This is a genomic window from Paenibacillus sp. FSL M8-0228, from assembly GCF_038007385.1.
GTDB lineage: Bacteria > Bacillota > Bacilli > Paenibacillales > Paenibacillaceae > Paenibacillus > Paenibacillus polymyxa_D.
Map to the genome: position 1 here is coordinate 415,687 of NZ_JBBOXA010000001.1, position 57,671 is coordinate 473,357.

51 protein-coding genes and 2 riboswitches (1 of these 53 running past the window's edge) are annotated in these 57,671 nt (G+C 46.1%); of the genes, 33 read left to right on the forward strand and 18 right to left on the reverse strand.

The window, feature by feature from the left end; translation table 11 throughout:
• Positions 1 to 82 precede the first annotated feature (82 nt).
• A complete protein-coding gene (locus tag MKY98_RS01865; RefSeq protein ID WP_165147892.1) occupies positions 83 to 241 on the reverse strand; it encodes a hypothetical protein in 159 nt (52 codons plus the stop codon).
• Between the two features lie 294 nt (positions 242 to 535).
• Here MKY98_RS01865 and MKY98_RS01870 point away from each other — a divergent pair, with 294 nt between their 5' ends.
• The 5 genes from MKY98_RS01870 (at position 536) to MKY98_RS01890 (ending at position 6,817) form a co-directional block, all read left to right on the forward strand.
• Complete coding sequence (locus MKY98_RS01870) at positions 536 to 1,867, forward strand: extracellular solute-binding protein (RefSeq protein ID WP_029514650.1); 1,332 nt, start codon at positions 536 to 538, stop codon at positions 1,865 to 1,867.
• Between the two features lie 228 nt (positions 1,868 to 2,095).
• Positions 2,096 to 2,986 (forward strand): carbohydrate ABC transporter permease, encoded by an 891-nt coding sequence (locus MKY98_RS01875; protein WP_069010721.1) that lies wholly within the window; start codon positions 2,096 to 2,098, stop codon positions 2,984 to 2,986.
• Between the two features lie 5 nt (positions 2,987 to 2,991).
• Positions 2,992 to 3,825 (forward strand): carbohydrate ABC transporter permease, encoded by an 834-nt coding sequence (locus MKY98_RS01880; protein WP_069010722.1) that lies wholly within the window; start codon positions 2,992 to 2,994, stop codon positions 3,823 to 3,825.
• Positions 3,826 to 3,855: 30 nt separating this feature from the next.
• On the forward strand, positions 3,856 to 5,652 hold the full coding sequence (locus MKY98_RS01885; protein ID WP_069010723.1) for a cache domain-containing sensor histidine kinase: 1,797 nt from the start codon (positions 3,856 to 3,858) through the stop codon (positions 5,650 to 5,652).
• A complete protein-coding gene (locus MKY98_RS01890) occupies positions 5,633 to 6,817 on the forward strand; it encodes a response regulator (protein ID WP_029514654.1) in 1,185 nt (394 codons plus the stop codon). The genes MKY98_RS01885 and MKY98_RS01890 overlap by 20 nt, the downstream gene beginning before the upstream one ends.
• 72 nt (positions 6,818 to 6,889) lie before the next feature.
• Here the strand turns inward: MKY98_RS01890 and MKY98_RS01895 are convergent, their stop codons facing one another.
• Positions 6,890 to 7,795 (reverse strand): LysR family transcriptional regulator, encoded by a 906-nt coding sequence (locus tag MKY98_RS01895; RefSeq protein WP_069010724.1) that lies wholly within the window; start codon positions 7,793 to 7,795, stop codon positions 6,890 to 6,892.
• Positions 7,796 to 7,955: 160 nt separating this feature from the next.
• On the opposite strand from MKY98_RS01895, the gene MKY98_RS01900 reads away from it, so the two are divergent.
• The 6 genes from MKY98_RS01900 to MKY98_RS01925 all read left to right on the forward strand — a co-directional run bounded on the left by MKY98_RS01900 (position 7,956) and on the right by MKY98_RS01925 (position 14,671).
• Positions 7,956 to 8,546 (forward strand): flavin prenyltransferase UbiX, encoded by a 591-nt coding sequence (locus MKY98_RS01900; RefSeq protein ID WP_069010725.1) that lies wholly within the window; start codon positions 7,956 to 7,958, stop codon positions 8,544 to 8,546.
• A 28-nt stretch (positions 8,547 to 8,574) separates the two neighbouring features.
• Positions 8,575 to 9,993, forward strand: a complete 1,419-nt coding sequence (locus MKY98_RS01905; RefSeq protein WP_029514657.1) for a non-oxidative hydroxyarylic acid decarboxylases subunit C — start codon at positions 8,575 to 8,577, stop codon at positions 9,991 to 9,993.
• A gap of 42 nt (positions 9,994 to 10,035) precedes the next feature.
• On the forward strand, positions 10,036 to 10,260 hold the full coding sequence (locus tag MKY98_RS01910) for a non-oxidative hydroxyarylic acid decarboxylases subunit D (protein WP_029514658.1): 225 nt from the start codon (positions 10,036 to 10,038) through the stop codon (positions 10,258 to 10,260).
• A gap of 71 nt (positions 10,261 to 10,331) precedes the next feature.
• Positions 10,332 to 10,793: a hypothetical protein gene (locus MKY98_RS01915; protein WP_029514659.1), complete on the forward strand. Its 462-nt coding sequence runs from the start codon at positions 10,332 to 10,334 to the stop codon at positions 10,791 to 10,793.
• Between the two features lie 164 nt (positions 10,794 to 10,957).
• Positions 10,958 to 12,118, forward strand: coding sequence for a serine hydrolase domain-containing protein (locus tag MKY98_RS01920; protein ID WP_069010726.1), 1,161 nt, complete (start codon positions 10,958 to 10,960; stop codon positions 12,116 to 12,118).
• Positions 12,119 to 12,334: 216 nt separating this feature from the next.
• Positions 12,335 to 14,671 (forward strand): Ig-like domain-containing protein, encoded by a 2,337-nt coding sequence (locus tag MKY98_RS01925; protein ID WP_069010727.1) that lies wholly within the window; start codon positions 12,335 to 12,337, stop codon positions 14,669 to 14,671.
• A 160-nt stretch (positions 14,672 to 14,831) separates the two neighbouring features.
• Here the strand turns inward: MKY98_RS01925 and sdaAA are convergent, their stop codons facing one another.
• Together sdaAA and sdaAB are read right to left on the reverse strand one after the other, a co-directional pair.
• Positions 14,832 to 15,731, reverse strand: coding sequence for an L-serine ammonia-lyase, iron-sulfur-dependent, subunit alpha (gene sdaAA / locus MKY98_RS01930; RefSeq protein WP_069010728.1), 900 nt, complete (start codon positions 15,729 to 15,731; stop codon positions 14,832 to 14,834).
• Complete coding sequence (sdaAB, locus tag MKY98_RS01935; protein ID WP_069010729.1) at positions 15,721 to 16,410, reverse strand: L-serine ammonia-lyase, iron-sulfur-dependent subunit beta; 690 nt, start codon at positions 16,408 to 16,410, stop codon at positions 15,721 to 15,723. Before sdaAB ends, sdaAA begins: the two co-directional genes overlap by 11 nt.
• Before the next feature lie 212 nt (positions 16,411 to 16,622).
• Positions 16,623 to 16,738, reverse strand: a riboswitch (glycine riboswitch).
• A gap of 215 nt (positions 16,739 to 16,953) precedes the next feature.
• Here sdaAB and MKY98_RS01940 point away from each other — a divergent pair.
• The 7 genes from MKY98_RS01940 to MKY98_RS01970 all read left to right on the forward strand — a co-directional run bounded on the left by MKY98_RS01940 (position 16,954) and on the right by MKY98_RS01970 (position 25,598).
• Positions 16,954 to 18,549: a DUF6359 domain-containing protein gene (locus MKY98_RS01940; protein ID WP_208332433.1), complete on the forward strand. Its 1,596-nt coding sequence runs from the start codon at positions 16,954 to 16,956 to the stop codon at positions 18,547 to 18,549.
• A gap of 328 nt (positions 18,550 to 18,877) precedes the next feature.
• Complete coding sequence (locus MKY98_RS01945; protein ID WP_069010731.1) at positions 18,878 to 19,909, forward strand: ABC transporter ATP-binding protein; 1,032 nt, start codon at positions 18,878 to 18,880, stop codon at positions 19,907 to 19,909.
• Positions 19,887 to 20,813, forward strand: a complete 927-nt coding sequence (locus MKY98_RS01950) for an ABC transporter ATP-binding protein (protein ID WP_069010732.1) — start codon at positions 19,887 to 19,889, stop codon at positions 20,811 to 20,813. Before MKY98_RS01945 ends, MKY98_RS01950 begins: the two co-directional genes overlap by 23 nt.
• Positions 20,814 to 20,826: 13 nt before the next feature.
• Positions 20,827 to 21,795, forward strand: a complete 969-nt coding sequence (opp4B, locus tag MKY98_RS01955) for an oligopeptide ABC transporter permease (protein ID WP_029514667.1) — start codon at positions 20,827 to 20,829, stop codon at positions 21,793 to 21,795.
• Between the two features lie 28 nt (positions 21,796 to 21,823).
• On the forward strand, positions 21,824 to 22,732 hold the full coding sequence (locus tag MKY98_RS01960) for an ABC transporter permease (protein WP_069010733.1): 909 nt from the start codon (positions 21,824 to 21,826) through the stop codon (positions 22,730 to 22,732).
• A gap of 42 nt (positions 22,733 to 22,774) precedes the next feature.
• The gene (opp4A, locus tag MKY98_RS01965) at positions 22,775 to 24,595 is read left to right on the forward strand and encodes an oligopeptide ABC transporter substrate-binding protein (RefSeq protein WP_029514669.1); all 1,821 of its coding nucleotides are present in this window, start codon (positions 22,775 to 22,777) and stop codon (positions 24,593 to 24,595) included.
• A 43-nt stretch (positions 24,596 to 24,638) separates the two neighbouring features.
• Complete coding sequence (locus tag MKY98_RS01970) at positions 24,639 to 25,598, forward strand: LysR family transcriptional regulator (RefSeq protein ID WP_029514670.1); 960 nt, start codon at positions 24,639 to 24,641, stop codon at positions 25,596 to 25,598.
• Positions 25,599 to 25,625: 27 nt separating this feature from the next.
• Here the strand turns inward: MKY98_RS01970 and MKY98_RS01975 are convergent, their stop codons facing one another.
• From MKY98_RS01975 to MKY98_RS01990, 4 genes are all read right to left on the reverse strand, one after another.
• Complete coding sequence (locus MKY98_RS01975) at positions 25,626 to 26,276, reverse strand: amino acid ABC transporter permease (protein WP_029514671.1); 651 nt, start codon at positions 26,274 to 26,276, stop codon at positions 25,626 to 25,628.
• Positions 26,277 to 26,290: 14 nt separating this feature from the next.
• Complete coding sequence (locus tag MKY98_RS01980; protein ID WP_023986681.1) at positions 26,291 to 26,950, reverse strand: amino acid ABC transporter permease; 660 nt, start codon at positions 26,948 to 26,950, stop codon at positions 26,291 to 26,293.
• 71 nt (positions 26,951 to 27,021) lie between these two features.
• Positions 27,022 to 27,852, reverse strand: coding sequence for a transporter substrate-binding domain-containing protein (locus tag MKY98_RS01985; protein WP_069010734.1), 831 nt, complete (start codon positions 27,850 to 27,852; stop codon positions 27,022 to 27,024).
• Positions 27,853 to 27,895: 43 nt separating this feature from the next.
• Positions 27,896 to 28,633 (reverse strand): amino acid ABC transporter ATP-binding protein, encoded by a 738-nt coding sequence (locus tag MKY98_RS01990; protein WP_081317548.1) that lies wholly within the window; start codon positions 28,631 to 28,633, stop codon positions 27,896 to 27,898.
• A 326-nt stretch (positions 28,634 to 28,959) separates the two neighbouring features.
• On the opposite strand from MKY98_RS01990, the gene MKY98_RS01995 reads away from it, so the two are divergent.
• Positions 28,960 to 29,427, forward strand: coding sequence for a cupin domain-containing protein (locus MKY98_RS01995; protein ID WP_029514674.1), 468 nt, complete (start codon positions 28,960 to 28,962; stop codon positions 29,425 to 29,427).
• Positions 29,428 to 29,516: 89 nt separating this feature from the next.
• Here the strand turns inward: MKY98_RS01995 and MKY98_RS02000 are convergent, their stop codons facing one another.
• The 3 genes from MKY98_RS02000 to MKY98_RS02010 form a co-directional block, all read right to left on the reverse strand.
• The gene (locus MKY98_RS02000; protein ID WP_069010736.1) at positions 29,517 to 30,182 is read right to left on the reverse strand and encodes a class D sortase; all 666 of its coding nucleotides are present in this window, start codon (positions 30,180 to 30,182) and stop codon (positions 29,517 to 29,519) included.
• Between the two features lie 116 nt (positions 30,183 to 30,298).
• The gene (locus MKY98_RS02005; protein WP_069010737.1) at positions 30,299 to 33,808 is read right to left on the reverse strand and encodes a collagen binding domain-containing protein; all 3,510 of its coding nucleotides are present in this window, start codon (positions 33,806 to 33,808) and stop codon (positions 30,299 to 30,301) included.
• A 195-nt stretch (positions 33,809 to 34,003) separates the two neighbouring features.
• Positions 34,004 to 34,084: riboswitch (cyclic di-GMP riboswitch) on the reverse strand.
• Between the two features lie 50 nt (positions 34,085 to 34,134).
• A complete protein-coding gene (locus MKY98_RS02010) occupies positions 34,135 to 35,016 on the reverse strand; it encodes an AraC family transcriptional regulator (protein WP_029514677.1) in 882 nt (293 codons plus the stop codon).
• Between the two features lie 594 nt (positions 35,017 to 35,610).
• On the opposite strand from MKY98_RS02010, the gene MKY98_RS02015 reads away from it, so the two are divergent.
• Together MKY98_RS02015 and MKY98_RS02020 are read left to right on the forward strand one after the other, a co-directional pair.
• A complete protein-coding gene (locus MKY98_RS02015; protein ID WP_069010738.1) occupies positions 35,611 to 36,867 on the forward strand; it encodes a DUF445 domain-containing protein in 1,257 nt (418 codons plus the stop codon).
• Positions 36,868 to 36,900: 33 nt separating this feature from the next.
• Positions 36,901 to 37,281, forward strand: a complete 381-nt coding sequence (locus MKY98_RS02020) for a TIGR02328 family protein (RefSeq protein WP_069010739.1) — start codon at positions 36,901 to 36,903, stop codon at positions 37,279 to 37,281.
• Positions 37,282 to 37,381: 100 nt separating this feature from the next.
• On the opposite strand, the gene MKY98_RS02025 is transcribed toward MKY98_RS02020, so the two are convergent.
• Positions 37,382 to 38,056, reverse strand: coding sequence for an NAD(P)H-dependent oxidoreductase (locus tag MKY98_RS02025; protein WP_069010740.1), 675 nt, complete (start codon positions 38,054 to 38,056; stop codon positions 37,382 to 37,384).
• Positions 38,057 to 38,244: 188 nt separating this feature from the next.
• On the opposite strand from MKY98_RS02025, the gene MKY98_RS02030 reads away from it, so the two are divergent.
• Positions 38,245 to 38,628, forward strand: coding sequence for a winged helix-turn-helix transcriptional regulator (locus MKY98_RS02030; protein WP_069010741.1), 384 nt, complete (start codon positions 38,245 to 38,247; stop codon positions 38,626 to 38,628).
• 99 nt (positions 38,629 to 38,727) lie between these two features.
• On the opposite strand, the gene MKY98_RS02035 is transcribed toward MKY98_RS02030, so the two are convergent.
• Positions 38,728 to 39,975, reverse strand: coding sequence for a stalk domain-containing protein (locus tag MKY98_RS02035; protein ID WP_069010742.1), 1,248 nt, complete (start codon positions 39,973 to 39,975; stop codon positions 38,728 to 38,730).
• Between the two features lie 265 nt (positions 39,976 to 40,240).
• Between MKY98_RS02035 and MKY98_RS02040 the strand changes: the two genes are divergently transcribed.
• The 4 genes from MKY98_RS02040 (at position 40,241) to MKY98_RS02055 (ending at position 44,193) form a co-directional block, all read left to right on the forward strand.
• On the forward strand, positions 40,241 to 40,375 hold the full coding sequence (locus tag MKY98_RS02040) for a hypothetical protein (RefSeq protein WP_256026043.1): 135 nt from the start codon (positions 40,241 to 40,243) through the stop codon (positions 40,373 to 40,375).
• Positions 40,376 to 40,447: 72 nt separating this feature from the next.
• Complete coding sequence (locus tag MKY98_RS02045) at positions 40,448 to 41,923, forward strand: radical SAM/SPASM domain-containing protein (RefSeq protein ID WP_069010744.1); 1,476 nt, start codon at positions 40,448 to 40,450, stop codon at positions 41,921 to 41,923.
• Entirely contained in the window at positions 41,920 to 42,429 is a 510-nt protein-coding gene (locus tag MKY98_RS02050; protein WP_069010745.1) for a hypothetical protein, read from the forward strand. The genes MKY98_RS02045 and MKY98_RS02050 overlap by 4 nt, the downstream gene beginning before the upstream one ends.
• Before the next feature lie 21 nt (positions 42,430 to 42,450).
• Positions 42,451 to 44,193: an ABC transporter ATP-binding protein gene (locus tag MKY98_RS02055; protein WP_069010746.1), complete on the forward strand. Its 1,743-nt coding sequence runs from the start codon at positions 42,451 to 42,453 to the stop codon at positions 44,191 to 44,193.
• Between the two features lie 106 nt (positions 44,194 to 44,299).
• Here the strand turns inward: MKY98_RS02055 and MKY98_RS02060 are convergent, their stop codons facing one another.
• The 4 genes from MKY98_RS02060 to MKY98_RS02075 all read right to left on the reverse strand — a co-directional run bounded on the left by MKY98_RS02060 (position 44,300) and on the right by MKY98_RS02075 (position 49,825).
• The gene (locus tag MKY98_RS02060) at positions 44,300 to 45,049 is read right to left on the reverse strand and encodes a YcnI family copper-binding membrane protein (protein WP_069010747.1); all 750 of its coding nucleotides are present in this window, start codon (positions 45,047 to 45,049) and stop codon (positions 44,300 to 44,302) included.
• A 58-nt stretch (positions 45,050 to 45,107) separates the two neighbouring features.
• On the reverse strand, positions 45,108 to 46,826 hold the full coding sequence (locus tag MKY98_RS02065) for a copper resistance CopC/CopD family protein (RefSeq protein ID WP_069010748.1): 1,719 nt from the start codon (positions 46,824 to 46,826) through the stop codon (positions 45,108 to 45,110).
• Between the two features lie 272 nt (positions 46,827 to 47,098).
• Positions 47,099 to 48,949, reverse strand: coding sequence for a bifunctional diguanylate cyclase/phosphohydrolase (locus tag MKY98_RS02070; RefSeq protein WP_069010749.1), 1,851 nt, complete (start codon positions 48,947 to 48,949; stop codon positions 47,099 to 47,101).
• 282 nt (positions 48,950 to 49,231) lie between these two features.
• Positions 49,232 to 49,825 (reverse strand): DUF5317 domain-containing protein, encoded by a 594-nt coding sequence (locus MKY98_RS02075; protein WP_069010750.1) that lies wholly within the window; start codon positions 49,823 to 49,825, stop codon positions 49,232 to 49,234.
• A 201-nt stretch (positions 49,826 to 50,026) separates the two neighbouring features.
• On the opposite strand from MKY98_RS02075, the gene MKY98_RS02080 reads away from it, so the two are divergent.
• Positions 50,027 to 51,256, forward strand: coding sequence for a multidrug effflux MFS transporter (locus tag MKY98_RS02080; protein ID WP_069010751.1), 1,230 nt, complete (start codon positions 50,027 to 50,029; stop codon positions 51,254 to 51,256).
• A 69-nt stretch (positions 51,257 to 51,325) separates the two neighbouring features.
• Here the strand turns inward: MKY98_RS02080 and MKY98_RS02085 are convergent, their stop codons facing one another.
• A complete protein-coding gene (locus MKY98_RS02085) occupies positions 51,326 to 51,784 on the reverse strand; it encodes a hypothetical protein (RefSeq protein ID WP_069010752.1) in 459 nt (152 codons plus the stop codon).
• Between the two features lie 264 nt (positions 51,785 to 52,048).
• On the opposite strand from MKY98_RS02085, the gene MKY98_RS02090 reads away from it, so the two are divergent.
• The 6 genes from MKY98_RS02090 to nfsA form a co-directional block, all read left to right on the forward strand.
• Positions 52,049 to 52,630, forward strand: coding sequence for a sigma-70 family RNA polymerase sigma factor (locus MKY98_RS02090; protein ID WP_238794844.1), 582 nt, complete (start codon positions 52,049 to 52,051; stop codon positions 52,628 to 52,630).
• Positions 52,620 to 53,420: a DUF3600 domain-containing protein gene (locus MKY98_RS02095; RefSeq protein ID WP_069010754.1), complete on the forward strand. Its 801-nt coding sequence runs from the start codon at positions 52,620 to 52,622 to the stop codon at positions 53,418 to 53,420. Before MKY98_RS02090 ends, MKY98_RS02095 begins: the two co-directional genes overlap by 11 nt.
• A gap of 130 nt (positions 53,421 to 53,550) precedes the next feature.
• On the forward strand, positions 53,551 to 53,901 hold the full coding sequence (locus tag MKY98_RS02100) for a metal-sensitive transcriptional regulator (RefSeq protein WP_029514687.1): 351 nt from the start codon (positions 53,551 to 53,553) through the stop codon (positions 53,899 to 53,901).
• Between the two features lie 55 nt (positions 53,902 to 53,956).
• A complete protein-coding gene (locus MKY98_RS02105; protein ID WP_013308457.1) occupies positions 53,957 to 54,157 on the forward strand; it encodes a copper ion binding protein in 201 nt (66 codons plus the stop codon).
• 117 nt (positions 54,158 to 54,274) lie between these two features.
• Positions 54,275 to 56,731 carry a heavy metal translocating P-type ATPase gene (locus MKY98_RS02110; protein ID WP_069010755.1) on the forward strand — a complete coding sequence of 819 codons (2,457 nt, stop codon included), beginning with the start codon at positions 54,275 to 54,277 and terminating at the stop codon, positions 56,729 to 56,731.
• A gap of 290 nt (positions 56,732 to 57,021) precedes the next feature.
• Positions 57,022 to 57,671, forward strand: the 5' portion of a protein-coding gene (gene nfsA / locus MKY98_RS02115; protein WP_029514690.1) for an oxygen-insensitive NADPH nitroreductase. 94 nt of this gene lie beyond the right edge of the window; 650 of the gene's 744 nt are visible here — the first part of the coding sequence; its start codon is at positions 57,022 to 57,024; the stop codon falls past the right edge of the window.

Genomic DNA, 57,671 nt, shown 5'->3' on the forward strand with positions numbered 1-57,671 from the left:
AAGTTTTATGGTATCTTGGTTGTCCTTTATATAGTGGTGCCTAGTCAGTATTTTTAACTGAGGACAGTATTAACTGGGGCAGTTAATCTATTTCAACCTGTTCTGTCTGAAGGACACTCAAGGCTTGAAGTTTACGGGTAATTTCTTTTTGCCACTTGGTATCTCCGACTTGTACGGCAAGATTGAGAAGGTCCAAATAATCATCAATATGCAGGGAGGTTTTACTGAAAGTTTCTTTCACTGCGGTCCTGCCTCCTTTAAAGTCTATGTGTATTTATCATTTAATAATGATAATCATTATCAAATGATGATCTTATTCATATTATGCCTGTGTTCTAGATAAATTGCAAGTTATGATATGAATGAATTTTGAAGCACGCAAATGAGGGCTTGAAAAAACAAACCCTTCTCCTTAAGTTCACGCATTGTTCACGTCTTTTCTATGGAACATAATGAAAAGAACAAGCGGGCATTGAGTGTCCACCAATAAGGAGGGCAAATTGCGCAATGCTTCAACAAGAGGAGGAAAAAGACCATGAGCAGAACAAAAATGAAAGCGTTTGCTATTATGATGGCGAGCGCCTTGGCATTGACGCTGGCAGCTTGTAATAACGGACAAAGCGCAAGTCCGGGAAATTCAGGAGAACCGAGCAAAGGCACCGCAACGAAAGATGTTACGATTACCTTTCAGAACATCAATCCTGATCCGAGCACCCCTTCGTACAAAATGATTAAGCAAATTGTAGGTCAATACGAGCAGGATCATCCTCATGTCAAAATTGAATTGGATTCGCTAAATACAGATCAACAAAAGCTTAAGCTGAAAACACAGGCAGCGGCGAAGGAAGTGCCTGATATCACGATTGTAAACCCTGCTGCACAGATGAAGCCATTCGTAGATGCCGGGCTGCTAGCTCCATTAAACGATGTGGCTGATAAAGAGGGGTTAAAAGATACGTTCCAGAATGGACTTCTTAATTACTATAGCTTCGATGATAAGCTCTACGCTTTTCCGGACGGCAACAATATAGAAGTGGTGTTTTACAATAAGGAACTGTTCAAGCAGGCGGGAATCCAGAAGTTGCCGACCACCTTTGACGAGCTGATTACGACGGTCAAAACGCTGAAGGCGAAGGGAATTACTCCGATTGCCATTGGGGAAAAGGATTCATGGACGGGGTCCCTCCTTTTTATGAACATTTTGTTGCGTACGAATGAAGGACCGAATTTTCTCAATGATGTACTGGACGGCAAAAAGACGTTTAACGACCCGGCTTTTGTGGAAGCGGTGGATGCATTCCAGGAATTGGTGCAGGCAGGAGCTTTCCCGGATGGAGCTACGTCTATTGATTACAATGCAGGTGGTAATATTTTTAAAACAGGAAAAGCCGCGATGTATATCATGGGTACGTGGGAAACGGGGTCAATTGATGCTTCTTCGGTAGCGGGTAAGGTAGGAGCGTTTCAATTCCCTACGGTGAATGGCAAGGGTGATGTGAATGAGTATGTAATTGCGCCGGGCAGCGCATTTGCGGTATCTGCGAACAGTGAACATTTACAGGAGACGAAGGATTTTCTGCACTATTTTATTAAGGAGATGCCCAAAATTCAGTTTGATCTGAAAAATGCGATTGGCAGCGGTCAGAAAATGAAAGGTGATCTGAAGGAAGCGGGCTACTCCGAGTTAGCAATTAGTCTTAATGAGCTGTTCAAGAATGTAAAAGGGGGCGATCTCGCCTTTGATAATACGATGAATCCGGCTATTGCGCAGGCGCATCTGAGTAGCATTCAAAACCTGTTCGTACAAAAAGAAGACTCCGCACAAGTTGCTAAGGAACATCAAAACACTTTTGAAGCGAATAAATAAGTGAGGATTTTACAAAAATCCAGTAAGCGACTTCCGATGAACAGTATATAGATCGAAATGGCCTAGTTCATCTAGATATTGCACTTTGGAGTGACTGGAATGGAATTTTGCAAAATCCCGAAGTAGCAGGCACTAGGGAGGGGGCGGAATGCTTCTTCCCTGATTGGAAATCATGTAGGTTGTACATCCTCAGAAGATGTTCAGAATCAACATAAAGGAGATTAGAGCATGAATGTACTGAAGGTGCCAGCACGTACCATTGCCGTTTTCGTGCTACCCTGCCTGTTGTTGTATACCTGTATGGTATTTGTTCCAATTTTGGTGTCGGTATATTGCGGATTGCTGGATTGGAACGGAATCGCCGAGGCAAAGTTTGTGGGGCTGGCTAATTTTGAGCGGATTTTCACATCAGATTCAGTGTTCTGGCCATCCGTGAAACGGACTATGATGTTCGCTGTGTTTTCCATGCTGGAAATTCCGTTTTGTCTGCTGCTGGCGATCTTGCTTAATCGCTATGTGCGTAAGGCCAATACGCTGGTAACGATGTATTTTCTGCCGGTTATTCTGTCGGTGGTCATTATCGGGCAGCTGTGGAAGACGATCTATAATCCAGCCTCGATGGGTGGAATGCTGAACGGTATTTTGCTGGCGATTGGGCTGGAAAGCTGGACACGCTCATGGCTGACGGAACCGCTGATCGCGATGTACGCCCTCTATTTTGTATCGTTATGGCAGTATTTTGGCTATCATTTGCTTATCCAGTTTACCGGGGTACAAAATATACCGAATGAGCTGTACGAAGCAGCCAAAATTGATGGAGCTGAAGGATTCAAAGCAGACCGCTATATTACGCTGCCGCTCATTGTACCTATTTTCAAGATATCAATTGTATTAGCATTTATCGGCTCCCTGCAATCGTTTGATTTGATTTGGGTGATGACGGGTGGAGGACCAGCCCATGCGACGGATACAGTATCTACGTATATGTACAATATGTCCTTTTTATCGATGAAATACGGATATGGCAGCGCATTGGCTTCAATTCTCGTAGTGATTTGCTTGTCATTTACAATTGTGATAAATTTTGTTTTCAAACGAATCGAAAATAAGGTAAGCTAAAGGAGATGGAACTGTTGAATGTCTTGAAGAAAACGGGAGTCTTTTCCTTATTGGCAATCTTAATGGTCACGCAGCTGTATCCACTCTTTTGGCTTCTGACCTATTCGTTGAAGACAAATGAAGAGATATTGAGCTCAAGCTTCTTTGCACTCCCTCAAGTGCCTCAGTGGCACAACTATCAGGAAGCCTATGAATCAGGGAGCTACTTGCGTTATTTAGGAAACAGTGTGCTGGTAACCGGGGTTACGATGATTTTCGTCATTTTATTAAGCTCGATGACTGCTTATGCGATTACACGTTTTCGTTGGCGCTTCGGGGCTGTTGTGCTGACCATGTTTCTGATCGGGATGATGATCCCGATGCAAGCTACACTACTGCCGCTGATGGTGATGTTTAAAAATGTCCATATTCTGAATACGTATTTCTCATTGATTTTACCCTACATTGCTTTTCAGACACCGATTGCGGTCTTCATCCTATCCGGCTTTATGCGGTCCATTCCCCACGAAATTGAAGAGTCCGCTTACATTGACGGAGCGAGCATTTATCGTATTTTCCGCAGTGTAATCTTACCCATCTCGATTCCGCCTACCATGACGGTATGTATTTTAACTTTCATTAATATCTGGAATGAATACATTATGGCTGCCACCTTTATCTCGTCCGAGAAGCTCAAAACTCTCCCTTTCGGCGTATATACGTTCGTCAGCCAGTATTCTGTGAACTACGGTAATATTGGCGCTTTTCTAGTCATGGGTGCCTTACCGGTCATTATTATTTATTTTGTTCTGTCCGAAAATATCACCAAGGGCATGGTTGCGGGAGCGGTTAAAGGATAGGCGGCCGATGCGAAAGGAGCGCAGAGAGGTATGATGCGCCGTTTTCAATCCATTCAATACCGCTTGTTTGTTCTGTTCCTATTAAGCATGTCGGGCATTGTGCTGGCGGTCAGTCTATTATTTTACAACCGTACTACGGTGCAGTTCCATGATAAGGTCAGCGAGCTGGCGCGTAAAAATGTATCCCAGACGGCAGGACTGTTCGAATTGCTGCTCGGCAGCTATAATAGTCTCTCCAAATCAATCAGCAACAATATGGATTTGGTTCGTCTGTTGACGACGGATAGTATTGATTTACCTGCTGTCAATTACATCAACGAACGTACGATTACGAATATTCTGGGGGCTATCTATTATTCGCGTGAAGATCTGATTGGCATCCATGTCATCACAGACACAGGCAAGGTATATAACTATGGCAATTATATGAATGTCATTGATACTCATTACGAACAGACGGAATGGTATAAGGAAATTCGAAAGTCGGCGGGAAAAATTGCATGGCTGGGCGTGTATCCTCACTCTGTCATTGATCAGGTGGAAACCAGACCCGTGTTTGCGTTTGGACGGCAGCTCTATGATTTGGATGAGCACAAGCCGATTGGTATTGTCCTGTTTGAGGCTGAGCCGGGTTCTGTTTTGTCGGCTCTCCACAATTTGCGGTTAGGTACCAATAGTCAGGTATATCTGCTGGGTCATGAAAATCGAATTGTGTCGGCCACTTCCCCTGATCCGCCACCGGATTTGCGAAATCTAGAGCAGCAGGTGCCAGAGGGGGAAGTTATTGTAAATCGAAGTAATGAGAATGTTGTAATCGCTTCCAAGTTGCCGTTTGCCGACTGGTCTGTGATTAGTGTGACACCTAGTGAGGATCTGAACGTGGAGCTGGTGCAAAATCAAAGGTACCTATTTATCGTGGCACCTATACTTATTATTGTGTCGGCGTTAATTGCGTCCATCGTCTCCAGAAGCATTTCCCTTCCGCTCAAGCGAGTCATTCGGGAGATGAAGCGAGTAGAGACAGGGAATTTCCGCCATACGGTAAACACCAAATCCTATGAAGAAATCAATCAGTTAGCTACTTCCTTTAACCATATGGTAAGACGAATTGCAGAGCTAATCGAGCTGGTGCGTATATCATCGGTCAGTGAAAAAAATGCGGAGCTACACGCGCTACAGACGCAGGTCAATCCACATTTTCTGTATAATACGCTGGATATGATCTATTGGATGCTGGACGAAGAGGGACAGGATCAGCTCGGAGAGGTGATTCTCTCCTTATCCCATATGTTCCGTTACAGTAGCCATTGGGAAGAGGGGGCTGATGTAAGCCTTCGTGAAGAAGTGGAGCAGGTTGGCCACTATCTCACCATTATTCAAGCTCGGCTGGAGGGCAGGGTATCTGTAGACATTAGCATTAATGAACGATGGATGGATATCCGCTTGCCAAAAATGACCTTACAGCCCTTGATTGAAAATGCGGTGAAGCACGGACTGGAGCCTCTTCATGCGAATACAGGTGGCAAGCTGCTCGTCAGAGCGGAGGAATATGAGGGTGTATTGAGCCTGCACATCATCGACAACGGTGCAGGGATGGAGTACGAACGATGGGAGGTGGTCCAGGTCGCTTTGGCAGAACCCGGCAAACAGGCGGGCAGCGGGCAGGCGGGAGGCATCGGCCTGCAAAACCTAAATTTACGGCTACGGCACATGTTCGGAGAAGAGTACGGCCTACGGATCTCTAGCGCACCTGGGGCCGGAACAACAGCCACTGTAAGTGTGCCTCTGCCACAGAAGGAGGAGAAACATGAATATTCTGATAGCTGACGATGAAAGTATGATACGGCAGGGGATTCGGCGTACCATTGGCCAAGCTCTACCCACCTGCGGCATTCATCTCGCTGCTTCCACCGAGGAAGCAGCAGGCATTCTGGCGGAGCATCCTGTAGATATTGTATTAACTGATATCCTGATGCCTGGCATGGATGGTCTGGAATTCATGCGTATTTCTAAGCGAAAGCATCCTCATCTGCAGTGGGTTGTCATTTCGGCCCATTCCGACTTCCATTATGCACAAAGAGCAGTAAAGCTGGGTGCCAAAGACTACCTGTTAAAGCCGATTGGTAAAAGAAAGCTGCTGGAATGCATTGAAATGTTGGCAGCCGAGGCGCTTGTAGCCTCGCAGCAGGCGAACGAGGGTAGGCTTCTCAAATCCAATATGGTTTATTTGCGTGAGGCCGTTTTCCAGCGCTATGCCCTTGGATTGGATACTGGTAAGCTGGATATACAGCCTTTTGTCGAAAATTATCCGGAATTCCATCTCTTCATGGTTCGCATGGAACCTGATCACAAGCAGACACATCTGGAGCATTTTATGATTGAAAATGTACTGTCCGAACTCGTTGAGGCAGGGGGCAGCGGCTTTGTCGTTAGTCTAGACCGCCATAGTCTGCTGGGTATTGCAAGGCTAAGGAGTGAGGCAGAGGCCGCACGGCTAGAGACGTTGCTCGAATCCCATTTGAAGCGTTATGTGAAGGTGCCCCTACAAATTACACGTTCGGGTGTTCATCACAATTTTGCTTCCATACCTGAAGAGGTGGCGCGGCTAAGACGTACGCCAGAGGAGATTGCAGCCGCAGCAACGGATACAGGAGAATGTCTCCGCAAAGGCATGCATACGGTAGATGTGGCGTTGCAATACATTCGGGCTCACTTTACAGAGGAGCTGTCACTTGAAAAAGTGGCCTCAATTGTATTTTTAAATCCGGTGTATTTTAGCCAGTTATTTAAGCAAAAGACGGGACAAGGCTATAAGGATTACGTCATTTCCTTGCGTATGGAGGAGGCGAAGCGGTTGCTCAGTGATCCTCATTTGCGGCTGGCTGATATTTCAGAGCGGATCGGCTATCAGGATATGCGGCATTTTACACAGGTATTCCGGCGCAAATGTGGAATGACTCCAACCGAGTATCGACATCAGGGAGTCAAGTAAGGCGATATCAACGACCGAATGAAGGAAGTTTATCCAGCATCAGACTGTTTCAGGAGTAGAGCGGTAGAGCATCTACTCGGGAACAGTCTTTTTTGTGTTTTCAGCTTGTAGCAGTTCAACCAATTTGCGAGCTGCATTGGATAAATAACGATCCTTGCGCCATACGACGGCAGGCCGTGTGAAGGGGAACGGCTCCTTAATGGAGAGTGTGCGAAATCTGTCCCCGTATTCTTGTCCCAAGCCAGCGTCTGGAATGATGGTAATTCCCATGCCTGTGGAAACGAGCGAGAGAATGGTCGATATTTCAGGACAGTCCAGTACGACGCGCGGAACAAGATGGTGTTCCTGAAATTTGCGTATGACGGTTTCGTATAGTCCGTGTCCCTCTGTTCGGCGTCCCAGCAAGAGGTCATAGTTGGCAGCTTCTTGTAACGTAATTTCCCCACTGGGATGACGATCTGCCCATTCAGACGGAAGTACGGCAACAAAGGAAACGCCCTCCAACTCAATTGAATGGTACGATTTGTCATCTACCGGAAGCAGCAACAGGGCCAGATCCACTTTATTTTGGTGCAGCAGCTCTTCCAGATGATGTGTGTCTCCGTGTCCTATTTTAATGTATACCTCTGGATAATCTTGATGAAAGCGGCTGAGTTGTTCAGTAATCAGAGACATACAGGCGGATGACGTGCCTATAGCAAGTGTGCCGGTTACTTTGTTTTCAAACTCCCCAATTTCTCTACAGGTGTCCTCCATTTCAGCCAATAATCGTTTGGCGCGTGTATACAGTGTATACCCGGCCTCGGTAACTTCCCACTTCTTTCCTTCACGGTAAATCAGCTTTACGCCAAGCTCGTCCTCCATATTTTTGAGTTGTTGACTCAGTGGAGGCTGGGCCATGTTGAGCGTTCTGGCAGCCTTGGTGATTTGCCCATCCTCCACGATGACACAAAAGTAATACAGATGCTTCATATCCATTGGGATTCCTCCTTATTTCTAAACAACGCTTCAATTAGGATACTTTTAAAGTATGTATTACATATATTATATATATTTTTCGTGTGCAGGGAACAGGCGTATAATTTTTGACAGTAATGCATGGGTGAACATAAAACGATGGAGTGGATGGAGGGGACATATGAAAAAAATGATTGTAGGAATATCGGGAGCGACAGGGTCGATCTTTGGTATCCGTATATTGCAACAATTACGAGAGGCTGGAGTTCAAAGCCATCTGGTACTATCCCCGTGGGCTATTGCGAACATTCCCTATGAGACAGGCTATACGGTGAAGGAAGTGGAGGCAATGGCGGATGCAGTCTACTCGTATAAGGATCAGGCTGCGCGTATTTCCAGCGGCTCCTTTCGGGTAGACGGTATGGTCGTCGCTCCTTGCAGCATGAAGACTCTTGCCTCTATTCGTATCGGTATGGCGGACAACCTGCTCACCCGATCAGCGGATGTGATGCTGAAGGAGCGAAAGAAGCTACTGCTCATGACCAGGGAAACACCATTAAGCAGTATCCATCTGGAAAATATGCTGGAGCTGTCACGTATGGGCGTGATGATCCTGCCGCCGATGCCTGCCTTTTATAATCATCCTGCAAGTATCGAGGAATTGGTAGATCATATTGTTTTTCGCGTATTAGATCAGTTCGGTATCGTCACAGCCGCAGCCAAACGATGGGATGGAATGAAGCAAACTGACTCCAGACTGCACCAGAATTGAGAAATCGAAAGACGAAGGAGAATGAATGATGGCTTATAAAGACTTTCGCGATTTTCTAAACACCTTGGAAAAAGAGGGACAACTACTCACGATCAGCGACGAGGTAAAGCCGGAGCCAGACCTGGCGGCAGCTAACAAAGCATTAAGCAATCTTGGTGATAAGACACCTGCTCTCTTTTTCAACAATATCTATGGATATACGGATGCTCGTATTGCAATGAATGTGATGGGCTCCTGGCCCAATCATGCCCTTATGATGGGAATGCCAAAAAATACGCCGCTGAAGGAGCAGTTTTTTGAGTTCGCCAGACGCTATGAACAATTTCCGGTGCCCGTGAAGCGGGAAGAAACGGCTCCTTTTCATGAAGTCGAGATTACAGAGGATATTAATTTGTTTGATATTTTGCCGTTGTTTCGTTTGAACCAGGGGGACGGAGGATTTTATCTGGACAAAGCGATTTTAGTTTCACGCGATCTGGATGACCCGGACACCTACGGTAAGCAAAATGTCGGCTTGTACCGGATGCAGGTGAAAGGAAAGAACCGTTTGGGCATCCAGCCTGTACCACAGCATGATATTGCGATCCATATCCGTCAGGCTGAGGAACGCGGCGAAAATCTGAAGGTGGCTATTGCCCTCGGATGTGAGCCTGTTATTACAACGGCTGCTTCTACACCGCTGCTGTACGATCAATCCGAATATGAGATGGCTGGGGCCATTCAGGGTGAGCCTTATCGTGTGGTCAAAGCGAAGGACGCAGATCTGGATCTGCCTTGGGGAGCCGAGGTCATTTTGGAGGGCGAAGTGTTGGCAGGTGAACGTGAGTATGAAGGTCCATTCGGTGAATTCACAGGTCACTATTCCGGCGGTCGCGCGATGCCAGTCATCCAGATTAATCGTGTATATCACCGCAAACAGCCTATCTTTGAGCATCTGTACATCGGGATGCCTTGGACGGAAACGGATTATATGATCGGTGTGAATACAAGTGTACCGTTGTTTCAGCAGCTTAAGGATGCTTTTCCTAATGAAATCGTAGCCGTTAATGCTATGTATACGCATGGGCTGGTCGCTATTATTTCCACGAAAACCCGGTATGGCGGCTTTGCGAAGGCTGTGGGAATGCGTGCGTTAACGACTCCGCATGGATTGGGGTATTGCAAGCTGGTGATTGTGGTGGACGAGGGGGTCGATCCGTTCAATCTGCCGCAAGTCATGTGGGCTTTATCCACCAAGCTTCATCCAAAGCATGATGCTGTCATTGTTCCTGGCTTGTCTATTTTACCGCTTGACCCCGGCTCTGATCCGGCAGGTATGACGCACAAAATGATACTGGATGCGACGACACCTGTAGCACCGGATATTAGAGGCCATTACTCGCAGCCGCTCGATTCCCCGCTGGGTGTAGCGGAATGGGAGAAAAAGTTGAGCCAAATGCTTCGCTAAATATTTTAAAAAAACAAAGAAAGATTAAAGGAGTGCTGACAGATGCATATTTGTCCCCGTTGTGAGTCCAATCGTTCAGAAGTTGTTTCCCATTCGCCGGTTAAAGATGCCTGGGAGGTTTTGTTGTGCCCTGTATGCCTGTTCACATGGCGAACCTCAGAACCGGATAGCATTACGGATCCAGCAAAGTATAAATCGGCGTTCAAGGTAAACCCCAAAGATATTCCGAATGCTGCTCATGTTCCTCCTATTCCAGAGCGGTTATAGGGTCGTTCGTAAGTAGCCGTAAATTATGGTACTTTGAAGTTATAGGCCAAAAGTAAAGGGGATTATACTTCATGCAGACACCAAGGATCGGTAAGGAACTGTTCACGCTACTGGACGGCAAGGCATTGGAGAACAAGCAGCATGAAGCCATGATGCTGCTGACGGTCACGGAAGATCAGTGGCCGCACATAGCGATGATTAGTGTGGGCGAAGTTGTAGCGCTGGACGAGGGGAATTTGCGTCTGGCCCTATGGCCGGGTACAACCACGACGGGCAACATGATCCGCACTGGGAAGGCGACGCTTGCGGTGTTTACCGGGGGGAAGGCGCATTATGTGCGGTTGTCACTGGAACATCTGCCTGCTTTGCCCGGAGCCAAGCATGTACGTGAGCGATTTGCGGCTCATGTTTTTGCAGCCAGAGAGGATTCGGCCCAATATGCGGATATTTTGACAGGTGTCACGGTTCGTCTCAAGGAACCGGAATCGGTGATTCATCGCTGGAAGGAAACGGTGGCTGAGCTGTTAATGTAAAGCCATCTGATTATGATAAATAATCTATGTATTTACCAAGTTTACCGTTAAAATAAATGCGAGGGAATAAGCGCTTACAAGAAATCACGCTGAACTTGTTGGAACAAGAATTAGAGCGCGAGGGGAAGCTTGTTTCTTTTGAAGGAAAAATAGGAGGGATGAATATGTCTCGTTTTGACAAGGTAGATCAGCTATTGCAACAATTTATAGTAAATGGGCCGGCAGGTTGCGGTTGTGCCATTGCCCAGAATGGTGAAGTGTTGTATGAAGGGTATCATGGATATGCTGATCTGGAAGCCGGAAAGCCAATCACTGAGGATACAGTGTATCGCTTGTTTTCCATGACAAAGGTTGTTGTCTGTGCGGCTGCACTTATGCTGTACGAACGTGGGCAATTTTTGTTGAATGAACCCTTGTATGAATATTTTCCCGAATATCGTAATGCGCATGTATTCAAAACCGCTCCTAACGGATACACCTACGTGGATAAGGCAGAGAATCCCATTTTAATTAAGCATATATTCAATATGAGTATGGGTCTTCCTTACGCTTCCGAGTCTTCAGAAACAGGAAAAGCTATGCAGAAGGCCATTGCAGGATTAAAGGAAAAGCAGGGGAAATATGACCTACGCACAGAAATTGAAGCGCTTTCTGAAGTTCCACTTGCGTTTGAGCCCGGAACACGCTGGTTATACGGATATGGACATGATTTTGTTGCAGGCCTTATTGAAGTGATTTCAGGTAAATCAGTAGGACAATTTTTAAAGGATGAAATCTTTGATCCACTTGGAATGAACAATACAGGTTACCGTTATCGTGGAGATATTGAATCGCGGATGGCCTCCATGTATCAACGGAAAGACGCCGGAAAACTTGAAAAAATGGAGGGTTTCCTGGATGAATATCATCAGCCAGATGCTATATATGAAGGCGGAGGCGCAGGTTTATATTCGACAGTCAAAGATTACCTCACATTTGCACAAATGATGTCAAATGGCGGCACGGTAAACGGTGTGAACTTATTGGGGAGAAAAACCATTGATTTAATGCGCACCAATCATCTGAATACAGCTCAACTATCGGATTTCACCAATTCATACCATACAGGTTATGGCTATGGACTTGGTGTGCGCACGTTAATGGATAAAGCGGTTGGGCATGCAAACAGCTCGATTGGAGAATTTGGCTGGACGGGAATGGCAGGCACCTGGGTTTCTATAGATCCGAGCGAACAATTCTCCGTCGTATATATGCATCAGCTCGATCCCAATATGGAAGAGTACCATCATTTGAGAGTTCGCGCGGCAGCTTATAGCTGTTTATAAATGCGGGATTGTGGATCTGTTGTGAAAACTCTTCACTATGGCCCTGAAGATACACAAATTGTAATGTCTAAATCTTTATCAGAAATGATCTAGTTAATAAGGACCAAATTTCCCTTGAAGCCTAAACTATTCTTTTCCATATGACGACATAAAACGTAGGTATAAGGATTTTGCGAAATCCTTAATTTAAGTTTTGAAATGGGAGGGAATTAGATTTTGAAGAATAGATGGTCCGGTTTTCTGGCGTTGGTCATCCTGATTTCAAGTTTTACATCATATGCAGGGTTTGCATCTGCAGCAGAAGCAGTGCTTTCCAAGATTGTCCTTTCGTCTAACGAGGTAACTTTGCAACAGGGGGATACAGCTGCATTGACGGCTACGGCTGTTTTTAGTGATGGGACAACCTCAAATGTAACCGTAAGCACGGATTGGAAAAGTGATAACACAGCTATTGCTACTGTGTATAATGGTACAGTTTCGGCCAAGGCTGAAGGGGAAGCCACCGTGGTTGCGACCTATAAAGATAAGGTACAATCGGTTCAGGTACATGTAACGAAAAAGGTTAAGGCGCTGACATCTAGTGTACAAAGCCTGAACTTGCGTTCAAGCGGTACAGGACAGGTTGATTTGACAGCGACATACAGTGATAATACAACAGCTCAGGTTTCGGGTGATGCTACTTGGACCTCGGATAATCAAAAGATTGCAACTGTAGTTAACGGTTTGGTTACCGCTCAGGGAGCAGGTACAGCCAATATTAAGGCCGTATATGGTCAGCAGACCGTAACCATTGCTGTACAGGTAGAGCAAGTTAAACGTCTTGATGTCAGTTCATCAGAGGTTTCTCTTTTGCTGAAGGATACTGAGAAGGTTAAACTTTCAGCGACGTTCCCGGATGGATCGGTACAGGACGTGACAGAGTCCGCTGAGTGGAGCTCCAGCAATGCAGCTGTGGCGGATGTACTGAAAGGCACCATTACCGGCTATAGCGCGGGAAAGGCGACAATTACAGGTAAATATGGCACGATGTCCGCTACGATTTCGGTGGATGTCGATCAAACGAATAAGCTGAAAGCCAGCGAATCCAATATTTTTCTCCGTCTGGATGAATCTAAAAAAATACAGGTTTCTGCTGTTTACCCGGATGGAACAGTAACGGATATCACGGATAAAGCTACTTGGGCATCAAGCGATGAAAAAATTGCAACGGTGAATAAAGGAACGATTATGGCCATCGGTGCGGGTTCGGCAACGGTGACCGCTAAGTATGGAGATAAGACCGTTTCGATCAAGACAGATGTCGAAACCTCTAGATTTCTGGATTTGAGCGAGGACAAGCTGAGCTTGAATGCCAAGGAATCCAAAAAGCTCAAGCTGACCGCAACGTACGTAACAGGTACGGAAGAAGATATCACAAGTAAGGCAGAGTGGAAGTCCAGCAATGAAGATATCGCTTTTGTCAGCGCGGGGGAAGTCACAGGTTATAAAACAGGTGAGGCTACCATCACCGCTTCTTATGGCGGCAAAACAGTTACAGCTACGGTATCCGTAAATGTACCCGGGGATCTGTCTCTGTCCTCCAAAACGGCAACAATTGATATTAATGAGGACTATACTGCAACTTTGACGGCTACTTATGCGGATGGGCGTAAGGAAGATGTAACACAGGATGCAGAATGGGCTTCAAGCGCGGAAGATATTGCCTCTGTGTCCAAAGGAACGATTACGGGTAAATCTGCTGGTAAAGCGGTTATTACAGCGACCTATAATGGCAAAAAACTAACAATTAACGTACAAGTGGGCCTTGTAGACCGTCTGGAAACAGACTCGCGTGTAATTGCGCTTGGTGCTCAGGAAACGAAGCAGCTGAAAGTAACAGGAGTTAAGAGTGGTGGTACAAAAACAGATGTAACCAAGGATGCCACCTGGACAACTAGCAATGTAAAAGTGGTTGAAGTTAGCGAAGGTTTGATCAAAGCGAATGGTAGTGGTAAGGCAACTGTGACTGCTTCATATGGCAAGCAAAACATTACGTTTACGGTAGAAGTGGACGTAGCGCAAAAGATTGAAGCGGATGCAATCGCGCTATCGCTCAAATCTGGAGATCAAAAAACCATCGCGATTGTGGTTAAATCGAGCGATGGTAAAGAAAAGGATGTTACAACCCAAGCTGAATGGAAAACGTCCAATTATAAGGTAGCCACTGTTAAAAAGGGTCAGGTTACCGCGGTCAGCTACGGTAAAGCTAACATTCAGGCGAAGTTCGGCGGGAAGATAATCAGCGTACCTGTAGATGTTGATACGCTTAAATATTTGCAAACAGACGAAGTCGCCTTGAATTTGAAGGCAGGACAGCTGGCTAAGGTTACGGCTACAGCCACGTATAAGGATGAGTCGGAGAAGGATGTTTCCAAACCGGCTGTCTGGTCCTCGTCCAGAATTATTGTGGCGACCGTCAAAGACGGTAACATTAAGGCACAGGGCAAGGGCAAAGCAGTAATTACTGTGAAATATGCAGGTAAAATGACGAAGATACAGGTAACCGTTCAGTAATCTGTAACCCGACTAAAAAGAAAAAGAGCAAGCATACGTCCAGCGACGATATGCTTGCTCTTTTCTTTATAAGGGCGAATTCTCTTTCCCTAGGACAATGTAGGGGAGAGGTAGTCGCCTTGTTTTATAGAGGAAAAGTAATTGGTTTAAAGCTTAGAAATTACGACTTATTCTTCTTGATTGATGCGTTGCGTGTAAGTGATTCGGTCAAACGCTTGCCAGTCGGCGTCTGAGCCAAGCCGCCTTTGGCGGTCTCGCGGTGCTTCGACGGCATCGCGCTGCCGACTTCAAGCATCACGTCAATGACTTCGTCAGACGGAATAGCGCTGCGCACACCCGCCAAAGCCATGTCCGCTGCGGCAAGCGCAGTCACGGCTCCCAGCCCGTTGCGCACGATGCACGGAATCTCCACGAGTCCGGCGACGGGGTCGCAAATCAGGCCGAGCGTGTTCTTAAGAGCGAGGCCCACGGCGTGAACAGCCTGTTCAGGCGTACCACCGCGCAGCTCGACCATAGCGCCAGCGGCCATCCCGATAGCTGAGCCAATCTCAGCCTGACAGCCTCCCTCCGCGCCAGAAATGAAGGAGTTGTTGGCGATCACGTAGCCAATGGCTCCAGCGGCGAATAGGCCGTTCACCATATGCTCATCATCCCAGCCGAACCGTTCCTGCGCACTGATGAACACACCAGGGATAACCCCACATGAGCCTGCGGTAGGAGTGGCGACAATGCGACCCATGGATGCATTAACCTCCGACACGGAGAGGGCATAAGCCATGGCGAGCGCGGAGGCATCACCGGAGCAGGTCTCCCCTGACCGCAGATACTCGGCCAGGCGCTTGCCGTCGCCGCCCGTCAATCCACTGCGGGATACGGTGTCTTGTGTCTGACCGCGATGAACGGCTTCCTTCATGATTTCATAATAATCAGACATTTGGCGAAAGATTTCTTCCTCCGTTGTATTCGTTTCTTGTACCTGTTCTTGAATCATCAAGCGGCCAATCGTGGTGGATTCTTCAGCGCATAAAGCGCTGATCTCATGCAGATGGCTAAACCGCATCGGATTCAGCTCCTTTTTTCAAATTAATCATCTTAATTTCATACATATGAGGTAAAGAACGCAGTTCCGCAATCAGTTCAGCTGGAGCAGAACTGTCCGTTTCAATGGCGGTGAGTGCTTCACCATCCCGGCCTTTGCGATCTACGTGCATATAGGCAATGTTAATGTGGGCCGCGCCCAGCGCTGAAGTTATTGCGCCCAATGTACCGGGCTTATCCGAGTGGAGAAGCACCAGCGTAGGCAGCTCCCCGGTCAGATTGACCCGGAATTCGTTGAGTTGCTGGACATGGATGCTGCCGCCGCCGATGGAGGAGCCCAGCAGTGTGCGCTGATCCTCGCCCTTCCACAACTCGAAACGGACGGTGTTCGGATGAGGAGCGGGGAGTCCACTGACGGCGAATTCCACGGTCATCCCGGCTTGCTCGGCCCATTGCTCGGCATCTGGAATCCGGTGATCGTCCGTATCGTAATTAAGCAGTCCTGCGATGAGCGCCAGATCCGTACCGTGTCCTTTATACGTATCGGCAAAGGAGCCGTACAGTGTCATACGGGCACGGTCAGGCTGCGCCCCGAGCCAGTGCCGGGCAACGCGTGCGAGTCGCACCGCGCCTGCGGTGTGTGAACTGGAAGGTCCGGTCATGGCCGGGCCGATAATAGAAAATACATCTTTGAAACGCATGGTGTGGCCCCCTGTATGTTCTAATACCATACTATATGGTATTTCCGCGTCTTTGCGCGGTTATGACGGTTCCTAATGCTGACGCACAATGTGAGCACAAAAAAAGGACAGGATAAGGAAGTTTCCCTTATCTCTGTCCTCGTTACCTGAGAGTTTCGTGCGGTGTTCTTACCGCCTTACCCCTTGGGTGGCTTGCGCTCTCTCCAGAGTTGCGTCAGATGACGATACATGGACCTGAGAGATTATCCGCCAGCCGGGTGCTGGCGTCTTGCTCCTTCGGTGCCGCCAGAGTGTAAGCCTCCTGGACAGACTCTCCCGTCATCTTCATTCGCGTATACCGTTCTACATGTCTTTCTTAGCGTAATGTATGACGTGCTCGGTGTCAATCACAGGGTTTAATTTTTACATAAACAGGTGCATTTCCAATAAAAAAGATTAAAGTTTACATAATTACGGATGAAATCAGGAAGGAATTAGAAGATTGGCGGCTAATCTGATAGAGGACAAGTACATTTATGGAAATCATAGGAGGGATATTGACGTATGGTAAAAGGCTTGCGGTTCACAGGTTCACGCTTAAAAGGGATGCTGCATCTAGCAGCGATCGTTTCACTGCTGATCGGGATCTTCGTTCCGTTCGGTCAGATCAAGGCAGAGGGAGCATTGACAGTAGCCGAAGCACTTCAGGGCCAAAGCAGTGGAGGTACGGTGACGGTAGAAGGTTATATCGTCGGACATGCCACCGGATCGAAAACGGCTAACTTTTCTTCTCCGTTTGCGAATGATTTTAACGTACTGATTGCCGACCAGGCCAATGAACGTAGCACGTCTAATCTATTGGATGTACAGCTGACATCCGCGTACAGAGGGCAATTTGGGCTAACAGGCCATCCTGAGCTGATTGGCAGCAAAATCCGTGTGACGGGTACACTCGGCGCCTACAATAATTTTGGTGGAGTGAAAAGCCCAAGCGCTGTTGAACTGGTGAACGGAAGCGAGCCAGGGGAACCTGGTGAACCTGAACCTGGCAACCCGGGTCAACCCGGTACTACATTGCCGGATGGAAAAGGCAAAAAGGTGCTGCTCGATAATACGCACGCACAGACCGCTGGTGCAGCAGATTGGGTCATTGAAGGCGCCTTCTCCGACTTTGCCAATGGACTGCGTAATGTAGGCTTTACGGTAGACCCATTAAATCGTCCCATTCCTTTTACTTATGGAGAGCAGGCCATAACCTATGACAAGCTGCGCCAATATGATGTGTTCATTATTGGTGAAGCGAATGTTGCCTTTAAGGCATCCGAGCAGGCTGCCCTGCTGCAATACGTGAATAACGGAGGGAGCGTCTTCTTCATCTCCGATCATTATAATGCAGATCGTAACAAAAACCGTTGGGATTCCTCCGAGGTTATGAATGGCTACCGTCGTGGAGCCTATACTAATCCGGCCAAAGGCATGACTGCAGAAGAGGCTGCATCACCGGCAATGCAAGGATTAACAAGCTCCGATTGGCTGGCGGCCAACTTTGGCGTTCGTTTCCGTTACAATGCGCTCGGTGATGTGAATGCTACCGACATTGTAGCCGCAGATCAATCTTTCGGTATTACCAAGGGTGTGCGCTCGATTGCCATGCATGCAGGATCTACGCTGGCTATTATTGATCCTACCAAGGCTAAAGGCATTGCTTATATCCCTTCAGGCACGAAAAAATGGGGGAATGCGGTAGATCAGGGGGTTTATAACGGCGGGGGCCGTGCGGAAGGACCTTATGCCGCTATCTCCAAGGTAGGCCATGGCAAGGCGGCATTCATCGGTGATTCTTCCCCTGTAGAAGATGCTACACCGAAATATGTGCGTGAGGAAAACGGACAGTCGAAGAAGACATATGATGGCTTCAAAGAAGTGGATGATTCAACCTTCCTGGTGCAAACGGTTCAATGGCTTGCATGGAAGCAGGACTACACGAAATTGTCTGATGTGGCAGGTTTGACTCTGGATCAACCAACGAAGCTTCTGCCATTCGAAGAGCCTGCGGCGTCCACGGAACCACAGCCTGAGCCTTGGTCTGCTCCGGCAGCAGGCTACAAATGGTACGATCCTAGAACATTCAAGTCTGGCTCCTATGGAGCGGCTTCGTAAATTATATTGTCAGGAGCTCAATGTGAGCTTGGGTTAGTTAGTCGTTTGATCCCTGCTGAGGGATCAGGCGACTTTTTTTGTGATGAAAATTAACCTGTGGTTGGTTATTTCATTACATTTTGTGCCAGAAAGGCCGCACTATTGCTGGATCATTGATTTTTTAAATGATGTTGATAGCATAATCTTAATTGATATATCCATATACTGGTGATAGGATGTATTCAAATTATTCCGACAAAAACGGTATGTAATGTTCATGAGAGGTTTTAAACATCAAACATGGTGAGAATAAGCGGGACAAGACCATGGAGAATGGAGGAAGCGCGCATTGAATACCGAACCTGTGTTGGAAATTAAAGGATTATCCGTATCTTTTCGCATCCAGGATCAATATCACCCCGCAGTCGACCATCTGGATCTGACGGTCAACCCCAATGAAGTGCTGGCTGTAGTCGGAGAATCCGGCTGTGGCAAAAGCGCGTTAGCGCTTTCGATCCCGCAACTGCATGACATGGAACGCACGCGTGTAGAGGGGGAGGTCTTTTTTAAAGGAACGGACTTGAACCGTCTTTCCTCAGGGCAAATGAATAAAATCCGCGGAGCGGGAATTGGCATGATCTTTCAGGACCCGTTGACAGCACTCAACCCGTTGATGAGCATTGGCAAGCAGATTGAGGAAAATCTCGATTATCATACGTCACTATCTACGAAGCAAAAAAGGGAACGTGTGCTTGAGCTGCTGGAAAGTGTAGATATACCGAATCCAGTGCGTGTGTATGATCAGTATCCGCATGAACTGTCAGGAGGGATGCGGCAGCGTGTGATGATCGCGATTGCCATAGCTTGCCGACCTTCTCTTATTATTGCAGATGAGCCGACGACTGCGCTCGATGTAACGATCCAATCGCAAATTCTCGACTTGCTCAAACAGCTTCAACAGGAGACTGGGAGCGGTATTATCCTGATTACGCACGATCTTGGTGTTGTGGCAGAAGTAGCCGACCGCGTGGTGGTCATGTATGCCGGAGAAATCGTGGAGAGCGCTGATGTTTTTGAATTATTCAGGCATCCACAGCATCCGTATACGCGTTCTTTGCTTGCTTCCATGCCGGGATCGCATACCAAGGGGGAATCACTGCATGTCATCGGCGGCATTGTTCCCTCATTACAAGATATCCCCCGCAATAGCTGCCGCTTTGCTCCACGTATTCCCTGGATTCAGCAGAGGGTGCATGAAGACCATCCCCAATTAAATGAAATTTCCCCTGGACATTGGGTCCGTTGTACATGTTATCAGCATTTCCATTTTGAAGACGAGGCAAAGGGGGAGGCTGCTCATGGCACTACTGGAGTTAAATGATTTGAGGGTGCACTATCCGGTGCGCGGTGGTTTCTTCCAGCGTGTTATCGATCAGGTGAAAGCAGTGGATGGCGTGTCGATCAGCATTGAGGCAGGCCAGACCTACGGGCTGGTGGGGGAATCTGGCTGTGGGAAAACGACGACAGGCAGGACGATCATCGGTCTAAATAAGCTGACGAGCGGACGGATTTTGTTTAAAGGAAAGGACCTTGCAGCTCTAAGTAGTAACAATCGTCATCCATTGCGTAGAGATATTCAGATGATTTTTCAGGACCCATACTCTTCGCTTAACCCGCGTAAGCGCGTATTGGATGTCATTGCTGAACCGCTGCGAAATTTTGAAAGGCTGAGTAGTGAGGAAGAACGGAGAAAAGTACAGACGTTGCTGGAAAAGGTCGGCTTGAACGCCGATGCAGCCTATAAATATCCGCATGAATTTTCCGGGGGGCAACGACAGCGGATCGGGATCGCGCGTGCGCTGACATTAAACCCCAAGCTGATCATTGCTGATGAGCCAGTGTCAGCACTGGACGTTTCCGTGCAGGCACAGGTGCTTAATTTTATGAAGGATGTGCAGCAGGAATTTAATTTGACGTATTTGTTCATCAGCCATGATTTAGGTATTATCCGCCATATGTGCGACCAAATCGGTATTATGTATCGGGGCCGTCTAGTGGAGCAGGGGAGCGAGCAAGATATTTATGAGCGTCCACAGCATCTGTATACCCAGCGCCTCATTGCAACCATTCCCAATATTGATCCTACAAAACGGCTGGAAAATGCTCAAAAAAGGCGAATGCTTTTATCCTCCTACAAAACAGAGCTACCCAAACATCTAGACGCGAGTGGAAAATCGTTTGCACTAAAATCAGTAAGTCCATCCCATCAAGTCGCGCTACCATAAGGGGGTACAGAATATGTGGAAATTTACACTGCGTCGGCTACTGGTTATGATCCCTCAACTTTTTGCACTGAGCGTGCTTATATTTTTCCTGGCTAAGGCTATGCCGGGGGATGCCCTGACAGGACTTATTACTTCGACACCCAATCTGAATCCGGCCGCACTGGAAGAGCAGCGACAAAGACTGGGACTGAATGACCCGGTGTGGATGCAGTATGGGAACTGGCTCGTCCAGCTTGCTCACGGGGATCTGGGCAAATCTTATGTACATAAAATTAGCGTTACCGATCTGATTGGCAGCCGTCTGGGGAACACGTTCTTTCTGGGCGTAGTCATTCTGGTTCTGACGTATCTGATCGCCATCCCGCTCGGCGTACTCAGCGGTCGTTATCAGCATAGTCTGCTGGACAAAACCGTAGTGGGCTATACCTATCTCAGCTTTGCGACACCTCTATTTATACTCGCGTTGCTGCTGCTGTATGTATTCGGCTTTAGGCTCGGCTGGTTTCCAACCAGCGGCAGTGTGGATGTAGGTGTGGAGCCGGGGGCATGGTCATATTACGTGAACAAGTCGTATCATCTCATTTTACCGGCGGTTACAGGCGCATTGCTCAGTACAACGGCTACGATTCAGTATTTGCGCAATGAGGTCATTGACACAAGACTGAAGGATTTTGTGAAAACAGCGCGTTCCAAAGGGGTACCCGAAGGTAAAATTTATTCCCGCCATATTTTCAAAAACTCTCTATTGCCGATTGCTGCCTTTTTGGGCTATGACCTGACGGGAGTCATTGCAGGCAACATTTTTCTTGAATCTATTTTCGGTTATCCGGGGTTGGGCCAATTATTTCTTCAGTCCATCACTCAACGGGATTTTTCAGTCGTGAACGCGCTGGTCATGATTTCTGGCTTCTTGGCACTATTAGGGACCCTTTTATCTGATGTCATCCTGAGCAAGGTCGATCCCCGCATTCGAATTGAATAGCGAACAAGTCTAGAGAAAGGGAGGGATTATGGTGTCTATACAGGTGGAGGAGGTTTTCACGCCGGGAATCATTCGTAAATCACCATCCAGTTGGTCTGTACTACGTCGTGAGCTGGTGCGTGACAAAATGGCCTTGGTTTCCATTGGCTTTGTGATTCTGTTCTTGATCTTTATATATGCCTCTGTCCTGTTTGTAAATCAGGATGTAGTCACGACGGTCGATTTGGGCGCGATTCGTGAAGCTCCAGGCTCAGTGCATTGGCTGGGGACAGATCGAGCGGGCAGAGATATTTTCGGCCAACTGGTCATTGGAGCCCGCAATTCCTTCACTATTGGCTTTACGATTACATTGTTATCCGCCGCTATTGGCTTAACATTAGGTTTACTGGCTGGTTTTTATGGGGGAATGGTCGATAACATCATCATGCGGATTATTGATTTTATTTTGGTGCTTCCATTTTTGATGTTGGTCATCGTATTTGTCAGCATTGTACCCAAAAGCGGCATAGGGTCCTTTATTTTTATCATGACTGCCTTTTTATGGATTGGAAAAGCACGCCTGATCCGGGCGAAGGTGTTGTCGGAGCGCGAACTGGATTATGTGCAGGCTTCCAAAACCCTTGGCACACCCAATTGGAAAATCATCTGGTTTGGCGTGCTGCCCAATCTTAGCTCGGTCGTGATCGTCAATCTGACCCTCAGTCTCGCGGGGAATATCGGGATTGAGACCGGGCTTTCTTATCTCGGCTTTGGCTTACCGGAATCTACGCCAAGCTTGGGTACACTGGTGAGTTATGCCAATGACCCGGATGTTTTGCAGAATAGCTGGTGGATGTGGTTACCTGCCTCACTGCTTATTTTGGTGTTAATGCTGGCGATTAACTTTATTGGCCAGGCGCTCAAACGCGCCACGGATGCCAGACAACGATTGGGTTAACCGAAGTTCAAGGATAAGGACAATGACAAGGAGGGATTTACAATGGTTAAACACTGGAAAAAAGGGATTCTGCCTGTTCTAGCTGCAATTTTGGTACTTTCATTGGCGGCATGCAGCGGTTCGCCTTCCGCTTCAAATGGAGGGAAATCGTCTGACGGTACAGGCGGCTCAGGGTCCGACAGCAAACAGGTGAATGCGACAGCGCTGGCGAAGGCGATCAAGAACGATAAGGCCCCGATTAAGGGTGGCATCATCAATTATGCACTCGTGTCTGATACCCCTTTTGAAGGCATTCTGAATCCTGTATTTTATGAAGGCAATCCTGATTTTGAAGTCTTCCAGTTTTTTTATCCTTCTATGTTTTCGATTGACTCCAATCTGAATATTGACAATAAAGGGGCGGCGACGATTTCCTTTTCCCCAGACAATAAGGCGGTGACTGTGAAAATTGATCCCAAACTGAACTGGACGGATGGTAATCCCGTAACGGCGGAGGACTATGCTTTTTCCTATGAAGTGATCGGTCATAAAGACTACGAAGGTCCGCGTTATGATAGTTTTATGACGAATATTGTGGGTATGGAAGATTATCACTCGGGTAAGGCCAAAACCATTTCTGGCATCAAAGTGCTCAATGAGAAAGAGGTTACCATTCATTTCAAGGAACCTAATCCTTCGGTGAAATCGGGACTTTGGTCTACACCCCTGGAGAAAAAGGTGTTTCAGAATATCCCCGTGAAAGATATGGCCGGATCAGACCCTGTCCGTAAAAATCCGATTGGCTATGGGCCGTTCAAAATTAAATCCATGGTTACAGGTGAATCTGTGGAATTTGTCAAAAATGAGGATTATTTTCACGGTGTACCCAAGCTGGATGGCCTTCATCTGAAGGTGGTGAACCCGAATGTCATTACCGAGGCGCTGAAAAGTGGAGAAGTCGACTGGGCCAGCTATCCAACCACCCGTTACAATGAGGCCAGCAATCCAAAAAATGTACAGTTTCTCGGTCAGGAGGAATTATCTTATAGCTATGTAGGCTTTAAGATGGGCAAATTCGATCAGGCCAAGAGTCTAAATATCATGGACCCGAACGCCAAGCTGGCGAACAAGTCATTACGTCAGGCCCTCGGCTATGCGCTGAATAACGAGCAGGTTGGCAAGCAGCTCTATCATGGGCTTCGGACTCCTGCGACATCCTTGGTCCCGCCCGCCTTTAAGGGATATCATGATGTGAATGCGAAGGGCATTGCGTATGATCCGGACAAGGCAAAAAAGCTGCTGGACGAGGCAGGGTATGTGGACACCAATGGAGATGGATACCGTGAGGACCCTAAGGGCAAGGAACTGGTGCTCCATTATGCGGCAATGAGCGGGGATGCGACAGCCGAATCGCTGGCGAAGTTTTATTTGCAAAATTGGAAGGATGTCGGGCTTCATGTCGAGCTGGTGGACGGCCGTCTGCTTGAGTTCAATTCTTTCTATGACCGTGTGCAGAAGGATGACCCTGGCATTGATATTTTTGGCGGCGCATGGAGTACAGGTACAGATGTAAACCCTAGTGGGCTGTATGGACGCGGAGCCAGCTTTAACTACTCGCGCTTTACCAGTGAAGAGAATGATAAGCTGTTGCAGGAAGGGGTGTCTGTGAAAGCCTTTGACGACAATTATCGTAAAGATATATACAATCAGTGGCAGGCGTATATGAGCGAGGAGGCACCCATTGTACCGACGTTATTCCGTTACTCGTTGGAGGCAGTGAATAATCGGGTAGCCAATTACGATATTACCCGTGGCAAGGAGTATGATGCAGACACGTTTGCGAATATTACGTTGACTGCGGAAAAAGCAGAAGTAGCCCAATAATCTAAAAAAAGCGCAATAACCTGAAGAAGAAGCGCGAACCGGTTTGATCCGATTTTGCGCTTCTTTTGACCTTTTATGCAATCATTCTGGGGATTCTCGAAGGGAGAGAAGGAAGACGGAGATACGTCAGCTTCAATACTTCATTGCGGTATGCGAGGAACTGCATTTTACGAAAGCTTCGGAAAAGATCGGAATCTCCCAACCCACACTTAGCTTGCAAATTAAGGCGTTGGAAGAGGAATTGGGCATGACTCTTTTTGACCGTGCAGGCAAGAAAATTAAGATGACAGATGCCGGGAAATTGTTGCTGCAACACAGTGCACATGCGCTCAAGGATTTACAGCAAGCAAAGGCTTCCATTGAGGAGTTGCGCACCGAGCAACGCGGGAGTTTGCGGATTGGTATCGCATTACCGGAGCTGGAGGAACCATTACAAGAAATGTTTATCCATTTTCATCAGTCATTTCCTAGAGTCAGCTTGCACATCCATCCATCATTTGATGTCACAGAACAGCTGCTGGATAACCGAGTGGATGTTGGCATCACGCTGCATTCGGGTACGGATGAAAGGCTTGTCCAGCTTCCTCTTCGTACGGAGAACTACTGTCTTGTTGTTCCGGTAGAGCATGTGTTTTCCAACCGTTCTTCCATTACGCTGGACGAATTGAGGCATGTACCCTGGGGGATGCAGCCAGAGTGTCATCCCGGCAGGAAACTGATTGAGAAGTGCTTCCGTGATCGCGGGTATCCTTTTGCAACCGTCTTGGAGACCAATTCCATACCTTCCATCCTGCGCTGGGTGCAGGATGGACTTGCCGTAACCCTACAGACGGAGTCCCTTGCAACAGAATTGGATCACTCACAATTTTGCACTGTACCTATTTTGTGCGACGTGCTCCAGGGTCAGCTAGAGCTGGTTTATCGGTCTGGCCGTTATCAGGGAGAAGCGTTGAAGCAATTGATTAAAGAGATACAAGCTGTACTAACCGTGCGTTCCAACTAGTGGCAACCCTGATGAGTATCACGAGCTTTAATGTGTACGAACTTCCAGCCTGCGTGCAATCAGTGACATACTGTAATTGACAGCAAAGTACAGGAAAGCTGCGAACAGCAGGGCTGGAATGACAAAGGATTGATTTTGCCCACCGACAATCTGAATATTATGCGTCAGCTCCGGCAAACTGATAATGACAGCCAGTGAGGTATCCTTGAATAGGGAAATGAACTGGCTGACAATCGGGGGCACCATGCGACGAAGCGCTTGGGGCAGAATGATATGCCATAAGGTTTGAGAATAGCTTAGACCAGAGGAACGTGCGGCTTCCACCTGTCCTTTATGGACCGAATTCAGACCGCTACGCACAATCTCAGCAATCATGGCTCCCTCGAAGATCGACAGGCCTGTAATGGCTGCCCACTTGAGGGAAATGGAAAGACCGATAGATGGTAAAACCATACCGATGAAGAAAATAATGAGCAATAATGGAAGATTACGAATGAGATCAATGATAAAGGCTGCAACCTGTGAAATGACAGGTAAGCGGGTATAGCGCAGAATGCCGAATAAGATACCAAGAGCGAAGCTGAACACGATAGAGTAAATAGCAACCTCCAGCGTGAGCAGGAAGCCCTCCAGTATAAAACGCACATTAGGCCACACAAACAATCCACCGAAATCCATACAGGCTTCCCTCCTTAGGATGTTTTGGACAGACGCCGTTCCATGTACAGTACAAGAAAGCTAAGCGGAACTGTCAAGATAAGATACAACAACGCCGTGATGGCGTAGACTGTGATGGGCAGGAAGGTATCCGAGTTAATGAGGTCCGAGTAATACATGAGGTCCAGCCCGGCCACAATAGCCAGCACGGAAGAGTTTTTGACCAGATTAATGAATTGGTTGCCGATCGCAGGCAGTACAATTTTGATGGCTTGCGGTAAAATAATGCTGATCATCGTCTGGTTGTAACTCAACCCGGAGGACCTTGCCGCTTCAAATTGCCCCTTGGGCACAGATTGAATGCCGGCACGTATGGCTTCAGCAATAAAGGAGGCTGTGTATACGGTCAATCCAAGCGTTCCAGATACGAATCCGTCCAAAGGGATGCCCAAAGTGGGAAGCCCGAGATAAAAAAACAGCACGACGATCAGCAATGGGATATTGCGGATGACCTCTACATAGACGGTACCGATCCAGTTTAGCCATTTAAAAGGCGCAATTCGGAGGATGGCAATAATAGCCCCCAGAATAAAGCTTCCGATCAAGGCAATGACACTAGCTTGAACGGTATGAAGCAAGCCTTCTCTGAAACGGTCGCTATGATCGAAAAGTACGTTGATATCAAAAGTAAGCATCTACAGGTATACCTCCTTATCCAGACTTAAGAAAGGAAGGAGCTCGCAAGCGCGGCTCCTTCACAAGAATACTATTCGGGCTTAACCCCAAGCCATTGCTCGTGGAGCTTATCGTATTCACCGTTGCTTTTCAGTTCCTTGATCGTATCATTAATGGCTTGTAGGAGTTCGGTTTGTCCCTTCTTTACTGCAATGCCGTAAGGTTCCTCTGTGAAGTTCCCGCCTACAAGAATATAATTCGGATCTTGCTTCTGCATGCCGAGCAGAATAGAGTTATCGGTAGTTAACGCTTCTCCTTTACCTGCTTTGAGGGCATTGAAAGCATCCTGATAGTTTTCGAATTCTAATATCGTCGCTTCTGGTGCTTTTTCACGGATATTTTTGGCGGAAGTAGAGCCTTTCACGGCGAGCACCTTGGTATTCGGGGTCAGGGACTCCAGCCCGGTGATGGGGCTCCCCTTTTTCACGAGTAGAGATTGCCCGGCGTTAAAATAGACGTCGCTAAAATCAACCTGCTTTTTACGTTCATCCGAAATGGTCATCGTCGCGATAATGGCGTCGATGTCCCCGTTTTGCAATAAGGTGATTCGTGTTTTGGACGTGACTTCTTTTAGTTCAAGTTTGGTTTCATCGCCAAAAATATGTTTGGCTACAGCCTTGGCGATGTCGATATCAAAGCCTTCTACTTTTCCGCTAGCCGGGTCTTTCAGTCCGAACAGCTTGGTATCGTATTTCACACCAATGACTAGTTTGCCACGCTGTTTGATCGCTTCCAGCCCGTTGGCTGCTGCCGGCTCATTTCCCGACGTTGCCGCTCCTTCTTTGCCTCCGCAGCCTGCCAAGACGAGCAGACAAGATAAAGCTACCAGCACCAAAGTACTCCATTGAAATCTTTTTCTCATCAGAACATTCCCCTTTCGATTTACGCTACATTGGTAAGTCTGTTTAATGATGAATCAGACGGCTCAGGAACAGGCGGGCCCGTTCTTCACCCGGATTCTGAAAAAATTCGGCAGGTTGGCCGTCTTCCAAAATCTGTCCTTTGTCCATAAAAATCACGCGGTCCGCCACTTCACGTGCAAAGCCCATTTCATGAGTGACAATGACCATTGTGATGCCCTGATGGGCGAGCGAGCGCATAACATCCAGTACCTCTCCGATCGTTTCGGGATCAAGAGCTGAGGTAGGCTCGTCAAACAACATAATTTTTGGATTCATCGCGAGCCCGCGGGCGATCGCGACCCGCTGCTGCTGTCCACCAGACAATTGGGCGGGGTAGCTCTGTGCCTTTTCCTCGATTCCGACGCGCTTTAGATAAGTGATGGCTGTTTGAGTAGCTTCTTCTTTCGAGATGCCCAGTACCTTCATAGGTGCCAGTACAATGTTTTCAATTACCTTTTTGTGGGGATACAGATTGAAATGCTGGAACACCATTCCGATATTGCGACGGAAGGCATTAATATCAATCTTTTTGTCATGTACAGGGATCTCGTTAACGATCAGTTCCCCATCCGATATCGTTTCCAGACGATTGATGCAGCGAAGCAGGGTGCTTTTACCCGAGCCGGAGGGACCGATGATGACGACGACCTCGCCCTCCTTAATCTGAAGATTAATGTCTTTGAGTACATGAAAGTGACCGTAATGCTTGTTGACATTGCGAAACTGGATCAGAGAGCTCACCCCTTTTAGGCTTGGATACATAGCTTAGTAGACGGATTGACATGACCAAGCTCTATTAGAATTTAAAAATTTCTCTCATGATACTATAAGCTTACAATAAAAAACAAGATTTTATGTTATAAAACTTCACGTGTAATGTATTTTGGTGTGATTTTTACTAGTGAACTATTATTTATATGATGAAAATGAGTAAACATCCGTATTTTTATGTTATTAAATTTCACATAAATTATTGATCCCCGACAAGCCAAGGGAGAAACGTGACAAAAGCAACGCTATGTTTTACAGTAGGGAAGAAGGAATTTAGGGTAAAGGAAGGTTAGACAATGACGAAAGCTATTTCACCGCTAGTCACGGCATTGGGCATGGAGCCCCATCCAGAAGGCGGCTGGTACAAAGAGATGTGGAAGGCCAATTTTCAAATTCCGAAGCCTGTATTGCCGGATGTATATTCTGGTCCGCGCTTTGCAGCTTCGTCTACGTATTTCTTGCTGCATCCGGGCGAGTTCTCCGAGTGGCACGTGGTCCATTCTGATGAGCTGTGGTTATATCATAGCGGAAGCCCTGTAGAGTTGAAATTGGGTGGAAGCGGAGAAGAGCCTGGTGAAGAAACTGTGATTATTGTTGGTGCAGATGTGGAGGCAGGACAGCATCCACAAGCACTCGTCCCAGGAGCAGTATGGCAAACGGCACGTCCGCTTGGGGATGAGCCCGTACTGGTAACCTGTGTGGTTGCACCAGGATTCCACTTTGATGATTTCAAGTTGATTGCCAAGAATCCAACTGAATCGTAATGTGAACATTGGCGGGTGTATTTCTGTAAATGAACAGGAATGGCCCGCCTGATTTATTTTTACTCATAAAAATAGGCGCTTTAATGGCTTTAGGTGCTTAGTTTGGCCTGAACAATGAGACGATGGGTGGGATTTATGAGAGGGTCACATGTAATCAGGGTGAGCAGCTTTTGTTTTTTGAAGCTTTTCAGAACAGACACGTCCGTAGGATCGACCATCTTCAGGCTATAAACGCTATATACATATTGGTTACCCCGAGTGTTAACAACAATCTTATCCCCGATCTTCAATTCATTTAGACGATTAAATAAACGTCCAGAGGTGCGGGCTCGATGAGCAGCAATGGCGGCATTCCCCGCCTGTCCCAGCGTCCCCGTTTCCGGCATATGTACAGCCGCGTGTCTCATATTTATCCTCGTTGCGCCTTCCAATACAGGGAGCTTTAAAGCAATACGACTTATACTAATAGTGGCTATGGGAGTTTGTTCATTAGCGCTTCCAATGGTAACAGGGGGTGTGGAAGTATTTTGTCGTGCTTCACGAGCCGGGACTTCCGTAAGAGTAGTGGACAAGCGAGCATAGCTGTCCGTAAGACTGGGGGGCCATAGCGCATCGCTTTTTCCTGATGGTAGTTCTGCTGCTTTTAATAGCTTGCTTTGTTCCCGATCCTCATTCCATTCCGTCGCTTTAGGAAACAAAATAAAAAGTAAGCCTAACAAAATAAATACGTAGGAAAGTTTACGCAGACTCAGCAATCTCGCCTCCCCTAAGCAAAGTACGGATTATACATATTTTTTTGAAAAATGCCCCATTCCCGGCTCATTCCAATCGGAAATGGAATGAGGCGAGAGATCAGGGCAGGTGATCCATTTTATTTTTTGTTCGTCCGTGTGAATTTCAACAATACGCCCCACATAACCAACGCTATGCCTGTCAAATAGAACGGAACGGGGCTGCTTTCACCTGTTTGGGGCAACTGATGTACCGCAGGTGGATCCTCTGGCTCTTCTGGCTCTTTCCCGGGAACCTTGACACGGATCTTAGGTTTGGGATCGTCTTTCGAATCCACCGGAGGAGAAGGATCTTGATGAGGCATGACGGCTGGCGGCTCCGGCGGTATAGGTGCAGGTTCCTCCTGTAGAAGGGCTATGTCCTCCGGAGACATTGGCAATGACGGAGGAACGGTTACAGACGGAGTATCGGGTATTTCCGGATCTCTGTCATGTTTCTTACCTGAGCCTCCAGACGGGGGTGACGGGTCTGGATGAGTAGGCGTTCCTGGTTCGTTTTTCTTTTCTTTACGGTTGGTGATCACAATCTTTTTTACACCAGAGCTTTGTCGCAGTGTTGCGTCTATTTTGATCTCAAGCTTGCTCTCGGTGATTTTATAGCCCTCCGGTGCTGCCAATTCCTCCAAGATGTAATCGTCATGAAGCAAGGAGGAAAAGATGATTTTGCCTTCCTGATTGGTGGTCTGAATGAGAGGGGCTCTTTTTTGACCTTTATCATAGAGTGCAAACTGTGCGCCAGGCAGTACCTTCTCAGGCATATCCTGGTCTACCTTGGTCAACTCAAGACTTTCGGTCACACCCCCGCCGGAACCGGAGCCGGAAGACGTTCGTACAATGATTTCCTGGCTGGTTTCCCGTATCTCTGTCGTCAAGCGATCCCCCTCAAAGGCAACCTTATTACTCACTTTGGCTTTGTCCTCAGCATGAATGAATGATTGGTATTCAAGAATAAAAGCAGAGGAAATATCCTTGGCAAAAGCAAGTTCAAAAGTTTGCTGGCCTTGAGCATCTGTTTTGATATACAGCTTGTAATCTTGGTTTCTAATCAACTCGGTGCCCTTGGTGGTATTTCCGTTGGCAGCGATGATTGTAGAGTACAAATGAAAGGAATCCTCGATTAAGATTTGATTGCTGCTAGGCTGATCTATAATTTTAGCGTTGGATACATGTGACTGTCCTTCATTGATGCGGATGCTCCAGTCGATCTTATTTCCATTTTGTGTACCGACTTTAGATACATATTCTCCACCATGAGGTACCGTGACTTGCGCTGCCCATTTGGAGACTGTTTTTTGTCCATCCAGTAGAAGGGCTTGATTATGAATTTCCTTGTCAATCAGTTCTCCTTCCAATGAAGTTTGAAAGGTAATCCAGTAGGGAGTCTGTATCTGCTCCTTGAACTGGATACGCAATTCATTCCCATTTTGCTCGGAGGGAGGGATAATGGTGTATTGATCTGCCGGGATTTCAGCCCCTTTTTGTACGCCATCCCACCATCCCAGCAAGGTCATATCGTGTACTTTCACGGAGCCGGGCAGTAACTTCTGACCTTGCAGCAAGGGGTCTCTCACTTCCGCGTGGTTTAGGATCTTGCGATTGTAGTTGGCTTTAATGTCCCAGGTAATGAGCTTGGAGGTCGCATTATAGCTTCCTTGCTTGGCACCGTTTCGTTGTGTCATAAAGTCCGGCCAGATCGGGCACTCCACGGCATGCGATGATGTTTCTCCGTCTTCAAACTGGTATTCTATAATGGATTTATTACGAAACTCAGGCTTCGTCGTATCCGTTTTCCAGTCATTGTTATAGGTGGTTGAATACTTGATCGTATAAGCTTTATGAATGGTTTTATGAAATTTGAGCGTAAATCCTTGTTTATAGTCCTGTGATAGCGGAATCAGCTCATAATCCGTGGGGGCACGTAGCTCCGTTGTTCCGTCAACAGTTTGAATTTTCAGGGTGTCCGGCAACAAGGCCAAGCCCCCGTTTGGAAACACATCGTGAATGACAATATTTTTCATGGTGTATAAGTCTGTATTAATGGTAATCACCCAAGGTATGATTTTGGTGTTGTAATTGGGTGTGTCATACATTTTAGTCATAACTCCGCTTGTGATTTCTGTCGATACGATCTTCTGGATTCCATCTGAGGTTATGATGTTTATAACTTTTCCATTTTCATAGACACGGCCTCTGGCTTGAGTCTGGTATCGGATGGTATAGGCTGAATCTACGTCGAAGTTAAATTGAAGTTTGAAGCCGTTGCGGTCCGGATAATCAACTGGGATGACAGTATACGCCCACGATGGGAGTTCCTCCAGCGTGTTTCCTTTAAATACTTTCAAGGAACCGGGTAGCAATTCTTGAGTTTTGTTGAAATGATCAATTAAAAGAGCTTTGGCTTCGGGGATTTTTGTCTCGCCGAAGTTGTATCGTATGGCCCACGAGAGTGTTTGTGTGGCATGATCATATTTTTCAACCTTTTTGGACAAAAACTCACCACGTTCTACCTGAACAGTACCGGTAGCAGCAACGTTCTCTATCGCATCTCCTGAAAGCGTTGCTGTGTTGGAAAAACGAGTTTCGTCGCCAGTAATGCGCGTGGAATATTGAATCTGGTAGGCCGTGTTCATGCTATCGTCTTGAAAACGAATCACAAACCCTGTCCCGGCTTGATCTGCTTCAATGGCATATTCACTCGCATTTACTAGGTCTCGAACAACGGTCGATCCGTCGATATTGACTTGGAGATGATAGAGCCGGATAGAGTCTCTTCTGAGTTCCAGTCCTAAAGGAATTGGATCGGTGATGAAGGCATGCTTTACGGTGTTTAGCTGTTTGTTCACATCAATGGTCCAGTCGATCTGATTTGTGCCAGCTAGTTTCCCTTGTTTGCTTAGGGTCGGCCCTGACTGGGGCTTTACATTCACGATGACCGTTTGCACCCCGCCTTTGATCGGAATCGCAATGATGACCTCTGTACTACCTTTCACTATTTCTTTTGTAAACTCGGTTTTGATTTGCAGTTTGCCGCTGACATTGGAATGAGTCTCTACATATGGGTTAAAGGTCATGATCACCTTGCCCTGACGATCTACTGTGAAGTATCCCACGGTTCCGTCGGTAGTGACTAACGGAGATGAGATATCAGTGTAGATGACAAACTGTTCTGGTAAGTGAAAGGTGAAAGTGTCTCCTGACTTATAGGTATTGTCAGGAAGCTCCCATTCATAGCCTAGTTGGATGGCTGATCCGATGTCGAATTGGCTGTCGGGACTATATACTGCATCAATGACATGCCCTGATTCGTCGGTCAGGCTCAACTTCGTTAGTATGCTCTGCGGAGTTGCATCATGTTGAGATTTTGAACTGACTGCTCCTTGAACGAAGGGGGGCGTGTTTGAAGGAATCTCCCTGGGAGGTTCAAGGTTTGGGACACCGTATACAGCATCCGTAACGGTATGTGTAGGATCGGATACAGCACTCTGCGGCAGTTCTGGGGCTGGAGCATCTGCGTAAGCCAGTGTTGCGTTGAAAAAGCTTTGGACAATGAGCAATAAGGCAATGATCATTACATTTATTTTTGTTCTCATGCTCCAAGTGATTCTCCTATTCATCGTAATATGGCAATGCTTCGTTCGAAATTAGTATATTCAGCATGCTAGGCTGACATGACTATCCCAATAGAAAAAAAAGCCCTGATCATAGCGATCAGGGCTTTTTTCGAGATAGGCATAGCAAATTGTGGTGGATCTATGTAAAAAAGGGCATAATAAAAAGCTCGTTCATCTGGTAGCTGGCTGCCATCCGGATAGGAAGGCCCTATAGTTTTGCGTCACTGCCTTTCGACAGCTTTGCCATTAACTTGAATAGCTTGTGCGTCTATCATCTATCAAACTGGTTTCATGTAACCTCTCATTTACAGCTTGGAACGGTTCCCCCACTTTTTGCGGAAGGAATGAGGTGTTTCTCCTACATGCTCCTTGAACAGGTTAATAAAATGGCTCGTATTGGGAATACCTACGTACCTTGCGATATCCACAATGGACATGTCACTGGTTTTAAGCCAGCTTTGAGCGGCCGTGATACGGACATTAATGAGATAATCAATCGGAGAGAAACCGATCTGCTTTTTGAAATTTTTAGCCAGATTAAACTTGTTTAATTCAAACATATCTGCCAGCGAGTCCAGTGTTATTCGCTCACAGTAGGACTGATCCAAATATTGCTGTACCCGACGTACTTCGCTGAGGGTTTCAGCATTCACATGCTGGTGATCATAGGGATGCTGCAAGATGCACATCAGTATTTCACCAATGAGCCTGGACGTTAGCAGTTCAGCGGAAAGACTTCTGTCAGACTGCCCACAAATCAGAGCATGCAGTTTGTCCAATATAATATACGGATTATGCATGGATATTACCGGTTTATTATGCTTGGCAAATTGTTCGTAAAAGTTTCCGATCAGGTTGCCGTACAGGTATAAGCTGATAAACTCCCAGGCTTCATGACCGGAGGTGCTATATTGCACATACTCCTCACAATTAATAAAAAACAAATCATGAGGCTTTAAAATATATTTCTTGTCCCGGTATAGTAATTCTCCCTTACCAGACAACGTAAAAACAAGCAAAAAAGAGGCGAGTTCTTTTCTTTCCACCGTAAAAGCAGAAGTTTTTTGGAAGTAGCCTAATTCCTGAATATATAAAAGGGATTGCTTGGCAAAAGCGGAGGGAGTGCGCACAATTACGACAGGTTCGCCGTTCCAGAGGCCCTCGTTGTTTTTTTGGTCTGTTGTCATATTCAATTCCTTTACAAAGAAGCAATTTTATCTAGCTTATCTTGGTTTGATTTAACCAATATATAATGGCTGATTAAACATGATTTACTATATATAAAAGTTTATTTTATCACATGAAATATGTCTATATATCAAAATATGTTTGTAAGTTTTATAGAAGCCTCGCTCTTATGGACATCTAACCTGATCGTCCGTATAAAAGGTCGAATATTGTTGAAAGAATTCTGAGGTCATCATGGATTCAAATCCTTTCTGGGGTCAAAGATAGAATTAGTGCTGAAAAAGATATCTTACATGCCCATTCAACTTTTCCCTTCACTTCTCCTTTCGGTTTAAGAAATTTAGGACTTGGTTCTGATAAAATGGTTCGTAAGGCTTATTATTAAAAATGAGATTTTGGGCCTAGTGTTGTGATTTAGTTCACGAACATGAATGTAAAAAAGAGAGATATATGCATAAAAAATTACGCAAAAAGTGGCCTTACGCGTTTCATCAAGAGTGCTTTCAACTTTGGAAATGACACGGGCAATGATATGATGGGTAATACAGGTATAGTGCTTTACTTACTCGACAGTCAGTTTGGAGGATTACAGGATGGGAAAACCCAAAAATACGAAAACCGCAGCGGCTTGGTCGCTTGTTATTCTAGGGGCAGGCTTTGCAGCCACATTGCCCTTCCAGCAATATGGCTGGGCTCGTTTGTTAGCCGGAGCTTTTGAGGCAGGACTTGTAGGGGGACTGGCGGACTGGTTCGCTGTCACTGCTTTGTTCCGTCATCCGCTAGGCATTCCGATACCACATACCGCGCTGCTTCCTAAAAATAGGGACAAGCTCACAAATGCCTTGGTGAGTACGGTGGAAAATAACTTGCTAAACAAAGACAGCATCGCATCTAAAATTGCAGATATTCGTTTGGCCGATTTGGTGCTGGGTGGTGTGGAAAAAGGTTTGCGCACGCCGGAGGCGGCGGCATCCATAGATGTTCTTGCCAAGCGGCTCGTCCAGTCGCTCCCGCTCGCGGAATTGGCTCCGGTCATCGTGGCAGAGCTCAAGCGGCAGGTGACTGACTTTGACGCCGGACCGCTGCTGGAGGCGCTTGCTCTTCAGACCAGCGAGAAGGGCTATGATCGCCGCGCGCTGGATTACACGCTGGAACAAGCCGAGTCCTGGCTTTTGCGACCCGAAACGGGCTATACGCTGGGTACCTTAGGTATGCAGGCTGTCAGCGGTTTGCAGGTGAGCGGACTGATGCAGTTTGCTTTGAACGCATTCCTCGGCTATCTGAACGAAGAGCGTATGGGTGAAATGATTCGTCATTTCCTGCTGGATCAGGTAGCAGAACTGCAAAGGGAAGAGCACCCGCGCCGTCAGGCCGTGCTGGATGGTCTAAGAACACAGGTGACCCGATTGGCGACGAAAGATACGGTTCAGGAAGGATTGAACGGCTGGAAGGATAGCCTTGTTGAAGCCTGGGAAGGCGATGCGTCAGTGCTGGGCAAAATGGAAGAACTGCGTATACGCTTATTGGACTACATGGAAGACGGAAGCTATGTGCAGACCTATATTTTACCGCTATTGGATCGGATGCTGGCTGATTTAAAAGGGAATACCGAGCTGCTGGACAAGATCAATGTGCGAATTGTGGAAGGTATTACTGGACTGGTGGAAGCCAACCATAGTCGAATTGGTAACTTGGTGCGTGAAAATGTAGACAAAATGGATAACAAATCCCTGATTGCACTGATGGAGGACAAATTGGGACAGGATTTGCAGTGGATACGTATTAACGGCGCAGTTACAGGCTTCCTGATCGGCATTGTGCTGACAGGTATCCGTATGCTAATCCATTAGAACAGAAAAAGCGACAGATAGGGTTGTGGAAGCATGAGGCTTTGGCATGAACATTTAATCGACAAGTTACCCCGTCCGCAACTGCTGGGGCAACATCGTGAGTGCTGTGCCCTGCGCGGGAATGGGTGGGGCAAGCCACACGCCACGGTGAATTATGTGTTCGACTATCATCCGATGCTGCTGGTGCGCTATCATAGGCTCATTATGGACGAAATGAAAAGCAGAGGGTACAACGTTGATCCACTATGGGAACAGCCATTGTATCGCGGTAAGCAGTGCGAGCCTTGGGGCGCGGAGCTAGGTGAGGAACTGGCAGGCGCGTGTGCATATGTGGAGCATGACGATGAGTATATGAAGGAGTGCCTGGATAACCTGGCTTCCAAGGGGATTTTAATAGAAGTTGAAGTGACCTAAAAAAGGCGGGTTGCGGTGTGTTCATCATTCAGATGAAGTGCCGCAAGCCCGCTTTTTACGTGCTTTAATGTTCAGAGTTTGGGAAAGGTATGGGACCAGGTTACAGAATCCAGCGTGTGACCTTTTCCAGTGGTTGTCTGGATTTTTCCCGCTTGGGTTCATGAGCACGATAACCGAAGGCAGCAATGACCGAAATATCGAGCAGCCCGTTCTCCAGTAGTCCTTCTTCCTCCAAAATGGCATGCACCTGATCGTAGTTAAAGCCCTCAATTGGACAGGAATCAATACCGATCTGAGCCGCCGCGGTCATCATATTGCCTAAGGCAATGTAGGTTTGCTTGGAAGCCCAGTCAAATAACGTACGTTCATTTTCCAGCAGGCGTTGATTTTCACCCTGGAAAATCTTATAGCGGCCTGGCAGTGAGGAAAAGTCCTCCTCAGACATACCTTTAACCTCTTTATACATATACTCCACGTAAGGAGAATCATAACGAACATCCTTGCGCGCCAAAATCAGGATGACGTGGCTAGCCGCAGGAATCTGCTTTTGACCACCGCTGGAAACCGCCGCCAGCTTTTCTCTCAATGCCTGATTTTGTACAACTACAAACTGCCATGGTTCAAAACCGACGGAGCTTGGAGAAAGTCGCCCGGTTTCGAGAATGAACTGAAAATCCTCTTCCGGTATGATGCGATTGGGATCAAATTCTTTCGTGGCGTGCCTAAACAGAAAGGCGTCCAGAATCTCCTGTTTTTTAGCTGATGTATTAGACATAAAATGTACTCCTTTGGGTATGGGTTTAGTTGGTACTCTATGGGTTTTCTGCTACTATAATGAGAGCTGATATCGAATATATAGTTATCATATAGAAAGTTTTTGCAGGGAACAAGTACGCACATATTTGTTCCTTGTCATACGTCTGGGGCTATTGGTTTACACATTCTACAGAAAGAAGGGTATACATGGCACAGGAGATGGAACATGCAGTTAGCGTTAATTTTGGATGTCCGGTAGCGAAAACCGTCGGGGTTATAGGCGGCAAATGGAAGGGAGTCATCTTGTATCATTTGACCACAGGACCGCGGCGCTATAACGAAATTCGACGGACCTTGCCTAATATTACACAGCGGATGTTAACCTTGCAGTTGCGCGAATTGGAGAGAGATGGCATTGTGCACCGTGAAATTTATAATGAGAACCCACCGCGTGTGGAATACTCGCTTACCCCGTTAGGAGATACGTTAAGGCCGTTGCTGGGTTTTATGAGAGACTGGGGGATCTTCTATGGAGAACAGGGTTGCGAGCCTGTGACGACAACTTCCAAATCAGGCAAGCACTTTTGTTAAAGGGAATGAAGAAAGCCCGCCAGATGATTTCATAGAAGACTCATAAGAAATCATCTGGCGGGCGAAATAAGGTCGGTTTTACTTGGATAAAATGTACACTTATTTAAACTCGATGGCTTCGTTCATCTGTGACCAGGCCGTTTCTCCAATGATGCCCAAGCGCCAGATAGCGATTCCTTTGAGGTCATAACGTTTGGCTAAACCGATCTTGGCGTTAACGGTGCTGTCTTTTTCGCTACCCATCGAAATCCCCAAAATGAGCTTGTCCCGCGAGGTTTCCTTCAAGGCCAGTTGGATGGCTTCATCCACTTTTTCCAAAGGCTCAGGTGTAGCCTTTTGTCCATAATCATAAGCCATGATGATCAGATCGTCCGCCAGATTGCCCAGCGTTTTGTAGTCATAGCCAGAGTAAGAGCTGTTCAGCGGATGCAGAACGACGGTGAGCTTGAGCCCAGCCTGATGCGCTTTGGTCGATAGCTTTTTAATAAAGGTGTTGTAGTCTGAACGAGCTTTGGCTTTGTCGCCGCTCCAGCCCAATCCTTCCAGGTCTAGCGTAATGCCTTTAAATTGTTTGTCGGTGGCGGTGCTGACAATTTGGGAAATGGTTTGTTCTTGAAGCTGCGCATTTTCCAAAACTTTGGTCAGCTCGTGATTGCCATCTCCGGAATAGACCATCAGGTAGGGAGAAGTTCCCTGGCTGTCTGCCTCCTGCACAATGGACTCCGGCGTTACGGTTCCAGCGGCTTGAGGCCATTTGTATTCTTTGCCGTTTGTCGTAAATTGTCCGTTCGTATCAATTCGACTCCAGCCGAAGGCAACTGCGTTAAAATCCGGTATTTTGGATTTTTGGTCAAAGGAAGACAGCGCATAGAAGCCTATTGTATACATCGATTCACGAGGCGATGTAATGGAGACCGTCCGTGTTCCCTGGTTCCAGTTCACCGTGGCTCCAAACTGCTGCCCGAAAAAGCCCAGCGGAATCATCGTGCTGCCGCGCACGGTTTGCGGAGCTGCTGTTAGTTGAACCGTTTGTCCGTCCACTGTGGCATTGCGGCTACCCATCTTTAGAACCACCTGCTTGGTAGCAGTGCCTTGCGCTTTGGTAGCAGTGATGCTTTGGCTGGCTTGATCCCATTTCACTGTAATGCCAAGAGCTTCAGAAATCGCGCGAAAGGGAACCATGGTCGTGCCGTTCATCATGGCAGGTTGTACAGGGAACGGTAATGGATATCCGTCCAGCATAATGCTGATCTTGCTGGCCTCGGCTTGTGCCAAGGGGCTGTATATGCCCGCTGCGGTACTTAGAAAAATAGCACTAGATAACAGAGCCTTATTTACGATTTTCATCCTATGATCTCCTATGCTCAATAGATTGCAATGCTATCATGTTAGAATCGTGAGGGTTCTACCTATTTTACCAAAAAAATGATAGAAAGGTGAATGTGAAATAAAGATGCCTCGTCGAATTATTGAAAAAAAAGTGGATTTATTTGGTTTAGTGAGATGAAAATCACTTTTTTTGTTTTTAGGAATCTATAAAATATAAATGGGATTATATTCAATTTATTATATTCCTTTAAAGAAAATGAAAAAAATAGAGGGGGTGCTTAAGGTGAAGGAAGTTACTACATTTGAATTGGAAAATTGGGAAATGGAAGAGTTATCAGTGGAAGAAGTAAAACAATTTTCTGAAGTTATCTTTGCTTCGTGTGGCATTGGATGTGGTGGAAGTAGCGGTACGCAATAATCGGCTTACTTAATAAGGGAGGTAGTAGTGAAAATTCATTACTACCTCTATTCATTGGGAGGGTGTGATAATATGTTGGAAAAGAAGTTAATGGATCAGTATCATTTCTATCTTAGTAGTAGTAATAACTTACAATGTCTTGTTTTAGACAAGATTAGTTTCGGCATATTTAGAATTCCCTATAATATAGGGAGAATACTGGAATATTTTAAAAATGTTAAGGATGTCGATTTGGTTTGCTTAAAATTCAATATCAGTACTGATCAACTTAAACAAATTCTAGTACGCTTTAAAAGCAATATCCCCAATTCACCAGAACACTTACAAAATAAAGATGATAGCGAATTACAAAGTAGTCTGAAAATACTTAGATTAGTAGTAACAAATATATGCAATTTGAAGTGTAAATACTGTTACGCGGATGAAGGTACTTACCACTCTGAGAAAAGATACATGACTAAAGAAGACGCTAAAATAATTATTGATAAAATATTAAGTGTATACAACGGAATTGAGGAAATTTGCTTTTTCGGAGGGGAGCCTCTCCTTAATGTCGATACAATAGAATTTGTATGTAAATATTTAAGTGAGAAGTTTAGGGACGGCTTAATCTCTTTCTTTCCCAGATTTTCAATAGTTTCAAACGGTACTATTATGAATGATAAAATTATTAAGCTGATCAATGAATACAAAATATATACTACAATAAGTTTAGATGGTCCAAAAGAAATAAACGATGAGCTCCGCGTTGATAAGGCGGGATTTGGAAGTTTCCAACGCATCGAATCCAATATAAATCGACTACGGCAGTCTACTCCCCAGCCTTCTATGATTGAATGTACTTATACCTCTCTACATGCAGAATATCAATATACAAACAAAGAATTGCTTACATATTTTGATCAGGGCTTCGGTGTTAAAACAGTCGTTATTAATCCGGTTGAGGTTAGTGGGAAGAATGCAACTTCAAAAACATTACTGCTTAATGAATCACAAATGAAAAAAAGAGTTAGCAGTATCCCAGAACAATTCAATGAATTTTTAGAACAAGGAATTCAACATACGGGCGTTTTGAGATTTATTACTTCTCTGCATAATAAAGTAGAATCTGCGTCTTCATTATATCACTGCAATGCCGGCATACAGCAATTGACTGTAAATACTACAGGGGAGGTATATCCTTGTCAGCTATTTATCGGCCTTGATAATAATAGATTTTCAATGGGCAATATCTTGGAGGATGAAGTATACAATGAAAGTTTTAAAAATGTTCAAAAAGTACTGATTAAGAATAGCAAACAGAACTCACCCAAATGTAAACAGTGCCCGGAGAGACGTTTATGTGATTGCTGTATAGCAACTATATTTGAAAAAAACAATGTGTTAGCACCTTGTTCACCTGACTATTGTGCTAAAAGAAAACGAATTAACGAGCAATATATGGATTCTGCGCTTGGTATTTATTTAGATAAGAACAAGTACAATCTTCTTATTAATCGTATTAAAGATTTAAAAGAAGACTTTAAATTACGAGGAATTGACTTATGAGTAATTATGATTTAGTTGTTGAAATGAATCCGCCATTGGAAATCCTTTTAAAAAAGTATTTCATTGGAGAGCAGTATGAAAAAATTGCATTAATTCCTTTTAGTATTGCTAATGAGGATAGGACCATTTTTATTACTTTGGAGAAAATAATTTATGTACCTTCTAAAGCAATGGGAGTTCCTAATCAATTTCACGTGCAGCTAGATCCCCGATTTTTAAAAAGCGCTCTTGCATACTGTGCAAGTTCACAATTACATTTTGGGATTATTCATAATCATCTTAATAAAGATATACAATTTTCTACACAGGATATAAAAGTAGAGTGTATTTTGAGAAATTATATATTTACTAAATTTAATTCGAAAATGATGTTTGCTAATTTTTTATTTTCTGAGAATAGAGTGAATATGAGGGTTTTCTTAAATAATATTCAGAAGGAAGTCGATAGATTTTTATTTGGGGGAAGGAGCGTTTTAGCGAATAATAGTACTTTGCATTTGCAATAATTAAAACGGGGGTAAACATGTATGTTGAAATTTGTATTAAGGTACAAGGTTAAGCTCCTGCTTGTCGTTTTTGGGGTTATCGGAAGCAGTTTGTGTAGCATTTATATGGCTTTTGTTTTCAAACATTTGGTTGATAATATTAGTAGACCAGCGCAAGTTTTCTATACAACTGCAATATTTTCAATTTTATTTATGGTAGCCAGTACATTGATCAAATTGTGGATGCAGTATATGAAATCACTATATATGAAAAGCACAATGATTCATGTGAAAAAGGAAATATTCCATTATATAGTGCGAAAAAATGTAGCTCACTTTGCTTCAAGTAATAGTGCTAAATATGTATCTATTTTAACAAATGATCTGAAGATGGTAGAAGATGACTATTTCAAAAATATTTTTTTGTTGCTTGGGACAGTCTCTTCATTTGTGTTTGCTATAATTGGTATGTTTGCGATTAGCTATAAATTGGTTCTTTATTTGATTGTTATGGCTTTGCTTTCTGCTTTAATTCCGAGATGTTTTGGCAAAACTTTGAGCGCTTTAAAGAAACAATGCTCTGATACTCTTGAAAAGTTTACAATTAAGGTTAGTGATATATTTTCTGGCTTTGAAGTTGTTAAGAGCTTTGGTATTGAGAGAAAAATAGAACATGAACATGCAACCGTCAATGAAGATGTGGAAAATACAAAATATAGATTTAACATTCGGAGCAGCTATGTGGATGCCATAAGTGAGGTGTTTGGCGGCTTTATTTTTATGTCTATCTTTATAATTTGCGGATATTTGGTTATGCAAGGTGAGATTACTCTTGGTGCAATGATTGCCGGCATTCAGCTTACTAATAGTGTTGTGAACCCTATATATATGAGTATTCAGCACATCACACGCATTAAATCTATGCAGGATATTTCTAAAAAGATTACAAATATAGTATCATCCGTCAATCCAGTTAAGCCGATCGATTCTGCTTTGAGTGAGGTATCATTTCTTCATTCTATTCGTTTTGAGAATGTTTCTTTTTCTTATGATGATAAGATACCTTCGTTAGAGAAGATTAACTTAGTCATTGAAAAGTCAAAAAAGTATGCCTTTGTAGGAGTCAGTGGTTCGGGAAAATCAACTTTTCTCAAACTGTTGCGCAAGGAATATGAAAATTATACTGGGAAAATTGAGGTGGATGGATGCGATCTGAAAGAAATATCGTCGGAAGATGTTTATCAATTTCAGTCTGTTCTTCATCAAAAGCCTTTTTTATTTGATAGTACAGTAAGAGATAATGTTACTTTGTTTCAGCCATATACGGATGAGGAGATTGCGGAGGCGATAAAGATTGCTGGATTACAGGAATTATTACACAAGCTGCCGTATGGTTTGGATAGCTTGGTGGGTGAGAATGGAAATCTAATATCTGGTGGAGAAAGGCAACGGATTGCACTAGCACGTACAGTTATTCGACGCATGCCGTTGCTTGTTCTTGATGAAGCGACTTCTTCTCTTGATAATGAAACTGCTGTTGCAGTGGAAGATAGTATCTTGAATTTGGAGAATGTGACTTGTGTGGTAGTTACACACAGACTGATTCCACAGCTATTGAGCCGTTATGATGAAATAATTGTGATGCGTGATGGGCGAATTGTGGAGCAGGGGGCATTTGATAAGTTAATACAGCAAAAACGACATTTTTACAACTTATATTGTGTCGCTAACGCTTCTTTACAAGATGAAAAACAGATAAATCCAGATGAAGTTGTTGGGATATAACCTAAAAAACACAAAAACCTGGCCTGAACGGCGCGGATTTTTGTGTTTTTTATTACTAGTAGCTAGTGATTTTACAATACATTTTTACCTTTATACTTAACCCAGATTACTTGCGGCGCTTGAGTGCAATGCCGACAGCTGTGGCACCAAGAACGACTGCAATGATCGAGAGAACGAGTGCTGTCGTTTGTGCAGTAGAGCTGGCTGGAACAGAAGCGGCAGGTGCAGCTTCTACAGCATTGTTTGAAGCAGGTGCGGGGCTGCTGCTATCTTTAGTCGTATCTGTGCTCGCGTGACCTGCTGTCGTACCCGCCGAATCGTGTCCGCTGTCTGCGGCAGGGACAGGAGTTGCGGACGTGGCATCCGCCGTGATTTCGGTAATAGAATGAGGACTGTTACTTCCTTCATCGCCTGTCCATTCCACGATACTTCCGTCACTATAATATTGGAAGGCGTCCCAGGCTGCTGCGGTATTCTGGTCTGCATTTTGCGCTACAAAGCTAAAACGCTGATATTGACCTGCTTGAATGCCGTCTTTTTCAGTCGTCCAGGTCACGGTGATTACTTTGCCAGAGCTGTCTTTTTCGGTGGCTACCTTCCAATCCGGTACAGGCTCGTATTGTTTGAAAACGACCTCTTTCGGAATTTTCAAGGCGACTTTGGTGGTTGGAATGTTTTTTTCCACGGGTACTTTCAATGTGTACGTTTCCCACGCATTAGGTTGTGAAACAGAAGGCTTGACTGTCACATGTGCACTGGCCATACCTGCAAAAAGTAAGGCACCCGCTGCGATTAGACCCACAGAGGTCGCAAACCTGGAAAATCTGGATTTTGCTGTTTGAATTGTTGTATTCATATTCAATTATTCGCTCCTTTTAAGTGAGGATTTCACAAAATCCTGAAGTATAAAATAATTATTTTTTACCGCCTACATGCAGGGTGAATTCAGCATCAACCGCATCGAGTGAAGCCGTCAGAGCATGTACCTTTACCGCCCATGTTCCTTCGGAGGTCATCAATTCCTGACTGCGGAATGGCTGTTGCTGCTTCACAGGTAGAACAAATTCCTGTTGATCTTGGTCAGGGTCTGCTGGAGTGAGCGTTAATGTAACCTGCTGGATTCCTGAAACGGCAGCACCCTTGCTGTCCTGAACGGATACCTTAAATTCATTGCTGCCCACAGCATTGGGACTGACTGCCAGGGTAACGTTATATCCACCCGTAGTGCGAGTCTCCTCAAACGGTACAGCAGGTGCCTGACCGGGTGACAGGTGAGTGAGCACCGCAGTCAACAGCATCACGAGCAGGCCGACGGACAACTCGGCACGCAATCCCCGGGCGGCTTGCTTGCTGGGCGCCGCTTGCCGTGCGCTGCGGAACTGGCTGGCCGCGAAGGCCAGCATGACTAGCAGCAGCGCTGCCTTGCCGAGCAGAACGAGTCCATAGGACGTGTTCAGCAGCATGGAGGGAGCCGGAATGTACAGCACGGCTCCATATATACCGGTGGCGAGTAACGCCGCCACCATAGCAATGCCCCAGCCGGCGAAGCGGCGCAAGGCGGCTTGTCGTAGAGTTGCCCGCTCGGATACGGGCAACTCTGCTCCGGCAACCGGCAGGCACACGACCATGACGGCAAGTGAGCCGATCCAAAAGGCTGCTGCCGCGAGATGGACGAAGTCCGCCGCAATGGCTGGAGCTGGATGGGTAGCCGCTGCCGGGTGACCGACAAAGGCCTTGGACAGCATGAGGCATAGCGTTAGGAGAGCCGAGCTGTAGCCCCAAAGACGGCGCTGGCGACTCGAAATGCTGTAATCCAGCGCGTAAATCAGCGTTACGCTTAGGAGTAGCACGAGAATCATCTGGATAAACCAAATTTGTCCGGCTCCAGTAAACTGGAGAGCTTCTCCCAGAATCGGGAGTGAGAAGCCCTCCCTGATGGAAACCCCGGCATCCCATGAAGCCTGAAGTGGCAGGCTGATCAGAATGGCGGCAGACGTTATGCCGTAGCCGCTCCATAGCAGTTTATTCCAGCGGGGCGATGTTTCAAAGGGCCGCTGATTTTGCTTATGCTGTTCACTTTGATTCTTGTCTTGGCTTATGCTCGGTAAGATGAACAGCCGGAAACAAATCGCTCCAAAAAGCAGCGATAGTCCTATGTAAAGAAACCAACGGACAGCGATTAAGTCGATTCGTGATGTCCCTGAGCCTTCAGGTGCGGTAGCTTGATGGGTAGGCGCATTGGAACCGCTGCCTACTTGAAATGGAATAACTCCATTAACTGGATGTCCGTCTGCGGATAAAGCTCTCCAACTAACAGAGTAAATTCCATTTTTCATCCCTGGGATCAATTGGATTTCCATGGTGGCTTTGTGATTCGGGTCAAGCTGTGCTTTTCCTGTGTCGACCCGCTTGCCTGTTTCGTCGGTCACTTTGATCGACATGAAGGCAGATTGCAAATCTTCATTGAAGGTAATGGTCACCTGAGAAGGCGACTTGTCCAAAACCTGATTTTCGGTCGGACTGGATTCAATGACAAATGCATGAGCCCACGAAGAGTGAGGAAACAGGACCAGAAGGGGGAGACACAGCAATAAAAGACAAGCCACACGGGCTGGTCTGGACAGATACAACATGCTTGTGAAGTCACCTTCTCTCGATTACTTGAAGCGAGGATATCCCCATTTATAACATTTTATACAGGAGGATTTTGCCTGACGGACAAATCCATTCCTATCTTAATCATAGTGCATATAGCGCGAATAGATGGAGCGAATTATGACATTTATATGAAATTTGAAATAATAAGCATTATACAAAATGTCAATCATATGAAAGCCCCTAGTGTGGTTGAATTCAGGACGATTTCAACCACACTAGGGGCAAAGAGGAAGAGCCTATGAAGGAATTAGAGCCCTGTTTCCATGAGATCCGTGAAAGCAGGTTGCTTATGTTGAATATAATGGATAAAAGTAGCCGTTAGTTTGGGATCGAATTGGCTACCCGAGCAAGCACGTAATTCTTCAATGGCCTCCTCGAACGTTTTGGTGGGTTGATAGGGACGCTCGGTTGTCATCGCATCAAAAGAGTCGATGATCGTCAGCATCCGACATAAAAGTGGAATTTGCTCGCCCTTAAAGCCAAACGGATAGCCTCCTCCGTCATAACGTTCATGATGCAGCTCCACAAAAGGAATCAAATCTACGAATCGTTCGTTGGCTTCTACAATACGCTTGCCCCACATGACATGCGCTTGCACCATCTGCCATTCCTCACCGGACAGCTTCTCTTTTTTATTGAGGATATTCCAGGGAATCTCCAGTTTACCAATGTCATGAATGAGAGCTCCTAGTATGAAACGCCGCTTATCCTCCGGTCCGAGTTGAAGCACATCGCTCATGTCTGCTGCATATCTGAACACCCGTTTTGAATGCTTGAAGGTATTAATATCCTTGTATAAGAACAAATTAAGCTGCTGCTCAAGATCACGAATATCCTGCCCCAGATCCACCTCACGCTCCACTTCATTTAAGCTTCCATGCGTATGAACGATGTTTTTGCCCTGTTTCTTGGCGTAGTACAGGGCTTTATCCGCTAGATCGACCAGCTGTGATTTGTCGTAGATGTCAATGCGGCTTTGGGCAATACCTGCGGAGAAGGACAGACAGCCATGTGGAAAAATTTCGACACCCTCATAACGAGAATCATTTAATCTTTTTCGAATAGCATTGACTATTTCATAAGCTTGTTCAGCGGTATGATCAGGCATAAGCAGGGTGAATTCTTCTCCACCGTAGCGGGATACGGTGATGGGGGTGTCGGAGGTTTCCTTCTTAAGAAACTCACCGAGAAATCCCAGTAGCTGATCGCCTTTAAGATGACCGAAATGATCATTGTATTTTTTGAAATCATCAATATCAATCAGCGCCAGACTGAGGGGAGTATTCTCGGATCTCGATATATTTAATTCAGCTTCAAGTGTATTTTCAAAGTAGCTGTGATTGTATAGCCCTGTTCTGCGATCCATGTTCGCTTTTTCTTCGATTTCCCGATACAGCGTGAACATTTGCTTGAATGCGTGAGACAGGAGCATGCTTAGCCCAAGGAACAGCAAAAGTCCTAAAATGCCGTTGTAATAAATCAGCGTAGTCAATACCAAAGACAGAATGAGTGTACATAAGTATACGAGCAGGGATTCAGCCAAAAAAGCCTGTTTAAGCTCATTGAAGGACCCTTTGTATGCACTATAAAAGTAGATACCCAGTGTGATGGTGTTCACCGCAAAGTAGCAAATTAACGCCAGCAGGTAGGAAGCGAAATGCTCTTGGTTTAAAGCTCCCTGCGTTCCGCCGCTTAGTTCAAATACTGTTGAAGACAGGAAAATGGAAAGGGCGTAAATGGAAAAATTGACGGTATGCTTCCACCATGACAACTCAGTGTGCCGGAACATAGCGATGATTACATTTAACAGCAAAATCAGGATGGCAATTTCGGTACCATGCACAAAAATACAAGCCAGATACACGGAGGAATCCATGGACTGCTTGTTACTGGCTGGGGGTAGCTGGAATGTAAAATGCTCCAGAATCAGAACGGCTCCCAATAGGGAATAGATCGTGACCCACTCTGTTGTCGTATAGTGCAAAAAGGACCATTGGTTCGTATACAGGAGGACGATCACGCCTACCATACATATGGAAAACACGTATATTCCCGTCGCGGTAACCCGTTCTTGCAGCTTTTTTATTATACTCATCATTTCTTCTCCTGCCTTGTCGTATCTTGATGTCAAAGCTACCAGGGGTGAATGGGATAATTTACAATTTTGTAATCGAAAATTTCACATGAAAAAACAGGCCGGAATCCAGCCTGTTTTGTTGAGCCTGTGCTTCCTTTTTTTCTTATCGGTGACTAGCCCCCGATTTTGTAACCGGAAGTCAAAGCAATTATGACAGAAGCCACGATAATAGCATTGATAATGACACGGGAGTATTTCAAGTTTTTCATAGGGTTCCCTCCCTTCCTTGGAATAAGGTGTGCACTAGGCGTGGCGGGGATTGGTTTCTTGCTGCTTATCCTTAGTTCTCTTCACGACCATAATGCTTTGGATAAACAGGAACATCCCGAAGTTCATAACAACATCCCCAATACTAATTACCTGCGTGCGGGGATAGGGCTTGGAGAGAGGAATAATGTCACCAAGCAATGATAGACGGGTGCTCGCATCCATCATGTAATGTTTTGAGATGACACTTCCGGATTTAAGCATATCTGTATAATAGGGACCCAGCACCTCCGAAGCGCTCAACGAGACCGGCATCCTGCCGCCATTCACCGCCATAACGATAAAATTCATCAATACGCCCATTATAATAAGTTTGAATCCCTTATGATGTCTGTTCAACCAGAGAAATATCAATCCAACCACGTAGACTCCCATAAATAGATACCCGTTAATGGCTGCCAGCCAAGCCCACTTTTCCTGGGCATAAAAAATAATGAATTGTACCAGCAGCAGCACAGGGAACATCCAGCCGGCTATAAGGCGAATTTGACTGAAACGGATCAGACCTTGCCGCCAGCCTCCTCTGAACAGACCTACAATGAGACCCAGTAGCACTCCATCATAGACCATTATCATTCTCCAGATTCCACAAATTTTTGTTTTGGTTACCGTATAATTCGACCTGAAATTGGTAAATTCCTGCCTGATATATAGCAGTTTTGAAAAAAAATTGCGGATTAGCGTGTAATTATTCGAAGCCAGACGAAATGAGTGATATCATGATGTATTGAAGTAATTATTTATATTTTTGTGAAAAGGATGATTATTATTATGAACCGGTTATCCAATACTGTTATGGTTGCCGCAGATATGACCAAATCGCGAATATTATGGATCGCCTTTGTCCTGGGTGCATTGAGTGCTTTCGGGCCGTTGTCCATAGATATGTATTTGCCGTCGCTGCCTACATTAGCCGACAATTTGCATACGACTACTTCATTGGCGCAGCTTAGTTTGACCGCCTGTCTGTTGGGACTGGCCGTTGGCCAGATCGTTGCTGGTCCTCTTAGCGATGTGAGAGGTCGCAGAGGACCGCTGGTGATCTCGCTCATTCTGTACGCTGCTGCTTCGCTGTTATGCGTGTTTGCGCCGAATATCGGTATGCTCATTGCGCTTCGCTTTATTCAAGGGCTTACGGGCTCGGCGGGGATCGTAATTTCCAGAGCTGTAGCCCGTGATCTTTACTCGGGCAAAGAGTTGACACGCTTTTTCTCACTGCTCATGCTGGTGAACGGCGTGGCCCCCATTGCTGCACCGGTACTGGGCGGTGTCATATTGAACTTTGTTTCCTGGCGTGGTGTATTCATGGTGCTTTGTGTAGTGGGCGTGGCTATGCTGATTGCCGTCGTGTTGGGTTTGCCAGAAACGTTGCCAACGAACCGCCGCTCATCCGGTGGCTTGAAGCAGACGCTAGGAACACTCGGTCATCTGTTTGCCGATCGACGCTTTATGGGCTATGCCTTCTCACAGGCGCTGATTACGGGAGCGATGTTCGCGTATATCGCTGGCTCACCATTCGTGCTTCAGGATATTTTCGGGGTTTCCCCTCAGACGTATAGCATCATTTTTGCAGTGAATGGTTTGGGGATTGTACTGTTTTCCCAGTTAACGGGTAGACTTGTGGGTCGCTTCAGCGAACGACAGTTACTCTTGTCGGGTCTGGTCATTGCGGCTGTAGCCGGAATCAGCTTGCTTACTGTAGCCTTTACTGGAGGTCAATTGTTTGCTGTTTTAGTTCCTCTGTTTTTTGTCGTTTCCTGCGTAGGGATTGTAAGTACAACGACGACTTCATTGGCAATGCAGAGTCAGCAGCGCTCCGCAGGCAGTGCGTCCGCTATGCTTGGTTTGTTGCCTCTATTGCTGGGTTCCATCGCTTCACCGCTAGTAGGCTTGGGGAGTGGAACAACCCCCGTACCCATGGCGGTCGTTATAGCTATAGCCGAGGTTGGTGCGCTAATAAGCTTTGCCGTACTTGCTAAGGAAACACGCGCGAAGGCTTGAAATTAGGCGAATTGAACTAAAAAACTCCCCTGGACTGATACGTGAACCATTTCAGTCCAGGGGAGTTTTTTACCGTTTTGCAATCGAGATATCTTCGGCTTCCTTTGCGGGCAGAGGTATCTGTTTTAAGTACATACGAGATGGTTTGTGAACCAGAATTGAAATAAGCATGCAGATATGAACGGGAAAGAAAGGGTCTATTCCGTTGATGTTCAAACCAAAAATGGATACGAAAAGCAGTAAAGTAAGGGTGAGTTTATACTTTTTTGTCGCAATAAACAGCAAGATCATTATTGTAGGAAGTAATCGAAAGAGCAATTTTCCGAATACAAATCCGACCATATGAGCGGTAGAACCTTCAAGTGGAGGTGTGATGGATAGCGTGCGGGAGGCCATATGGATTAACCGAGACTCCCCACCTGTCGGTTGGGCTGAAATAAATACACATCCTGCGATAATGATTACAAGGATTTTAAACCACAACAGGCCTTGGATAAGCCGTAACAAGGGTGTAATCTTTATTTTCATTGACTTCTAATAAGCTCCTTCGACGTATGATTTGTTATTATTGCTCGTTTGTATATATACAAGACAAATGGGAATTGCAACTTTAATATTATATCAATATATTACCAAAAGAGTAGTCCTGCTAAAGAATGATTATGCGGAGACTATTTTCCTGATGTTGAGACAGAATCGAACGATATTTTGGTTTCCTGCCAAATATATAGATGTGAGATGAAAGAAAGGGGGAGATCAGGATTGGACAACGCAAGGAGGCGGGCAAATTTGATAAAGAATGATTTGATGGTTGCTCTTGTTACGGAGACGCTGGCTGGCAGTCGTGAGGCTTACAGAGAACTGTATGATCAAACAATTCATACAGTCTATAGAACGGTGCATTTTTTGTTGGAAGAGAAAGTGGATGCTGATGATGTGGTGCAGGAAATTTATATTCATGTATATAAATCACTTGGGCAATTTGACGAAAGACGTCCTTTTCATCCTTGGCTAATGGGGGTCGTTATGCGTCAGATCCGGGCTTACCGTAGAAAACAATGGATGAGGCTACGAATCACAAGCAAAGCAAAAAGGCTCGAACTTCATACATCTCATGATTTTTCTGAGGAAATTGTGGACAAGGTTGCAAATCATGTATTGCTCCAAGCAGTTCAGCAGCTTTCGTTCAAGCTTAAACAGGTAATTGTGTTGCACTATTTGCAGGAATATTCCCAAGAGGAAATCTCCAATATTTTAGAGATACCGTTAGGCACGGTGAAATCACGAATTCACGCGGCTTTGCAAAAGCTTCGATCGAAAGAGCAGCAGGAACATTTTCTAATCGGAAAGGTGGAGAAGATCCATGAAGCTTGAGCAAGAACTACGTAGGGTGATGCAGCAGGATGATGACCACATATTGGCTCCGGCTGAATTAAAAGAAAACATTATGGGTCAAATTGAACGGCTTGAAAAAGGAGGACCTAAATCTATGAAAAGGTATATTGTGATAACTCTTCTCGTAGTGTTATTACTAATTCCAACAGGTGCTTTTGCTACTTACACTTATTTGGCGGATACAATATATGGTTCACAGGAAAAGCTAATTGAAATGGGAGGATCGCCAGAGGAATATAATAGAGTAGAATCCAAGTTGCAGCAGGTGCAGGGGCATTTAACGAAAGAGGAGTTCACTGTTTTTATAGGGTTATTGAGAGAACTCGGGGCCTATAATCTGAAAATGACGGATGAAAACGGCGCACTCCACAAGGAGCGCTTAAGCGCAGAGGAACAGCGTGAATACGATCATATATCTGCCAAGCTGGAGCCGTATTATGACAAGTTGAATCAGGGGAAAGCGCTAACCCAAACGGACGATGGTAAAAAAGATGGCGGTGATTCTGCCATTACGGGCACATTAGATGCAAAGGCCCACGCAGGCATCGATTTACAGGTCGAGCTGGACTATGCGAAAAAGGTTCTGACTGAGGATGAATTTGTAAAGTTTCGTGTACTGTTCACGAAGTTCTACGAGTATGTACCCCGCATTACAGGGGCCAAAGGTGTACTATATCCAGATCGTTTATCTGAGAGGGATAGAAAAGATTATGAGGAACAGTTAGAGTTGCTACAGCCTTATTTTGATCAATTTAATTCGCTTGAGTAGAAACAGTGGCGAAAATCAAGGCGAAAAAGTGACATTTTCCTGGAATGTTGACATACCCCGTGGGGGTATATTATGATGGGGATATAACAAATGTTTAAATGCATATATACACCACACAGGAGGCTGATGTATGGCTGAGGAGCAATCTGCTTCCCACACTGAAGTCCATGAGAATCACTGTGGAACAGACGGGGAAAAGACAATTAGAAAAAGTCATCATTCGGCAGAGTTCAAGAACAGCCTCGTATCCCGGTTGAACCGTATTGAAGGTCAGGTTCGCGGAATTAAAGGCTTGATTGAGAAGGATACCTACTGTGACGATGTACTGAACCAGATTGCGGCTGTCCAGTCCGCGCTGAATGGTGTCGGTAAGCTGCTGCTGGAAGGGCATATGAAAAGCTGTGTCATTGAGCGCATGCAGGCAGGAGAGCAGGAAGTGATTGACGAGCTGCTGGTTACGGTCAAAAAGCTAATCCGTTAAGAGTAGTATTCATACACATTATGGGTACGGAAGTACCCCAGAGGAGGAAAAGAAAATGGCACAAGTTACATTGAATGTAGAAGGCATGAGCTGCAATCATTGCGTGAAGGCAGTAGAAGGAGCATTGGAGAAAGTTGGCGCTACCGGCAAGGTCAGCCTCGAAACAAAACAAGTGAATGTAGAATATGACGAGTCCAAGCTGAACGTTGAAGCGCTGAAAACAGCCATTGAAGACCAAGGCTATGATGTTGTTTAAGTAATGAAGGTGTTTTATGTGTGAAAAGACTTGTTTCGAAGGAGAAGCTTCCGTATTAGAAGCTTTTTCTTTTTGGATATGATATACCCCACTGGGGTATAGGAGGAGGGTTATACCATGGAAAACCGTGCGACCGACGGTGACAAGCAGGCAACGCTTCACATTACAGGGATGTCCTGTGCCGCCTGCGCAAGCCGTATTGAGAAAGGTTTAAATCGAATAGATGGTGTGGCACAGGCTAATGTGAATTTGGCTTTGGAGCAGGCGTCGATATCCTATGATCCCAAGCAGGTGGAGATCGCTGAATTCCGCGACAAAATTGCTTCTCTTGGGTTTGGAACTGTAAGTGAAGAAGCCAATCTGAATGTAACGGGCATGACTTGCGCGGCCTGTGCAACCCGGATTGAAAAGGGATTGAATCGGATGCCTGGTGTAACAGGTGCCACGGTAAATTTGGCGATGGAAACCGCTCATGTGGAATATGCCGCGGGGAGTATTGCGGTTGGTGATCTGGTGAGCAAAATTGAACAGCTAGGCTACGGAGCGATCCCGCAGAGCGCTGAGGACAATATCGCGGATGTCCGCAGTAAGGATATCCATCGTAAAAAATGGAAGTGGATTGTGTCCGCAGTGCTGTCGTTGCCGTTGTTGTGGGCGATGGTGGCTCATTTTTCCTTTACATCATGGATTTATGTGCCAGAACTGTTCTTGAATCCATGGTTCCAACTAGTGCTGACAACGCCGATTCAGTTCGTCATTGGTTGGCAGTTTTATGTGGGCGCGTACAAAGCGCTTCGTAACGGCAGTTCGAATATGGATGTGTTAGTTGCACTAGGTACGTCTGCGGCTTATTTTTACAGCTTGTACCTTACTCTGCGTCCGGCTGATGTTATGGAGGGGATGGCGGGAATGCCTGTCATGACCATGCCGGAGTTGTATTACGAGACAAGCGCGGTGCTAATTACGCTTATTTTGGTTGGTAAATGGTTCGAAGCGGTAGCCAAAGGGCGTTCGTCCGAGGCGATCAAGAGCCTGATGAGTCTACAGGCGACAACGGCACGTGTAGTACGTGATGGGCAAGAGCTTGATATTCCGATTGAACAGGTACGTGTGAAGGATATCTTTATTGTACGACCCGGCGAGAAAATTCCTGTCGATGGTGTGGTCGTAGACGGACGTTCGGCAGTGGACGAATCCATGTTAAGTGGTGAGAGTCTTCCGGTTGAAAAAGAAGCTGGTTCCGCAGTTACAGGGGCGACGCTCAATAAAAACGGGGTTCTACGTATCCAGGCTGAGCGTGTGGGTGGTGATACGGCGTTGTCCCGTATTATTAAGGTCGTGGAAGATGCGCAAAGCTCCAAGGCTCCCATTCAGCGGATTGCGGATCAGATTTCCGGTATTTTTGTCCCCATTGTTGTTGCTATCGCTGTGTTGGCCTTTATCGTCTGGTTTTTCCTTGTGACGCCGACTGATTTTGCAGGCTCACTGGAGAAAATGATTGCAGTTCTCGTCATTGCTTGCCCTTGTGCGCTCGGATTGGCAACTCCAACGTCCATTATGGCAGGATCGGGACGTGCCGCTGAATATGGTATTCTGTTCAAGGGCGGCGAGCATTTGGAGATGACCCGTTCAGTCAACGCAGTGGTGTTGGATAAGACAGGTACAGTTACGAATGGCAAGCCCGAGCTGACGGATGTTATGGTTGGAGCAAGCGGCATGGCTGAAAAGGATCTGCTGCGGTTGCTCGGTGCGGCAGAAAAAAGCTCGGAGCATCCGCTGGCGGAAGCCATTGTAAAGGGGATTGCAGATCGAGGCATTGAGCTGGTAGGACCGACAGATTTTGAAAATATTCCGGGTTATGGTGTGAAGGCACATGTGGAAGGTAAACAGGTATTGGCCGGTACACGCCGATTGATGAGCAGGGAAGGCATCGCAATAGATGACTTAGCTGAGCAGTATATGAATGATCTGGAAAATGCAGGGAAAACTGCGATGCTTGTTGCTGTGGATGGTTCCTATGCTGGACTGGTGGCCGTGGCGGATACGATTAAAGAAACGTCACGAGAGGCCGTTGCCCGTCTGCGCGCGATGAACATTGAAGTCATCATGATTACGGGTGACAATGAACGGACTGCGCGGGCTGTTGCCGCCGAGGCTGGAATTGAACGAGTGCTGGCGGAGGTATTGCCTGAAGGAAAGGCTGAAGAAGTGAAACGACTTCAGGAACAGGGCATGATCGTAGCTATGGTTGGGGATGGTATTAACGATGCGCCTGCGCTGGCTACTGCTAATATTGGGATGGCGATGGGTACGGGAACGGATGTGGCCATGGAGGCGGCGGATATTACCCTCATGCGCGGCAACCTGAACAGCATTCCTGACGCGATCGAAATGAGCCGCCGGACCATGACAAACATACGGCAAAATCTGTTTTGGGCGCTCGGGTATAACGTGATCGGTATTCCGATAGCCGCTTTGGGCTTCCTTGCCCCATGGTTGGCGGGAGCGGCCATGGCATTTAGCTCTGTTTCAGTTGTGCTGAATGCGCTGCGTCTCCAACGAGTAAAGCTGTAGGTGTATGGATGTATCGGCAGGATAGCGTGCTGTCGGACTTCTGTATCGAGATAAAGTTATTATCAGAGTATAGAGCAAGTACGCGCAATTGGTTGGTTTCTCTGCGTGCTTGCTTTTTGTTGTGTTTGGTTTTTTAAAACCATCAACTTTCATTACGTCAGGTTGCTTATCATTCGCGAAAGTTCCATAATATTTGTAGGAGTGCCATGCAAGCATGCAAGAACTTCTTCGTATACTCACAGCTTGAAGTAGATAAAGAGCTTATATTATGGATTAGGAGTGAAGCAGTCATGAATGATACGATTTCCTTGTTGATGAATCACCGGTCTGTGCGAAAATTCAAGTCAGACCCCATTACCGACGAGCAGCTCGCAGCTATTGTGGCAGCTGGCCAAATGGCTTCCTCGTCCAGCAATGTGCAGGCATATACCGTTATCGCCGTTACCGAGCCTTCTTTGAAAACAAAACTGGCGGAGTTGGCAGGAGGGCAGGCTTACGTTGAGCAATGCCCTGCGTTTTTGGTATGGTGCGCAGACCTGTATCGCTTGAAACAGGTCACGCTCCACCATCAGCCAGGTCAGCCTTCCTATGAGGGGTCCGTTGAAAATTATACGGTTGCGACCATTGATGCCGCGTTAGCTGCACAAAATGCAGCGGTAGCCGCTGAATCACTGGGCTTGGGCATCGTCTACATTGGCGGCATTCGTACTAACATAGCAGAGGTGTCTGAGTTGTTAGGGTTGCCAGAGCTGGTGTATCCAGTATTCGGTATGTGTATTGGTGTACCGGATCAGGAAACGGGCTTGCGTCCACGCCTTCCGCTGTCCGGTGTTTTGCATATGAACGGCTACGACAAAAATCAGACGATGAAAGCTGTAGAGGTATACGATCACACATCAGCGGAATATTTGAAGGAACGTACGGGCGGTCAACGCTCTAC

Excerpts from the sequence above, each read along its gene's own strand:
- MKY98_RS02095 (WP_069010754.1), top strand. The coding sequence starts at position 52,620 with ATGAAGCTTGAGCAAGAACTACGTAGGGTGATGCAGCAGGATGATGAC.
- MKY98_RS01960 (WP_069010733.1), top strand. The coding sequence starts at position 21,824 with ATGGTGTCTATACAGGTGGAGGAGGTTTTCACGCCGGGAATCATTCGT.
- MKY98_RS02105 (WP_013308457.1), top strand. The coding sequence starts at position 53,957 with ATGGCACAAGTTACATTGAATGTAGAAGGCATGAGCTGCAATCATTGC.
- MKY98_RS02055 (WP_069010746.1), top strand. The coding sequence starts at position 42,451 with ATGTTGAAATTTGTATTAAGGTACAAGGTTAAGCTCCTGCTTGTCGTT.
- MKY98_RS01995 (WP_029514674.1), top strand. The coding sequence starts at position 28,960 with ATGACGAAAGCTATTTCACCGCTAGTCACGGCATTGGGCATGGAGCCC.
- MKY98_RS01910 (WP_029514658.1), top strand. The coding sequence starts at position 10,036 with ATGCATATTTGTCCCCGTTGTGAGTCCAATCGTTCAGAAGTTGTTTCC.
- sdaAB (WP_069010729.1), bottom strand. The coding sequence starts at position 16,410 with ATGCGTTTCAAAGATGTATTTTCTATTATCGGCCCGGCCATGACCGGA.
- MKY98_RS02080 (WP_069010751.1), top strand. The coding sequence starts at position 50,027 with ATGAACCGGTTATCCAATACTGTTATGGTTGCCGCAGATATGACCAAA.
- MKY98_RS01895 (WP_069010724.1), bottom strand. The coding sequence starts at position 7,795 with ATGGATATGAAGCATCTGTATTACTTTTGTGTCATCGTGGAGGATGGG.
- MKY98_RS01980 (WP_023986681.1), bottom strand. The coding sequence starts at position 26,950 with ATGCTTACTTTTGATATCAACGTACTTTTCGATCATAGCGACCGTTTC.
- opp4B (WP_029514667.1), top strand. The coding sequence starts at position 20,827 with ATGTGGAAATTTACACTGCGTCGGCTACTGGTTATGATCCCTCAACTT.
- MKY98_RS01915 (WP_029514659.1), top strand. The coding sequence starts at position 10,332 with ATGCAGACACCAAGGATCGGTAAGGAACTGTTCACGCTACTGGACGGC.
- MKY98_RS02010 (WP_029514677.1), bottom strand. The coding sequence starts at position 35,016 with ATGACAACAGACCAAAAAAACAACGAGGGCCTCTGGAACGGCGAACCT.
- MKY98_RS02060 (WP_069010747.1), bottom strand. The coding sequence starts at position 45,049 with ATGAATACAACAATTCAAACAGCAAAATCCAGATTTTCCAGGTTTGCG.
- MKY98_RS01985 (WP_069010734.1), bottom strand. The coding sequence starts at position 27,852 with ATGAGAAAAAGATTTCAATGGAGTACTTTGGTGCTGGTAGCTTTATCT.
- opp4A (WP_029514669.1), top strand. The coding sequence starts at position 22,775 with ATGGTTAAACACTGGAAAAAAGGGATTCTGCCTGTTCTAGCTGCAATT.
- MKY98_RS02035 (WP_069010742.1), bottom strand. The coding sequence starts at position 39,975 with ATGAAAATCGTAAATAAGGCTCTGTTATCTAGTGCTATTTTTCTAAGT.
- MKY98_RS02110 (WP_069010755.1), top strand. The coding sequence starts at position 54,275 with ATGGAAAACCGTGCGACCGACGGTGACAAGCAGGCAACGCTTCACATT.
- MKY98_RS02005 (WP_069010737.1), bottom strand. The coding sequence starts at position 33,808 with ATGAGAACAAAAATAAATGTAATGATCATTGCCTTATTGCTCATTGTC.
- MKY98_RS01905 (WP_029514657.1), top strand. The coding sequence starts at position 8,575 with ATGGCTTATAAAGACTTTCGCGATTTTCTAAACACCTTGGAAAAAGAG.
- MKY98_RS02020 (WP_069010739.1), top strand. The coding sequence starts at position 36,901 with ATGAGGCTTTGGCATGAACATTTAATCGACAAGTTACCCCGTCCGCAA.
- MKY98_RS02070 (WP_069010749.1), bottom strand. The coding sequence starts at position 48,949 with ATGATGAGTATAATAAAAAAGCTGCAAGAACGGGTTACCGCGACGGGA.
- MKY98_RS01875 (WP_069010721.1), top strand. The coding sequence starts at position 2,096 with ATGAATGTACTGAAGGTGCCAGCACGTACCATTGCCGTTTTCGTGCTA.
- MKY98_RS01950 (WP_069010732.1), top strand. The coding sequence starts at position 19,887 with ATGGCACTACTGGAGTTAAATGATTTGAGGGTGCACTATCCGGTGCGC.
- MKY98_RS02065 (WP_069010748.1), bottom strand. The coding sequence starts at position 46,826 with ATGTTGTATCTGTCCAGACCAGCCCGTGTGGCTTGTCTTTTATTGCTG.
- MKY98_RS01920 (WP_069010726.1), top strand. The coding sequence starts at position 10,958 with ATGTCTCGTTTTGACAAGGTAGATCAGCTATTGCAACAATTTATAGTA.
- MKY98_RS02075 (WP_069010750.1), bottom strand. The coding sequence starts at position 49,825 with ATGGTCTATGATGGAGTGCTACTGGGTCTCATTGTAGGTCTGTTCAGA.
- sdaAA (WP_069010728.1), bottom strand. The coding sequence starts at position 15,731 with ATGCGGTTTAGCCATCTGCATGAGATCAGCGCTTTATGCGCTGAAGAA.
- MKY98_RS01890 (WP_029514654.1), top strand. The coding sequence starts at position 5,633 with ATGAATATTCTGATAGCTGACGATGAAAGTATGATACGGCAGGGGATT.
- MKY98_RS01880 (WP_069010722.1), top strand. The coding sequence starts at position 2,992 with ATGGAACTGTTGAATGTCTTGAAGAAAACGGGAGTCTTTTCCTTATTG.
- MKY98_RS02015 (WP_069010738.1), top strand. The coding sequence starts at position 35,611 with ATGGGAAAACCCAAAAATACGAAAACCGCAGCGGCTTGGTCGCTTGTT.
- MKY98_RS01940 (WP_208332433.1), top strand. The coding sequence starts at position 16,954 with ATGGTAAAAGGCTTGCGGTTCACAGGTTCACGCTTAAAAGGGATGCTG.
- MKY98_RS01885 (WP_069010723.1), top strand. The coding sequence starts at position 3,856 with ATGATGCGCCGTTTTCAATCCATTCAATACCGCTTGTTTGTTCTGTTC.
- MKY98_RS02050 (WP_069010745.1), top strand. The coding sequence starts at position 41,920 with ATGAGTAATTATGATTTAGTTGTTGAAATGAATCCGCCATTGGAAATC.
- MKY98_RS02025 (WP_069010740.1), bottom strand. The coding sequence starts at position 38,056 with ATGTCTAATACATCAGCTAAAAAACAGGAGATTCTGGACGCCTTTCTG.
- MKY98_RS02085 (WP_069010752.1), bottom strand. The coding sequence starts at position 51,784 with ATGAAAATAAAGATTACACCCTTGTTACGGCTTATCCAAGGCCTGTTG.
- MKY98_RS02100 (WP_029514687.1), top strand. The coding sequence starts at position 53,551 with ATGGCTGAGGAGCAATCTGCTTCCCACACTGAAGTCCATGAGAATCAC.
- MKY98_RS02030 (WP_069010741.1), top strand. The coding sequence starts at position 38,245 with ATGGCACAGGAGATGGAACATGCAGTTAGCGTTAATTTTGGATGTCCG.
- MKY98_RS02045 (WP_069010744.1), top strand. The coding sequence starts at position 40,448 with ATGTTGGAAAAGAAGTTAATGGATCAGTATCATTTCTATCTTAGTAGT.
- MKY98_RS01900 (WP_069010725.1), top strand. The coding sequence starts at position 7,956 with ATGAAAAAAATGATTGTAGGAATATCGGGAGCGACAGGGTCGATCTTT.
- MKY98_RS01975 (WP_029514671.1), bottom strand. The coding sequence starts at position 26,276 with ATGGATTTCGGTGGATTGTTTGTGTGGCCTAATGTGCGTTTTATACTG.
- MKY98_RS01870 (WP_029514650.1), top strand. The coding sequence starts at position 536 with ATGAGCAGAACAAAAATGAAAGCGTTTGCTATTATGATGGCGAGCGCC.